62 protein-coding genes (2 of these 62 only partly in view) are annotated in these 57,671 nt (G+C 40.9%); 49 read left to right on the plus strand and 13 right to left on the minus strand.

Translation table 11 applies throughout. The annotated features are described in order from the left end of the window. The 4 genes from gltB to hisF all read left to right on the plus strand — a co-directional run. Window positions 1-916 carry the 3' end of a glutamate synthase large subunit gene (gltB, locus tag JOD03_RS02360; protein ID WP_204589201.1) on the plus strand. It extends 3,581 nt beyond the left edge of the window, so only the last 916 of its 4,497 coding nucleotides appear in the window; its start codon lies beyond the left edge, outside the window; its stop codon occupies window positions 914-916. A gap of 15 nt (window positions 917-931) precedes the next feature. Beyond that, a complete protein-coding gene (locus tag JOD03_RS02365; protein WP_204589202.1) occupies window positions 932-2,401 on the plus strand; it encodes a glutamate synthase subunit beta in 1,470 nt (489 codons plus the stop codon). Between the two features lie 106 nt (window positions 2,402-2,507). Beyond that, the gene (hisH, locus tag JOD03_RS02370) at window positions 2,508-3,131 is read left to right on the plus strand and encodes an imidazole glycerol phosphate synthase subunit HisH (protein WP_204589203.1); all 624 of its coding nucleotides are present in this window, start codon (window positions 2,508-2,510) and stop codon (window positions 3,129-3,131) included. After that, entirely contained in the window at window positions 3,125-3,895 is a 771-nt protein-coding gene (hisF, locus tag JOD03_RS02375) for an imidazole glycerol phosphate synthase subunit HisF (RefSeq protein WP_204589204.1), read from the plus strand. Before hisH ends, hisF begins: the two co-directional genes overlap by 7 nt. Before the next feature lie 111 nt (window positions 3,896-4,006). Here hisF and JOD03_RS02380 read toward each other — a convergent pair whose 3' ends face one another. The 3 genes from JOD03_RS02380 to JOD03_RS02390 all read right to left on the minus strand — a co-directional run bounded on the left by JOD03_RS02380 (window position 4,007) and on the right by JOD03_RS02390 (window position 6,504). After that, window positions 4,007-4,441, minus strand: coding sequence for a hypothetical protein (locus JOD03_RS02380; RefSeq protein ID WP_204589205.1), 435 nt, complete (start codon window positions 4,439-4,441; stop codon window positions 4,007-4,009). Then, complete coding sequence (locus tag JOD03_RS02385; protein ID WP_204589206.1) at window positions 4,431-5,000, minus strand: SLOG family protein; 570 nt, start codon at window positions 4,998-5,000, stop codon at window positions 4,431-4,433. Before JOD03_RS02385 ends, JOD03_RS02380 begins: the two co-directional genes overlap by 11 nt. Before the next feature lie 229 nt (window positions 5,001-5,229). Then, on the minus strand, window positions 5,230-6,504 hold the full coding sequence (locus JOD03_RS02390; RefSeq protein WP_204589207.1) for an MFS transporter: 1,275 nt from the start codon (window positions 6,502-6,504) through the stop codon (window positions 5,230-5,232). 118 nt (window positions 6,505-6,622) lie between these two features. On the opposite strand from JOD03_RS02390, the gene JOD03_RS02395 reads away from it, so the two are divergent. From JOD03_RS02395 to JOD03_RS02430, 8 genes are all read left to right on the plus strand, one after another. Beyond that, complete coding sequence (locus tag JOD03_RS02395) at window positions 6,623-8,167, plus strand: Ppx/GppA family phosphatase (protein ID WP_204589208.1); 1,545 nt, start codon at window positions 6,623-6,625, stop codon at window positions 8,165-8,167. After that, window positions 8,164-10,227 (plus strand): RNA degradosome polyphosphate kinase, encoded by a 2,064-nt coding sequence (locus JOD03_RS02400; protein WP_204589209.1) that lies wholly within the window; start codon window positions 8,164-8,166, stop codon window positions 10,225-10,227. Before JOD03_RS02395 ends, JOD03_RS02400 begins: the two co-directional genes overlap by 4 nt. 130 nt (window positions 10,228-10,357) lie before the next feature. Further along, window positions 10,358-11,818, plus strand: a complete 1,461-nt coding sequence (locus tag JOD03_RS02405) for a DHA2 family efflux MFS transporter permease subunit (RefSeq protein WP_204589210.1) — start codon at window positions 10,358-10,360, stop codon at window positions 11,816-11,818. A 182-nt stretch (window positions 11,819-12,000) separates the two neighbouring features. Continuing rightward, window positions 12,001-13,176 (plus strand): ABC transporter substrate-binding protein, encoded by a 1,176-nt coding sequence (locus tag JOD03_RS02410; RefSeq protein ID WP_204589211.1) that lies wholly within the window; start codon window positions 12,001-12,003, stop codon window positions 13,174-13,176. Between the two features lie 72 nt (window positions 13,177-13,248). Then, window positions 13,249-14,124: a branched-chain amino acid ABC transporter permease gene (locus tag JOD03_RS02415; RefSeq protein ID WP_204589212.1), complete on the plus strand. Its 876-nt coding sequence runs from the start codon at window positions 13,249-13,251 to the stop codon at window positions 14,122-14,124. Window positions 14,125-14,133: 9 nt separating this feature from the next. Then, a complete protein-coding gene (locus JOD03_RS02420; RefSeq protein ID WP_204589213.1) occupies window positions 14,134-15,096 on the plus strand; it encodes a branched-chain amino acid ABC transporter permease in 963 nt (320 codons plus the stop codon). Further along, the gene (locus JOD03_RS02425; RefSeq protein WP_204589214.1) at window positions 15,074-15,853 is read left to right on the plus strand and encodes an ABC transporter ATP-binding protein; all 780 of its coding nucleotides are present in this window, start codon (window positions 15,074-15,076) and stop codon (window positions 15,851-15,853) included. The genes JOD03_RS02420 and JOD03_RS02425 overlap by 23 nt, the downstream gene beginning before the upstream one ends. Window positions 15,854-15,855: 2 nt before the next feature. After that, the gene (locus tag JOD03_RS02430; RefSeq protein ID WP_204589378.1) at window positions 15,856-16,563 is read left to right on the plus strand and encodes an ABC transporter ATP-binding protein; all 708 of its coding nucleotides are present in this window, start codon (window positions 15,856-15,858) and stop codon (window positions 16,561-16,563) included. 16 nt (window positions 16,564-16,579) lie between these two features. Here the strand turns inward: JOD03_RS02430 and JOD03_RS02435 are convergent, their stop codons facing one another. Further along, window positions 16,580-16,957, minus strand: coding sequence for a hypothetical protein (locus JOD03_RS02435; protein WP_204589215.1), 378 nt, complete (start codon window positions 16,955-16,957; stop codon window positions 16,580-16,582). A gap of 58 nt (window positions 16,958-17,015) precedes the next feature. On the opposite strand from JOD03_RS02435, the gene JOD03_RS02440 reads away from it, so the two are divergent. The 4 genes from JOD03_RS02440 (at window position 17,016) to JOD03_RS02455 (ending at window position 20,136) form a co-directional block, all read left to right on the plus strand. Further along, window positions 17,016-17,471, plus strand: a complete 456-nt coding sequence (locus tag JOD03_RS02440) for an OsmC family protein (RefSeq protein ID WP_204589216.1) — start codon at window positions 17,016-17,018, stop codon at window positions 17,469-17,471. Further along, complete coding sequence (locus JOD03_RS02445) at window positions 17,452-18,975, plus strand: amidohydrolase family protein (RefSeq protein ID WP_204589217.1); 1,524 nt, start codon at window positions 17,452-17,454, stop codon at window positions 18,973-18,975. Before JOD03_RS02440 ends, JOD03_RS02445 begins: the two co-directional genes overlap by 20 nt. A 1-nt stretch (window position 18,976) precedes the next feature. Next, the gene (coaW, locus tag JOD03_RS02450; protein WP_204589218.1) at window positions 18,977-19,786 is read left to right on the plus strand and encodes a type II pantothenate kinase; all 810 of its coding nucleotides are present in this window, start codon (window positions 18,977-18,979) and stop codon (window positions 19,784-19,786) included. Window positions 19,787-19,935: 149 nt separating this feature from the next. Then, window positions 19,936-20,136: a cold-shock protein gene (locus JOD03_RS02455; RefSeq protein WP_100352564.1), complete on the plus strand. Its 201-nt coding sequence runs from the start codon at window positions 19,936-19,938 to the stop codon at window positions 20,134-20,136. Between the two features lie 349 nt (window positions 20,137-20,485). Here the strand turns inward: JOD03_RS02455 and JOD03_RS02460 are convergent, their stop codons facing one another. Then, window positions 20,486-20,869 (minus strand): ribonuclease HI family protein, encoded by a 384-nt coding sequence (locus JOD03_RS02460; RefSeq protein WP_204589219.1) that lies wholly within the window; start codon window positions 20,867-20,869, stop codon window positions 20,486-20,488. Window positions 20,870-20,941: 72 nt separating this feature from the next. On the opposite strand from JOD03_RS02460, the gene JOD03_RS02465 reads away from it, so the two are divergent. Further along, complete coding sequence (locus JOD03_RS02465) at window positions 20,942-21,127, plus strand: zinc-finger domain-containing protein (protein WP_392456528.1); 186 nt, start codon at window positions 20,942-20,944, stop codon at window positions 21,125-21,127. Between the two features lie 35 nt (window positions 21,128-21,162). Here JOD03_RS02465 and JOD03_RS02470 read toward each other — a convergent pair whose 3' ends face one another. Continuing rightward, window positions 21,163-21,372, minus strand: coding sequence for a cold-shock protein (locus JOD03_RS02470; protein ID WP_204589220.1), 210 nt, complete (start codon window positions 21,370-21,372; stop codon window positions 21,163-21,165). 95 nt (window positions 21,373-21,467) lie between these two features. Between JOD03_RS02470 and JOD03_RS02475 the strand changes: the two genes are divergently transcribed. The 18 genes from JOD03_RS02475 to JOD03_RS02560 all read left to right on the plus strand — a co-directional run bounded on the left by JOD03_RS02475 (window position 21,468) and on the right by JOD03_RS02560 (window position 36,231). Further along, a complete protein-coding gene (locus tag JOD03_RS02475; RefSeq protein ID WP_204589221.1) occupies window positions 21,468-22,091 on the plus strand; it encodes an HD domain-containing protein in 624 nt (207 codons plus the stop codon). Beyond that, entirely contained in the window at window positions 22,079-23,956 is a 1,878-nt protein-coding gene (locus tag JOD03_RS02480; RefSeq protein ID WP_204589222.1) for an ABC-F family ATP-binding cassette domain-containing protein, read from the plus strand. Before JOD03_RS02475 ends, JOD03_RS02480 begins: the two co-directional genes overlap by 13 nt. Window positions 23,957-23,983: 27 nt before the next feature. After that, on the plus strand, window positions 23,984-25,108 hold the full coding sequence (locus tag JOD03_RS02485) for a conserved virulence factor C family protein (RefSeq protein ID WP_204589223.1): 1,125 nt from the start codon (window positions 23,984-23,986) through the stop codon (window positions 25,106-25,108). A 2-nt stretch (window positions 25,109-25,110) separates the two neighbouring features. Next, window positions 25,111-25,548: a BrxA/BrxB family bacilliredoxin gene (locus JOD03_RS02490; protein ID WP_204589224.1), complete on the plus strand. Its 438-nt coding sequence runs from the start codon at window positions 25,111-25,113 to the stop codon at window positions 25,546-25,548. Window positions 25,549-25,595: 47 nt separating this feature from the next. Continuing rightward, window positions 25,596-26,333 carry a class I SAM-dependent methyltransferase gene (locus tag JOD03_RS02495; protein ID WP_204589225.1) on the plus strand — a complete coding sequence of 246 codons (738 nt, stop codon included), beginning with the start codon at window positions 25,596-25,598 and terminating at the stop codon, window positions 26,331-26,333. A gap of 220 nt (window positions 26,334-26,553) precedes the next feature. After that, window positions 26,554-27,099: a YpjP family protein gene (locus JOD03_RS02500; RefSeq protein WP_239584754.1), complete on the plus strand. Its 546-nt coding sequence runs from the start codon at window positions 26,554-26,556 to the stop codon at window positions 27,097-27,099. A 12-nt stretch (window positions 27,100-27,111) separates the two neighbouring features. Next, the gene (locus tag JOD03_RS02505; protein WP_204589226.1) at window positions 27,112-28,050 is read left to right on the plus strand and encodes a thymidylate synthase; all 939 of its coding nucleotides are present in this window, start codon (window positions 27,112-27,114) and stop codon (window positions 28,048-28,050) included. A gap of 10 nt (window positions 28,051-28,060) precedes the next feature. Continuing rightward, complete coding sequence (locus JOD03_RS02510; RefSeq protein ID WP_204589227.1) at window positions 28,061-28,546, plus strand: dihydrofolate reductase; 486 nt, start codon at window positions 28,061-28,063, stop codon at window positions 28,544-28,546. After that, window positions 28,539-29,276, plus strand: coding sequence for a 1-acylglycerol-3-phosphate O-acyltransferase (locus JOD03_RS02515; protein WP_204589228.1), 738 nt, complete (start codon window positions 28,539-28,541; stop codon window positions 29,274-29,276). Before JOD03_RS02510 ends, JOD03_RS02515 begins: the two co-directional genes overlap by 8 nt. After that, window positions 29,273-30,115: a DegV family protein gene (locus tag JOD03_RS02520; RefSeq protein WP_204589229.1), complete on the plus strand. Its 843-nt coding sequence runs from the start codon at window positions 29,273-29,275 to the stop codon at window positions 30,113-30,115. The genes JOD03_RS02515 and JOD03_RS02520 overlap by 4 nt, the downstream gene beginning before the upstream one ends. A 4-nt stretch (window positions 30,116-30,119) precedes the next feature. Then, window positions 30,120-30,941 (plus strand): GDSL-type esterase/lipase family protein, encoded by an 822-nt coding sequence (locus tag JOD03_RS02525; RefSeq protein ID WP_204589230.1) that lies wholly within the window; start codon window positions 30,120-30,122, stop codon window positions 30,939-30,941. Between the two features lie 5 nt (window positions 30,942-30,946). After that, window positions 30,947-31,522 (plus strand): YpmS family protein, encoded by a 576-nt coding sequence (locus JOD03_RS02530; RefSeq protein WP_204589231.1) that lies wholly within the window; start codon window positions 30,947-30,949, stop codon window positions 31,520-31,522. Window positions 31,523-31,538: 16 nt separating this feature from the next. After that, window positions 31,539-32,066: a peptide-methionine (S)-S-oxide reductase MsrA gene (msrA, locus tag JOD03_RS02535; RefSeq protein ID WP_204589232.1), complete on the plus strand. Its 528-nt coding sequence runs from the start codon at window positions 31,539-31,541 to the stop codon at window positions 32,064-32,066. A 22-nt stretch (window positions 32,067-32,088) separates the two neighbouring features. Then, window positions 32,089-32,481 (plus strand): peptide-methionine (R)-S-oxide reductase MsrB, encoded by a 393-nt coding sequence (gene msrB, locus JOD03_RS02540; RefSeq protein ID WP_239584804.1) that lies wholly within the window; start codon window positions 32,089-32,091, stop codon window positions 32,479-32,481. A gap of 12 nt (window positions 32,482-32,493) precedes the next feature. Continuing rightward, window positions 32,494-32,709, plus strand: coding sequence for a YozE family protein (locus JOD03_RS02545; RefSeq protein ID WP_204589234.1), 216 nt, complete (start codon window positions 32,494-32,496; stop codon window positions 32,707-32,709). Window positions 32,710-32,779: 70 nt separating this feature from the next. Next, window positions 32,780-33,484 carry a purine-nucleoside phosphorylase gene (gene deoD / locus JOD03_RS02550; RefSeq protein ID WP_204589235.1) on the plus strand — a complete coding sequence of 235 codons (705 nt, stop codon included), beginning with the start codon at window positions 32,780-32,782 and terminating at the stop codon, window positions 33,482-33,484. Between the two features lie 79 nt (window positions 33,485-33,563). Beyond that, window positions 33,564-35,024 (plus strand): S41 family peptidase, encoded by a 1,461-nt coding sequence (locus JOD03_RS02555; protein ID WP_204589236.1) that lies wholly within the window; start codon window positions 33,564-33,566, stop codon window positions 35,022-35,024. A gap of 55 nt (window positions 35,025-35,079) precedes the next feature. Then, entirely contained in the window at window positions 35,080-36,231 is a 1,152-nt protein-coding gene (locus JOD03_RS02560) for a GTP-binding protein (RefSeq protein WP_204589237.1), read from the plus strand. Between the two features lie 97 nt (window positions 36,232-36,328). Here the strand turns inward: JOD03_RS02560 and JOD03_RS02565 are convergent, their stop codons facing one another. Continuing rightward, complete coding sequence (locus JOD03_RS02565) at window positions 36,329-37,636, minus strand: MATE family efflux transporter (RefSeq protein WP_204589381.1); 1,308 nt, start codon at window positions 37,634-37,636, stop codon at window positions 36,329-36,331. 90 nt (window positions 37,637-37,726) lie between these two features. Here JOD03_RS02565 and JOD03_RS02570 point away from each other — a divergent pair, with 90 nt between their 5' ends. Next, entirely contained in the window at window positions 37,727-38,794 is a 1,068-nt protein-coding gene (locus tag JOD03_RS02570) for an undecaprenyldiphospho-muramoylpentapeptide beta-N-acetylglucosaminyltransferase (protein ID WP_204589238.1), read from the plus strand. A gap of 49 nt (window positions 38,795-38,843) precedes the next feature. Here JOD03_RS02570 and JOD03_RS02575 read toward each other — a convergent pair whose 3' ends face one another. Then, window positions 38,844-39,389, minus strand: coding sequence for a GNAT family N-acetyltransferase (locus tag JOD03_RS02575; protein ID WP_204589239.1), 546 nt, complete (start codon window positions 39,387-39,389; stop codon window positions 38,844-38,846). Window positions 39,390-39,679: 290 nt separating this feature from the next. Here JOD03_RS02575 and JOD03_RS02580 point away from each other — a divergent pair, with 290 nt between their 5' ends. The 7 genes from JOD03_RS02580 to JOD03_RS02610 all read left to right on the plus strand — a co-directional run bounded on the left by JOD03_RS02580 (window position 39,680) and on the right by JOD03_RS02610 (window position 48,943). Then, window positions 39,680-40,345: a response regulator transcription factor gene (locus tag JOD03_RS02580; RefSeq protein WP_204589240.1), complete on the plus strand. Its 666-nt coding sequence runs from the start codon at window positions 39,680-39,682 to the stop codon at window positions 40,343-40,345. After that, window positions 40,326-41,693 carry a HAMP domain-containing sensor histidine kinase gene (locus JOD03_RS02585; protein ID WP_204589241.1) on the plus strand — a complete coding sequence of 456 codons (1,368 nt, stop codon included), beginning with the start codon at window positions 40,326-40,328 and terminating at the stop codon, window positions 41,691-41,693. Before JOD03_RS02580 ends, JOD03_RS02585 begins: the two co-directional genes overlap by 20 nt. A gap of 197 nt (window positions 41,694-41,890) precedes the next feature. After that, window positions 41,891-44,680 (plus strand): 2-oxoglutarate dehydrogenase E1 component, encoded by a 2,790-nt coding sequence (locus JOD03_RS02590; protein ID WP_204589242.1) that lies wholly within the window; start codon window positions 41,891-41,893, stop codon window positions 44,678-44,680. Window positions 44,681-44,702: 22 nt separating this feature from the next. Continuing rightward, window positions 44,703-45,950, plus strand: coding sequence for a 2-oxoglutarate dehydrogenase complex dihydrolipoyllysine-residue succinyltransferase (gene odhB, locus JOD03_RS02595; RefSeq protein WP_204589243.1), 1,248 nt, complete (start codon window positions 44,703-44,705; stop codon window positions 45,948-45,950). 51 nt (window positions 45,951-46,001) lie between these two features. Further along, complete coding sequence (locus JOD03_RS02600; RefSeq protein WP_204589244.1) at window positions 46,002-46,199, plus strand: DUF6501 family protein; 198 nt, start codon at window positions 46,002-46,004, stop codon at window positions 46,197-46,199. Between the two features lie 42 nt (window positions 46,200-46,241). Continuing rightward, complete coding sequence (locus JOD03_RS02605) at window positions 46,242-47,099, plus strand: ATP-binding protein (RefSeq protein WP_204589245.1); 858 nt, start codon at window positions 46,242-46,244, stop codon at window positions 47,097-47,099. After that, window positions 47,099-48,943 carry a vWA domain-containing protein gene (locus JOD03_RS02610; protein ID WP_204589246.1) on the plus strand — a complete coding sequence of 615 codons (1,845 nt, stop codon included), beginning with the start codon at window positions 47,099-47,101 and terminating at the stop codon, window positions 48,941-48,943. Before JOD03_RS02605 ends, JOD03_RS02610 begins: the two co-directional genes overlap by 1 nt. A gap of 238 nt (window positions 48,944-49,181) precedes the next feature. Here the strand turns inward: JOD03_RS02610 and JOD03_RS02615 are convergent, their stop codons facing one another. Both JOD03_RS02615 and JOD03_RS02620 read right to left on the minus strand, forming a co-directional pair. Next, window positions 49,182-50,342 carry a toxic anion resistance protein gene (locus JOD03_RS02615; RefSeq protein WP_204589247.1) on the minus strand — a complete coding sequence of 387 codons (1,161 nt, stop codon included), beginning with the start codon at window positions 50,340-50,342 and terminating at the stop codon, window positions 49,182-49,184. Next, complete coding sequence (locus tag JOD03_RS02620; RefSeq protein ID WP_204589248.1) at window positions 50,339-50,980, minus strand: 5-bromo-4-chloroindolyl phosphate hydrolysis family protein; 642 nt, start codon at window positions 50,978-50,980, stop codon at window positions 50,339-50,341. Before JOD03_RS02620 ends, JOD03_RS02615 begins: the two co-directional genes overlap by 4 nt. 155 nt (window positions 50,981-51,135) lie before the next feature. Between JOD03_RS02620 and JOD03_RS02625 the strand changes: the two genes are divergently transcribed. Then, the gene (locus JOD03_RS02625; protein WP_204589249.1) at window positions 51,136-51,417 is read left to right on the plus strand and encodes a DUF1033 family protein; all 282 of its coding nucleotides are present in this window, start codon (window positions 51,136-51,138) and stop codon (window positions 51,415-51,417) included. Between the two features lie 179 nt (window positions 51,418-51,596). After that, window positions 51,597-51,797 carry a cold-shock protein gene (locus tag JOD03_RS02630; RefSeq protein ID WP_094941967.1) on the plus strand — a complete coding sequence of 67 codons (201 nt, stop codon included), beginning with the start codon at window positions 51,597-51,599 and terminating at the stop codon, window positions 51,795-51,797. A gap of 37 nt (window positions 51,798-51,834) precedes the next feature. Here JOD03_RS02630 and JOD03_RS02635 read toward each other — a convergent pair whose 3' ends face one another. Then, window positions 51,835-52,491: a hypothetical protein gene (locus JOD03_RS02635; RefSeq protein ID WP_204589250.1), complete on the minus strand. Its 657-nt coding sequence runs from the start codon at window positions 52,489-52,491 to the stop codon at window positions 51,835-51,837. A 99-nt stretch (window positions 52,492-52,590) separates the two neighbouring features. On the opposite strand from JOD03_RS02635, the gene JOD03_RS02640 reads away from it, so the two are divergent. Further along, window positions 52,591-53,046 (plus strand): YkvA family protein, encoded by a 456-nt coding sequence (locus JOD03_RS02640; protein WP_239584755.1) that lies wholly within the window; start codon window positions 52,591-52,593, stop codon window positions 53,044-53,046. Between the two features lie 35 nt (window positions 53,047-53,081). Here the strand turns inward: JOD03_RS02640 and JOD03_RS02645 are convergent, their stop codons facing one another. Continuing rightward, the gene (locus JOD03_RS02645; protein WP_204589252.1) at window positions 53,082-54,689 is read right to left on the minus strand and encodes an ABC-F family ATP-binding cassette domain-containing protein; all 1,608 of its coding nucleotides are present in this window, start codon (window positions 54,687-54,689) and stop codon (window positions 53,082-53,084) included. Between the two features lie 56 nt (window positions 54,690-54,745). Continuing rightward, window positions 54,746-55,261, minus strand: coding sequence for a peptide-methionine (S)-S-oxide reductase MsrA (msrA, locus tag JOD03_RS02650; protein WP_204589253.1), 516 nt, complete (start codon window positions 55,259-55,261; stop codon window positions 54,746-54,748). A gap of 111 nt (window positions 55,262-55,372) precedes the next feature. Between msrA (JOD03_RS02650) and JOD03_RS02655 the strand changes: the two genes are divergently transcribed. The 3 genes in view from JOD03_RS02655 to JOD03_RS02665 are tightly spaced (at most 10 nt apart) and all read left to right on the plus strand, a layout consistent with a single transcriptional unit that may run on beyond the window. Beyond that, window positions 55,373-56,299 (plus strand): LCP family protein, encoded by a 927-nt coding sequence (locus JOD03_RS02655; RefSeq protein ID WP_204589254.1) that lies wholly within the window; start codon window positions 55,373-55,375, stop codon window positions 56,297-56,299. Between the two features lie 10 nt (window positions 56,300-56,309). After that, window positions 56,310-57,512 carry an AI-2E family transporter gene (locus JOD03_RS02660; protein WP_204589255.1) on the plus strand — a complete coding sequence of 401 codons (1,203 nt, stop codon included), beginning with the start codon at window positions 56,310-56,312 and terminating at the stop codon, window positions 57,510-57,512. Window positions 57,513-57,514: 2 nt separating this feature from the next. Continuing rightward, window positions 57,515-57,671, plus strand: partial view of a sporulation protein gene (locus JOD03_RS02665; RefSeq protein WP_204589256.1) — the beginning only. The gene runs 227 nt beyond the window's last position; 157 of the gene's 384 nt are visible here — the first part of the coding sequence; its start codon is at window positions 57,515-57,517; its stop codon lies off the right edge, out of view.

The following is a 57,671-nucleotide window of genomic DNA, read 5'->3' on the forward strand; positions in this document are numbered from 1 at the left end:
GCTTCACCGAACAGATGGGCCACGAACAAAACAACGTGAGCAAAATCATCGACTTGAAGAATCACTTGACTTACGAGAACTGTTGCCGCAAGTGGAAGCAGCTATCGAACAAGGTCAGTCCGTCCGTATATCGGCACGAATTAAAAATACAGACCGCGTCGTCGGCACAATCATCGGTCATGAGATCACAAAACAATATGGAGAGCTAGGTTTACCAGATGATACAGTGGAAATCAGTTTGACAGGACATGCTGGACAGAGTTTAGGCGCCTACACTCCAAAGGGTATGACTATCAAACTTCTCGGGGATGCAAATGATTATCTTGGAAAAGGGCTATCTGGCGGGAAACTGATCCTTGAATCAAGAGCCAAAAATGAGAAAGAGCGTGACATGATTGCCGGGAATGTTACATTTTATGGAGCAACTTCTGGAGAGGCATACTTGAACGGTCGTGCAGGTGAGCGTTTTGCCGTTCGAAACTCTGGAGCTACAATTGTAGTAGAAGGAATCGGAGATCACGGGTGTGAGTATATGACAGGTGGAAAAGTAGTCGTACTTGGAAATGTCGGCAAGAACTTCGGTGCTGGAATGTCGGGAGGAACTGCCTACTTACTATTGGATCAAGACAAGGATATTCAAACGCTCAGCAATCATGAGATGATTCAACTCGTACGAATTGAAGAAGACGAAGAATATCATGAGGTTCGAAAACTGATTATGGATCACTTCTACTATACAAAAAGTACAAAAGCTGGCGAAATACTTGCCAACTGGGATGCCCTGAAATATCAATTTATAAAAGTAGAGCCAGTAGAGTATGCGAAGATGAAGCAACGCATTGTCGACTTAGAACAACAAGGCATAGACAAAGAAAATGCGGCTTTGCAGGCCTTTTATGGCGCAACAGTCGTTTGATAAGGAGGAAAACAGATGGGAAAACCTACAGGATTTTTAGAAATCAAACGTGATAAGCCATTTGAAGAGCCTCCAAAAAAACGGGTGCGGCACTTTGGAGAATACGGTGAGCGGTTTACGGACGAACAAATGAAAGCGCAAGGTGCACGATGTATGGACTGTGGCACGCCCTTCTGTCACATGGGTATTGAGATACGTGGTGTGGCAGCAGGATGTCCGATTCAAAACGTGATTCCGGAATGGAACGACTTGGTGTATAAGGGACAGTGGAAAGATGCACTAGATCGTCTCTTAATGACCAATAACTTCCCAGAATTTACGGGTCGTGTATGTCCGGCACCTTGCGAAAGTTCTTGTACACTGGCAATTTCTGAGCCAGCTGTTGCAATTAAAAGCATTGAACGTAGCATTATTGATAAAGGGTTCGAAGAAGGGTGGATCACTCCACGAGTTCCTTCAAATCGAACGGGTAAAAAAATTGCCATTGTCGGTTCAGGACCAGCCGGACTTACAGCAGCCGATGACTTAAATCAAGATGGACATACCGTGACAGTGTTTGAACGAGATAATCGTCCGGGCGGTTTGTTGATGTACGGAATTCCTTCGATGAAACTTGATAAAGATGTGGTGACACGCCGCGTGCAACTGTTGTCAGAAGAAGGTGTGCAATTCATCGTCAACACGGAAATCGGAGTAGATCGTACACTTCATGATTTACGTGAAGAATTTGATGCTGTGATCTTATGTGTGGGTGCGCAGCGTCAACGCGTGTTGCATCTTCCAGGAGATGATGCAACAGGAATTGTTCCGGCTATGACGTATTTAACAAGCACCACAAAGAATCTACTAGATGGTCATAAAGCTGAGATAAATGTCAAAGGAAAACACGTACTCGTAATTGGTGGGGGAGACACTGGAGCAGATTGTGTAGCAACTGCTGTTCGTCAAAATTGCAAATCTGTCGTTCAATTTGGAAAACATCCACGTTTGCCAGATGCACGCGATGAAATGCACATGTGGCCGTCTGATCCAACTATTTTTAAAATGGACTACGCTTATGAAGAAGCACAGGCAGTGAAAGGGCAAGATCCTCGCGAATACTTGATTCAGACGAAAGAAATCGTCAAAGGTGCAAATGGACAAGTAACAGCTCTACGCACTGTGCAAATGGAGAAGGTTGTTGGAGAAGACGGCTTCCATTATTTCCGAGAGCTTCCTGGTACCGAAAAAGAATGGCCGGCAGATATCGTATTTGTAGCGATTGGATTTGAAGGAATCGATCCAGAAGTGGCAGAAGGCACAGATCTTTCAATGTCACGAAACCGTATTAGCGCTTCGAAAGTGGATTATGCAACAAATATTCCGGGTGTATTTACTGCTGGAGACGCACGTCGCGGTCAAAGTTTAGTCGTCTGGGCAATCCGTGAAGGAAAAGAAGCAGCACAAAAAGTAAATCAATATATTTATTCCGTTCAACCCGTCTAAAAGGCGGGTTTTTTTCGATTAATAACTTTCTCCTGCTAGTGAGTTAAAGTTTTTTCTTTCTATTTTGACAAGGAGGTGGCATAATAAAAAGCAGGAGGCGAGTACGATGATTGGCATACTAGATTATGGTGCTGGCAATATGCACAGCGTAGAAAAAGCAATTAAAAAGCTAGGATATCCGTCCATACGAATCGAGGACGGTACATGCACAGAAGAAATTGATCAGTTGATTCTTCCGGGTGTGGGTCACGCGGAACAAGCGATGATTCAACTAGAAGAACGTGGATTAATTCCTTATATTCAACGAAAAGTAGAAGAAGGGACTCCGCTACTTGGAATATGTCTTGGGATGCAGCTACTGCTCGAGAAAAGCGATGAGGGCAATACACGAGGGCTCGGTCTCTTAAAAGGTACGGTACCTTACTTTGATGACACTAAATTGAAAGTCCCTCACATGGGATGGAATGCAGTAAAAGATGCAAAACAGCATTTTCTGCTGAAAGATCTTCCAGAAGCATCCGACTTTTATTTTGTTCACTCCTATTTTGCAGCTCCGACTTCATCAGTCGATATTATCGGATTAACTGACTACGGTGATGAATTTGCGTCTGCTATCGGGAATGACTATGTCATGGGTGTTCAATTCCACCCAGAAAAAAGTGGCGAAGCAGGTTTGAAGCTGCTCGATAATTTCTGTCGCTATGCAAAAAAGAAGGTGACATCATGTTAAAAAAACGAATCGTACCAGCAATCGATGTATTAGATGACAAAGCAGTAAAATACGTTCAGTTCCGGAATCCAACTATTATTGGCGATCCAGCTGAACTTGGTCGTAAATATGCGGAAGATGGTGCAGACGAACTTATCTATTTAGATACGACAGCATCTTTGAAAAACCAAGAACTCAAATATGAGTGGATTCGTCGCGTGGCAGAAGAAGTGTATATTCCATTCTCGGTTATTGGAGGTGTGCGCACAATTGATGACTTCCGTTTATTGCTTAGAGCAGGAGCAGATAAAGTAGGTGTGAATTCAGCTGCCGTCCAACGACCAGAGCTTTTGAATGAGGCTGCCGCAATTTTTGGAAAGCAGTGTGTTGTGCTCGGTCTGGATGCAATGCCGATCATGCGAGAAGATGGCTCCATTGAACGTTGGGAAGTGTACACGCATTCAGGACATGAAAATTCTGGGCGTGATGTAGTGGAGTGGGCGCAAGAAGCGGCAGACCGTGGAGCCGGTGAGATTATCTGCACAAGTATCCATAAAGATGGAATGAAAACAGGGTATGATGTAGAGTTGATTCGACTTCTTTCGGAGAAGGTATCGATTCCAATTATTGCGTCAGGTGGGGCTGGCAAGCTTGAACATATTTCAGAGGTGTTTATAGAAGCGAATGCAGATGCAGCACTTGTTGCTTCCATGATACATTACGGGCATTACACGATTCCGGAAATTAAAGCGCATCTTCGTGAGTATTCCATTCCTGTAAGATAGTTCGTTAATTTAAAACGTATGAAATAAAAAGAAACCAGTCCAACTCTAGCGAGACTGCTAAAGTTGGGCTGGTTTTTACACAAATGCAAGTAGTATGCTTCGGAGGCTTTTTTATGCGCTATTTTTTTGAATAGTTGTAAGCAGCTCTTCTACAAAATCAATTGTTTCCGCCACAGTAAAGTCGTCTCGAAAACCTTCGACGTACTCTAAAGGTAGATTGAGTTCGGCTACTCCTTCGTTTGCATCAAATGTGAATGCAAATTTAAACTCTGGATTTGTCCATTTCGAAAGAAGTACTTCTTCTATAGCCTTCATCTTTGCTTTTGGCACATAAATACCAACGAGCAAATTATAAAATCGGAAAATATCATCAAGTTCTACTACAAAACCTTCTATCTTTAATTCATCATATGTTGGTTTTGCTACATAGATGTAATTTTCGATTTGATCTTTTACTAGAGATAGTGGTCCTGCCAAATCTGACTCAGATAGTGAGCGAATATACTCGTCATTTTCTTTTGTAAATAAATCTTGTTCAATAGCCATAGCTTTCGCCTTCTTTCCATTTTAGTTGTTCGGCTGTTTCATTTAAATCATAGGATGTGAGTTGTTCAATAAAATAAGCAGGTTGTCGTTCTTTATACTCTTGAACCAATTTCAAGAAAAATTTAGGGCTAGCGGGCTGTTCATCATCGTATACAAGTAAAGTACCTTCACTGTTTCGGACGAGAAATTTATCGCGTTCTTGAAATTGCCAAGGTCCCTGATAACCACCACTTGTGAGCGGTTGATAAAAATCAGCTTCAATTCGGAGTTGCTGGAATTCTGCTTGTTTTTCAGGTTTTAGTCGTGCAGTAAAATCGGCAAAAGGTGGTGTGATGGACAATTTAACCGGGAGACCTTCTCGCTTTAAAGATAAAACGACTTCCGCAGCCCAGATTTCAACCCCTTGCTGACCTGAAATCAGTACCCATTCTAAACCTTCTTCTACATACAAGCGTAAGCGATCCTCGAGGGCCGTTTTGATAATTGTGATACCAGGATGTTTCGAGTCGAAAATACCGAGCTCATTCCCTCTATATCCTGTAATGACCAATTTTTTCACCGTATCACCTCATCAATTAGTGTACATCAAATTGGTCATTTCGTGTCACATTTCGAAAGGTTAAGAATAGGATAAAGTGAAAGAGAGGGATTATGTGAGTCAATCTTCACAGTATGTAGCGAACATTGAGAGGTATGTTATGCTCTATGCATAGATGCAGAACGCTTCCTACACAACAAGAAAAAAGGAGTTTCTCGTAACATGAGAAACTCCTTTTTTGTATGGCTAATTATTCTTTCACAACAACCGGCGGTGCATGGTGCCCTGGTTCCGGTACGAAACGCAAAATAATGAATCCGATAATAAATAATACAATCAAACTGAACACACCCATTGAGGAATTCCCCGTAACTTGCGCAGTTACCCCAACTAATAATGGGCCGAGGATTGCAGCAAATCGTCCAAAAATATTGTAGAAACCGAAAAATTCATTTGAATTTTGTTTTGGTACCAATTTCCCGAAGTACGAGCGGGAAAGTGCTTGAATGCCACCTTGAGATGTACCGACAAGCATAGCGAGAATAAAGAAGTCTGTAACAGAATTCATAAAATACGCATACGTACAAACAATTATATATACAAAAATCCCTACATATAGCATATTCTTCTCACCAAATTTACCAGCTAAAAAACCGTACAAGAAAGCAAACGGTGCAGCGATCACTTGCGTAAGAAATAAAATCCCTAATAAAGACGTTGAATCGAGTCCAAGGTCTGTTCCGTATGCTGTCGACATCGCGATAATTGTTCCAACGCCATCAATATAAAAGAAATAGGCCAGTAAAAACAAAAACACAGCGCGGTATTTGCGAATTTCTTTAAATGTTGTAAATAACCGCTTGAAGCTTTGACTCACCGGATTCGGTTCACGCGGTACAAAATGAACCTGTTTCACATTTCTAAAAATCGGAATGGAAAACACGATCCACCAAGCAGCTGTAATAACAAATGCAATTTTACTCGCAGTATCCGCAGCTAAGGGTAATAGTCCGTTTTGACTGGCAACGATTATACCCATTGCGATAATAAATGGGAACAAACTCCCGATGTAACCCATCCCGTAACCTCGAGCAGATACCTTGGCCATCCGTTCATCACTGGTCACATCGACGATAAAACTATCGTAAAAGACGTTTGATCCGGTAGCACCTAAAGCTGCAAATGTATAGACAACGAGAAGCATTAACCAATTTTCAAACGGAACAAGTGCTAATGCAAGTGTGAAAATGACACCGATAGAGAAGAACACACCGAAAAATTTCTTTTTGAGTCCTTCATAGTCTGCGACTGTTCCCATAATGGGTCCAAGTAAAGCTAGGATAGTTGTAAAAATAGCGATTGTATAACCTAAATAAGCTGTAGAATCGGCTCCAGCGATGCCGGCAGCTGTTGCGGATTCTTTGAAATAAATCGGGAATATGGCTGTTGTAATGATGAGTGTGTAGGCAGAAGACGCCCAATCATACATGACCCAGCTTTTCTCTTTCTTCGAATACTTTTTCACAAGACCCCTCCCTTTTTTTCATTGTATCGCATCCACATGAATTTCAGGTAAATTTTCTGAAAAATAAAACCTTATGTTCAATCGTCCGGTATAATAAAAAGAAACGGCAGGTGACGACATGGAATCATTGCGCGCAATTATTGATATCGGATCAAACTCCATTCGATTAGTAGTCTACAGTTATTCATACGAAAAAGGCTTAGAAGAACACCACAATATAAAAACAGTCGCTCGACTAAGTGGCTATTTAGATGACAATGATGTTTTACACGATGAAGGAATTCAACGACTAATCGAGACGCTTCAAAATTTCATATCGTTCTTAAATGACCTCTCTATCACAAAGCCTGTTGTTGCAGCTACGGCAGCCATTCGGCAAGCGTCTAATCAACAGGAGATTTTAGAAAGAGTATTCCAAGAAACAGGGCTACGCATTGACGTATTATCCACTAAACAAGAAGCGTATTATGGGTATCTAGCGGTTGTATTGACGACAAATTGTAAGGATGCATTGACAGTAGATATGGGGGGCGGTAGTACGGAAGTTACTCTTTACCGTAATAAACAACTCATCCATTCTTATAGTTTTCCGTTCGGTGTCGTCACTTTAAAACGAAAATTCATTTCTGGAGACCTCCCTACATTACAAGAGCGAAAAGCAATTAAGTCGTTTGTAGAAAATCAGTTGAAAGAACAACCTTGGATTGCAGAAGAAGGAAAAGGACTTCCGGTCATTTCAATTGGAGGAAGTGCGCGAAACATTGTCCAAATCGATCAAAATCGAAAAAATTATCCCTTATCCGGAACGCATCAATATGAAATGACGGTAGAAGATTTACGTTCTATAGATTATCTGTTGAAAAAAATCTCATTTTCAGAACGTAAAAAGCTTGATGGTCTCTCTTCAGACCGAGCGGATGTTATTGATGGCGCAATTATCACTTTCGAGACATTACTTTCCCATGCAGCAACCTCAACTTTCATGCACAGTCGTAAAGGTTTACGTGAAGGAATCATTATTGAGCAGCTTGAATCAAATAATGAACATACTTTTTTTGTGGATGAAGTCGCATCTAGTGCAATTCGCCATGTTCACGGAAAATTTGCGATCCAACCATCGGAAGATACAGCGCTGATTGACACCTTTCACAAACTACACAATCAATTTGCAGAAGGGGGCTGGATTCAAGAGTGGTCGGATGATCCTGAAATGCTAACCTATGCCTACCAACTGTTCCACTTCGGAAAGCAGGTTGATTTAGAGTCGGCTAGTCAGCATACGTTCTATTTGTTAACGAATAGTACACTAGACGGGTTTACAAATAAACAAAAAGTAAAGTTGGCACTTCTTGCTTCCTATAAAAACAAGCAAACTTTTCAACAGTATATTCAACCGTATCAAGGCATTTTAACTATGCAAGAAATAGAAGAATGTAGAGAAGCTGGTGCACTCCTGCGCTTTGTACATGCCCTTCAAACGACTAAACATTCAAGTGTCCATGATGCAGAACTTGAAGCGGCGGGGGAAGATATTCAGTTAACATTTCAAACACATGGTTCAACGATACTGGAGTCCTATCAAGCAGAGAAAATGAAAAAACATATTGAAAAGCTGATCAATCGAAATGTCAAACTGCGTTTTGAAACGGAGGAACATGCATGACCCAATTCTTGTATGAACATTTTAATAATCGAGAACTCAGTTGGCTTGCCTTCAACGAGCGTGTGTTAGAAGAAGCGGAGGATCCAAAAAACCCTCTATTCGAGCGGTTAAAATTTCTTGCTATCTTCAGTTCAAATTTAGATGAATTTTTTATGGTACGCGTAGCAGGATTACAGGATCAAGTGCGTGTTGGCTTCACAAATAAAGAAGCAAAGTCTGGTCTTACACCTCAAGAACAACTGGACGCAATTGCGAAAAAGACGCAACTTCTCGTAGCAAGACAGATGAAAGTGTACCGTGAACTGATGGAGACTGAACTTCCAAAAGAAGGGCTTCATTTAGTCAGCTATAGTAAGCTAAGCTCAGAGCAAAAAAGAGTAGTGGACTTACAGTTTGATGAAGAAATTTACCCGGTTATCACACCAGTAGCTGTAGATGCCTACCGACCTTTTCCTATACTACTAAGTAAAACGATGAATATTTTAGCGATGATTGAAGATGGGGATGAAGAAGACGCATTGAAAATTGCGATTGTTCAAGTGCCCTCTGTTTTAAAGCGTTTTATTGTAGTGGAAACACAAAAAGATAATCACACAATCGTCTTATTAGAAGATGTCATCATCGGAAACTTATCAAAACTGTTCACTGGCTACACAGTGAAACATGCAAATCCGTTCCGTATTACTAGGAATGCCGATTTAACGATACACGAAGAAGGAGCTCGAGACCTTCTGATTGAAATTGAAAAAGAATTAAAGAAACGGAAATGGGGAGCAGTTAGCCGTCTTGAAGTAAAAGTAAGTGAAATCAAGCAAAAAGTACTGCATTATTTATTGGATGAGCTGGAAATAACTGAAGGTGATGTGTATAAAATAGATGGACCTCTTGATGTCACATTCTTATTTTCATTTACAAACTATTTTGAACAGAGCTACCCTGCGCTTAGTTATCCCGTCTTTATGCCACAACAACCACAAGATCTTCGCCGGGAAGAAGATGTATTTGTCAAAGCGCAAAGTCAAGATCTATTCTTTTTTCACCCGTATGAATCATTCCAATCCATTGTCGATTTCATTGAAAAAGCAGCAGATGATCCATATGTGCTCGCGATAAAACAAACGCTGTATCGTGTCAGTGGGAACTCACCAATTATTAAAGCTTTAAAACGCGCTGCAGAAAATGGGAAACAAGTGACAGTGCTTGTTGAGTTAAAAGCTCGGTTTGATGAAGAAAATAATGTGATTTGGGCAAAAGAGCTTGAAAAAGCAGGTTGCCTTGTTATTTATGGTATGCATAATTTAAAAACACACTCAAAAATCACTTTGATCATTCGTCAAAAACAAGGAAAGATTGAGCAATTCGTTCATCTAGGAACTGGAAACTATAATGATCAGACGGCAAAAATATACACTGATATGAGTATTATTACGACAAATAAAAAGATAGGGGCCGATGCTACAAAGTTTTTTAATTATTTGAGTGGCTATATGGATAGACCGGATTACCAGAAACTAGTCGTCTCGCCATTTGAAATCAAAGATCGTTTTGTGGAATTGATCGATGAAGAAATTGAGTTTCAAAAAACATTTGGAAATGGACATATTAAGCTCAAAATGAATTCTCTAACGGACAAAGATCTTATTGAAAAGTTGTATGTTGCGTCACAAGCTGGAGTAAAAATTGACCTTGTAGTGAGAGGGATTTGCTGTTTACGCCCTGGAATTAAGGGAATTAGTGACACGATTACAGTTACAAGTATTGTAGGAAGATTTTTGGAGCATTCCCGCATTTATTACTTCCATCGAAACGGTGCATCGAAGTTGTTTTTATCTTCTGCTGATATGATGACGCGTAACATGATCAAACGAGTAGAAATCCTTTTCCCCATTTTGTCACCGTCCATAAAGAAGAGAATTCTCTCGATAGTAGACATCGAGTTAAAAGACACAGTAAAAGCTAGAATTCAAAACGCAGAAGGTGTTTACACTTATAAAAAGTCTGATGAAGTCATTCATGCTCAAAATTACTTTATGAATGAAGCAAAGAGAAAACATGAATAATTGATACAGGGGTCTGCTGATAACTCAGCAGACTAGTTTATTGATAAATATTTCGATATACAAATAGTTTGAAAAGCTAACTACTTTAGTGTACGATGGACAGATGGAATTTTAGAAAGAAGGAACCCCTATGAAAAAACCTCCGTACGGAATGATTGCCATCTTATTCATTGGAGCATTTGTTGCTTTTTTGAATAATACACTTCTTAATGTCGCGCTTCCGACAATCATGATTGAATTTGATGTTACTCCGTCCCAAGTCCAGTGGTTGACGACAGGATATATGCTCGTGAATGGGATTTTGATTCCTGCGTCTGCATATTTCATACAAAAATTTAAAAATAAAACGCTATTCATTACAGCGATGAGCTTGTTTTCATTGGGTACATTAATTGCGTGGATTGCACCTGGATTTTGGATCCTAGTTGCAAGTCGAATGATTCAAGCCTGTGGGTCAGCAATCATGATGCCTCTTTTAATGAATGTCATGTTGATTGCATTTCCGATTGAACGCAGAGGGACAGCGATGGGTATATTTGGTCTTGTAATGATTATGGCACCTGCAATTGGCCCGACACTATCTGGATTTATAGTTGAAAACTACAGTTGGCGTGTATTGTTTGCAGTAATATTACCATTTGCTTTGATTCCATTAGTACTTGCCATCTTTAAATTGAAGAACATAACCCCTCAGCGTGAAGTGACACTTGATAAATTTTCTCTTGTATTATCGAGTGTTGGGTTTGGAGGGTTATTATATGGATTTAGTGTAGCTGGAGATGAAGGGTGGACGTCGTGGATCGTAGTAGCAACATTAGGTTTAGGAACAATCGGACTCGTTTGGTTTATTCTTCGACAACTTCGATTGCCTGAGCCTTTATTGGAATTTAGAATTTATAAATATCCAATGTTTGCTCTAGCATCCGCAATATCCATCGTCTTATCAGCAGCGATGTTCTCTGGAATGATTTTAACCCCCCTTTACGTGCAGACGATACGAGGATTCAGTCCTTTAGATTCTGGTTTGTTGATGTTGCCCGGTGCACTAGTTATGGCAGTGATGTCCCCTATTACGGGTCGCCTTTTTGATGCATTCGGCGCTAAGTGGTTAGCAATCAGTGGTCTTTCGATCTCAGCTATCACCACCTTTGCTTTAAGTGGACTGACACTAGATACTAGTTATGCATCTATTATGTTTCTTTATACAATGCGGATGTTTGGGTTTTCCATGATTATGATGCCGGTTATGACAAACGGACTGAATCAACTCGACGCTGTTTTATATCCACATGGTACAGCGATGAACAATACACTGCAGCAAGTATCAGGAGCAATAGGGTCGGCCATCTTCTTAACCATCATGAACGCTCGTATGTCTAAGTGGATTTCAAATGAAATTGCGATACAACGACAGAGTGGGGAATTTCCAGTTGATGAGGGTGCTCAACAAGCTGTTATGGAAGAACTGACCCGGGTGGGGATGCTTGAAGGAATTACATTTTCATTTTTTATTGCAGCGATTGTAACTATTGTCGCATTAGTCTTATCATTCTTTATAAAAAGAGTAGTACCAAAGCGCGAGGCTATATAAAACCTCGTGCTTTTATTTATGTATACTGATATATTCATTAAATTTTCTAATAAAAAAGAAAAATTTATGTAGACGAATGAAAAAGCATCTATTACAATGAAGTTGTTCAAACAAGTAAGACAGTTTTGAATCGTATGAATAGATAAACAATTTAACTGTCAAAATTAGATGGGGGTCATGAAATGAAAAAATCGAAATTTGCTTCCTTGTTCTTAGCTTCAACGATGGTACTTGCAACACTGGCAGCCTGTGGTGACTCAGAAGGCGGCTCGTCAGGTGATGGCGATACGATTAAAATTGGAGCAAACCTTGAGTTGTCAGGTCCTGTAGCTTCTTATGGATCTTCAGAACTTGAAGGGATTGAAATGGCAATTGAAGAAATCAATGCCGATGGCGGAATCGACGGAAAAGAAATTGAACTTACGAAGGTAGATAATAAATCAGATGCAGCTGAGGCAACAAACGCTGCAATTAAGTTGACTGATCAAGATAATGTACTAGCAATCATTGGTGCTGCAACTTCAGGTAATACTGTTGCTCAAGTACAAGTGGCTGCTGACTCTGAAACACCACTTATTACACCATCTGGTACTAGCCCAACAGTTACTGTAGCTGAAGATGGCTCCGTGAATGAATATGCTTTCCGTACATCATTCATTGATCCTTTCCAAGGAACAGTAGCAGCAAACTTTGCAGCGAATGAACTTGGCGTTAAAACGGCAGCTGTATATGCAGATAACTCTTCTGACTATGCTAAAGGTCTAGCGGCATCATTCATTGAAGATTTTGAAGCAGCTGGTGGTACGATCGTTGCACAAGAATCGTATGTAGCAAAAGATACAGACTTCCGCTCAACATTAACTCGCCTAGCTTCAGCAGATGCTGAATTCGTATTTATCCCAGGGTATTACGAAGAAGTAGGTCTAATTGTTAAACAAGCACGTGAACTTGGCATCGATGTACCATTGATGGGTGCTGATGGTTGGGATTCTCCAACAATCGTTGAACTTGCTGGTGCAGAAGCACTGAACAATACGTTCATCATCAATCACTACTCTGCTGAAGATCCAGATGGAAAAGCAAAAGAATTCGCAGATAAATTCGAAGAGAAATATGGAAAGCTTCCAAACTCATTTAACGCTCTTGGGTATGACACTGTGTATCTATTAAAGGATGCAATTGAGCGTGCAGGTGAACTTGATGGAGAGAAAATTAAAGATGCACTTGCTTCTACTGAAGCTTTAGAGCTTGTAACAGGCGCTTACTCAGTTGACGAAAACCACCATCCAGTTAAATCAGCTACGATCTTAGAGTTCGTTGACGGAGTTCAAGTCTTTAATACGAAAGTTAACCCTTAAGGGGTGCGTTATTAGGGGGGAGAACGATTTCCCTCCTTTTTCTTTTGGCTCAACATCAGAGGGGGTTATGCTATGGAAATTATCCAGCAGATTTTAAATGGTATTTCCGTTGGTAGTATCTATGCACTAATTGCACTTGGATACACAATGGTATATGGAATTATCAAATTAATTAACTTTGCACATGGTGACGTATTCATGTTAGGTGCGTTTATCGGTTTTTATGCAATTACTGTCTTTCAATTAAACTTCTTTGTCGCATTGATTTTTTCAATGGCTGTTACGGCATTGATCGGAGTATTGATCGAGCGTATTGCTTACAAACGTTTGCGTAATGCAACTCGTATCGCTGCACTTATTACAGCAATTGGGGTATCACTATTAATCGAGTATGGATTTATTTATATTCGAGGAGCGCAACCTGAAGCCTATCCAGATGTTTTTGGTCGCCAGTCGATTTCAGTTTTTGGGGCAACAATCGATGTAAAAGCACTGCTGATTCTGTCGGTTTCTGTAGTGCTTATGATGCTTCTTCAGTTTATTGTTCATAAAACAAAGACAGGAAAAGCAATGCGTGCAGTCTCTCACGACACGGAAGCCGCGAAATTAATGGGAATCAATGTTGACAATACCATTTCAGCAACTTTCGCAATCGGCTCTGCGCTTGCAGGAGCTGCAGGTGTTATCTTCGGTTTGTATTATACAAAAATCGATCCTTTAATGGGTGTGATTCCAGGACTTAAAGCTTTCGTAGCGGCTGTTCTAGGTGGTATTGGAATTATTCCTGGGGCGATGGTCGGTGGATTAATATTAGGTTTAGTCGAAACATTTGTAAGTGCCATCGGGCTTTCATTGTGGCGAGATGCAGCTGCTTTTATTATTCTAATTTTAATTTTAATTTTCCGCCCATCAGGGATCTTCGGAAAAAATTCAAGAGAGAAAGTGTAGGTGGACAAAATGAAAAAACATTCACGTGCGTTTTGGCCACTACTAATTGGAGCTCTTGTCTTTTACGGTATTGTTCAAGGTCTCATCATGGCTGGCATGTTAAATACGTATTATACAAACACATTGATTTTCATTTCGATTAATATCATTCTTGCTGTAAGTTTGCATCTTGTTATTGGAATTACTGGCCAGTTCTCGATTGGCCACGCAGGTTTCATGGCAGTCGGTGCCTATTTATCAGCAATTGTGACGATGAAGTTTGATTTGCCTTTTATAGTGGCGATTGTTGTCGGAGGTCTAGTAGCAGCTCTTGCGGGTTTAATTGTAGGGATTCCAAGTCTTCGTTTACGCGGGGATTATCTTGCAATTGCAACGCTTGGATTCGCTGAAATTATTCGGATCATTTTCCTGAATATCGATTATGTCGGCGGAGCAGCTGGAATGCAAGTGAGTAAAATGACAGACTGGACATACACATTCTTCTTTATGTTGATTACTATTTTAGTAATAGTAAACTTTACACGTTCACGTCATGGAATCGCTGCACTGTCTATTCGGGAAGATGAGATTGCTTCCGATGCGATGGGAATCAATACGACGTACTATAAAGTAGCTGCATTTGTTATCGGGTCGTTCTTTGCAGGAGTTGCTGGAGCATTGTTCGCACATAACTTCTACATCGTATTGCCTTCACAATTCGGGTTCTTAAAGTCTGTAGATATTTTGATTTTAGTAGTACTAGGTGGGCTTGGTAGTTTATCAGGCGCAATCATCTCGGCCATCTTCTTAACACTTGTTTCAACATTCCTTCAAGGGTACCCAGAAACACGTATGATCATTTATAGTTTGGTACTGATAATTGTCATGCTATACCGCCCACAAGGATTGATGGGCACTAAAGAAATCACGGATTATTTCCGGGGCTGGACATCAAAAGGAGGGAAAGGCAATGGAAAAGACACCACTACTTGAAGTCAAACAAGCGGGCATCCAATTTGGTGGACTAAAAGCCGTTCAAAATCTTAACATTTCCCTCTATCCAGGAGAACTAGTCGGTCTGATTGGACCCAATGGTGCGGGGAAGACGACAAGTTTTAACTTATTAACGGGTGTTTATGTTCCGACTGAGGGTGATGTGTTCTTCCAGGGCAAGCGCATCAACGGACTTGCCCCTTATAAAGTGACGCAGTCAGGAATCAGTCGCACATTCCAAAATATTCGCTTATTCCGAGATATGACGGTTTTAGACAATGTGAAAGTGGCATATCATGCACTCGCAAAGCATACGATGCTTGCATCCATTCTCCGTTTACCATCCCATTTTGCTGGGGAACGTAAGATGGAGGAAGATGCGATTGAATTTCTAAAAATATTCCGTTTGGAAAAATACAAAGATGAGCTTGCGAAAAATCTACCATATGGCCAGCAGCGCCGTTTGGAAATTGCACGTGCACTAGCTGCTAATCCAAAACTTTTACTTCTCGATGAGCCAGCAGCGGGAATGAACCCTCAAGAAACACACGACTTAATGGAACTCATCGCATTTATTCGTCAAAAGTTCGATTTAACAATTTTATTAATCGAGCATGATATGAATCTCGTAATGGGTGTCTGTGAACGCATTTATGTATTAGATCACGGTCAACTTCTAGCAGAAGGTCCGCCAGAAGTGATTCGTAACGATCCGAAAGTTATTGAAGCGTATTTGGGTGAGGAGGTAACAGAATGACAATGCTCGAAGTGAAAAACATCGATGTGTACTATGGGAATATTCAAGCTTTGAAAGATGTCTCTGTTACAGTAAATGAAGGTGAAATTGTATCCCTTATCGGTGCAAACGGGGCAGGAAAGAGTACACTTTTAAAAACTTTATCTGGTCTACTGAAGCCTAAGAGTGGAGGAATCACTTTCCTTGGAAATTCGATTGCTGGTAAAGCGGCACAAGGAATTGTAAAATCCGGCATCTCACATGTTCCAGAAGGACGACGCGTATTTGCAAATTTGACTGTAGAAGAAAATCTTGAACTGGGCGCATTTCTTCGCAAAGATAAAAAAGCGATTGCGGAAGATATGAAAAAGGTATATGATACGTTTCCACGCCTTCTTGAACGGCGCAAACAGATGTCCGGGACCTTGTCTGGGGGAGAGCAACAGATGCTTGCTATGGGTCGCGCCATCATGGCGAAGCCAAAGTTACTACTATTGGATGAGCCTTCGATGGGACTTGCCCCTTTAATGGTAAAGACAATCTTTGAAGTCATTAAAGACATTAACGTTCAAGGAACGACTGTACTTTTAGTGGAACAAAATGCACATATGGCTCTATCGATTGCACACCGAGGGTATGTAATAGAAACAGGTAAAGTTGTATTGTCTGGCTCTGCCCAGGAATTGCAGTCTTCCGAAGAAATTCGAAAAGCGTATCTTGGTGGCCATTAAAAAAATCGCTCACACATCATTGTGTGGGCGATTTTTTTTTAAGTAAATATCGGATTCCTTCGATGATTACACCAAGAACTAATCCTAGAGCAGTAAAAATAAACAGGGAAAGCAAACCTGCGAGTTCTCCAAATTCACCTTGTGTAAATAAGAAGCTACGGAACATTTCAATAAATCCGATAGCGAGACCTACTACGAAGACAATAAATCCGACTTTTAGACCTAAAAATGCAAGTGCACCCGAGAACAGACCTGCAGCTAGTCCATACGCAATAATCGTTACGATATTGGAAGTTGCAAGTTCTTGATCTAAAATCACACCTACACCGAACAACAATAAAAAAAGAGTGATCGACATGACAATCACACCGAGTATTTTATAATTGGCTGTCATTTCATTTCCCCACTTTCATATTTCAAGTATACTAGTAAAAAAGAAAGGATGTAAACGGATGCGACATACTTTTCACCAAGCACTTCATTGGAATTCAAAACGCAATACAATAGGACAAGTGACGATTGCGAACTACACGCATGACTTTTCGATTCCAGCATCATTGGATGGTCCAGGACAAGGGACTAACCCAGACGAGCTTTTACTCAGCTCTGCAGCTGGATGCTATATCATGACACTCGGTGCGATGTTTGAGAGAAGTAACATCGAGGACGCTCACATTGAGTTAAAGTCCGAACTACTAGTTGAAGTCGATGCAGGTACATATAAAGTAAGTGAGCTTCACCATTACCCAACCATTTCTTACGTAAATCTTGAGAAGAGAAAACTCATCGAGCGCCTGGTTCACAAAGCTGATGAAAGATGCATGATCAGTAATGCTCTAAAAGGTAACGTTAAAATCACCATACACCCAACATTCAAGGAGGTAGCTCGTGAAGACAGTATTTTATAATGCTCAATTTTTTACGATGGAAAGTGAAACTGAGTCAGTAGAGGCCGTTTTAGTAGAAGGCGGAACGATTATTCAGACAGGTTCGTTCGAACAATTGAAAGCGCTCGCAGACAAGCAAATCTCTCTAGATGGAAACGTCGTATACCCTGGCTTTATTGATAGTCATATGCATTTGATTGGTCATGGTCAAAAAATTTTATCAGCAGACCTTTCAGAATGCCGTTCAATTCGTGAGATTTTAGATGTAGTTGGTGAGGCACATCCGGTTTCCGGTTGGATAGTTTTAGAAGGTTGGAATGACAATACATTAATGGATAACCGTGCACCGATTTCAGCAGATTTAGATGCACTTTTCCCGGATATCCCGGTAGTTTTAAAACGAATTTGTCGCCATGGGTTGGTTGCGAATTCTAAAGCTATGGAACTTGCAGGTATCACGCATTCTGTTGAAGAGGTTGCAGGGGGAGTGATTGGCCGCGATGAACAAACGAATGAATTAAATGGTCTGTTCTATGATGAAGCACAATCTCTCGTCACGAATGCAATTCCGGAGTTAACCGTTGAAGATTTAACGACAATTATTCAAAAGAGTATTCAAGACTTACATAAACTTGGTCTCACAGGTGGTCATTCGGAAGATATGGCGTATTATGGACCGTATACCAATCCATTGCATGCATACCGAAAAGGGCTGAATGAATCATTTCGAGTACACTTACTAAGGCATCACCATGTATTTGCAGATATGACCCATGAAACAGGAGATGACTTCCTGTCATTCGGATGTATGAAGATTTTTATGGACGGGTCTCTAGGCGGCCGCACAGCTTGGTTGAGCAACCCATATAGCGATAGTGAGGATACTCACGGTGTCGCTATTCATACAAAAGAAGAATTAATCGAGATGGTTAAGCTAGCTCGTCAACATGAAGCTGGCATTGCAGTCCATGTGATTGGTGACCGAGCAACTGAAGAAATTGTTGAACTGCTTGAGCAATTTCCTGCCCCTCAACAGGCGCTTGACCGTTTGATTCATGTAAATGTGCTCTCAGAACATTTAATCAAACGAATTGCAAAGCTACGTGTTATGTGTGATATTCAACCGATGTTTGTCCCTTCTGATTTTCCGTGGGTAAAAGATCGACTAGGAGAAGAACGTCTTACCTATTCGTATGCGTGGCGTACGCTGTTAGACAACTCCATTGGTTTAGCTGGAGGTTCAGACGCACCTATTGAAACTGCAGACCCTCTTCTTGGGATCCAAGCGGCTATTAACAACCCATATTTACCTGATCAAGAATTAACACCTTTTGAAGCGGTGCGTTTATACACGACAAACGCAGCAGAAATCGCGATGCAGGAAGCACGATTCGGAAAGATTGCCCCAGGATTTGAAGCAGATTTCACAGTCGTTTCCGACGAAATAACAAAAGAGTCGATCGTTCATTGCACAATTGAAGCGACAATTGTAAATGGAGAATTGGTTTACAGAAAGGAATTGTAATATGTGTTCTCTAGGAATAGATGCAGGGGGAACCTTGGTCAAGATTGCCTATTGGCAAAAAGACGAGATTGAGACCATTAATTTCCCTGCAACTCGTTTTGATTTAGTTAAAGAATGGATTGGCAAATCTAACGAGAAGCTTCAAATATGTATGACTGGCGGAAGAGCGAAACAACTTGAGACATATTTAGGATCTGAAAACTACCACTATGTTGTGGAGTTTGATGCAACCGTACAAGGTGTTCTTTACCAGTTAAAAAAACAAAACTTACAAATAGAAAAAACCATCATTACAAACATTGGAACTGGAACGTCTATCCATTATTTATCTGGCACCACACACGAAAGGTTAGCTGGAACTGGGATCGGAGGAGGGACTTTGCTTGGCCTAAGTAAAATCCTGATTGGAACTGATCAGTTCGAAGAAATCGTGAAAAAGAGTGAGCAAGGTTCTCGAAAATGGATCGATGTCCGCGTAGAGGACATTTATCAAAACAACCAGCTTCCTATCAAAGGTTCACTGACAGCAAGTAATTTCGGAGCTCTATTAACAGCTGAACAAGGCGTAAATGATGAAAATGACTACGTGGCCGGGATACAAGGAATGATAGGTGAAGTGATTTCTTCACTTGCCATTCAAGCTGCCGATACAAAAGGGTGTACCGATATTATTTACATCGGTACGACTTTAGAAGAGAATGAAATGCTCCAAAATGTTATAGCGTCCTATACAATTTTAAAGGAAAAGAACCCCCTGTTTTTGCCTCAACATGGCTATAGTGGGGCAATTGGAGCTCTTTTGACAATTTGATCATTCTATTTGCATTCTCTCCCAGCTCATGGTATATTGTAATAGAATTATTTTTGTTCGGAGCGTTAGTAGGTGGCAACACTTTTACTATAGTGTTGAGCAAGGATAGTAACAAAAGTGCACACACAGTGCATGAGGAGGATACACACATGGAACAAGGTAAAGTAAAATGGTTTAACTCAGAAAAAGGATTCGGATTCATCGAGCGCGAAGGCGGAGACGACGTATTCGTTCACTTCTCAGCTATCCAAGGCGAAGGTTTCAAAACTCTTGACGAAGGTCAAGACGTAACTTTCGAAATCGAGCAAGGTCAACGTGGCCTGCAAGCTACTAACGTAGTTAAAGCTTAATTCTAAACTTTCAAAGGACCTCTTCGGGGGTCTTTTTTTATGTCTAGATGTGGAGCCGACTGGTCAGAAATTGTGCAAGAAGCCAGCGTGAGCTGTGAAGCGCATTTTGTTTCATAGATTGCGATGGCTTCTTGCGGGATTTCTAGGAGGAGGAACTCGATTCCGCTCTATATATGGAAACCGCCACTCTGGATTTGTACCCTGAGCGGCCATTTTTATGCCCTACGAAGATGTTTTTGTGCCTCGATTGGTCCGTTTTGTGCCCTCAAAACCGCCATTTGTGCCCTGAGTCATGTTATGGAAACTAATTCCTAGCGAGCCCACAGATATTTAACGCACTTCTCAGCTTTCACTTCCTCAAAGCCTCCGTCGCCATTCGATGCGCCGCCCGGTTCTCTTTGTCTGGAATCCATTTTACAAAGTACATCGGAATGCCATCAAGTAACGAATAAATTTCATCCAAAATCGGTTTAAATGTAGGGTTTTTCGTGTAATTACGTTCAACTGCATCAGCCACGATTTTAGAATCGACTCGAATCGATAAAATATCAGGCTGGAGAGGGAGGACGTGTCGAATTCCTTCTCGCAGTGCAATGAATTCAGCTTCGTGATTTGAGCATACGCCAATCTTCTCTGCGTGGTATCCTTCGCTTCCGTTCCCTTTCCAAAATACCCCTATGGCACTTTCTCCTGGGTTTCCACGCGTAGCTGCATCTGTGTACAATTCAATCATTCTCTAGTTCCTTCCCTTGCAACTGACTTCAAAAAACGATTATACTACTACAATAGATAAGGTGGGATAAACGTGTTAACACAACAAATTACAAATGAAATAGATCGTTTGCTTTCTGTCTACTGTGAAGAATGTCCAATTAAACACGATCTTCGTTCACGACAAGGAAAAACAGCGGCACATCAATTTTGTATTTCCGGCTGTTCTGTAGGAAAACAATTGAAAGAAATCGGACAAAAACTATATCAAAACACATAAAAAAACCCGCGCAAGTATGCGAGGGAGAAGATTGTCTATTCATCTAGGATCACATGAACATCTGCTGCCTGTGGTCCACGATTTCCTTCTACAGTACGATAATGCACTTTTTGACCTTCTTCTAACGTACGAAATCCTTCACCATGGATACCTGTAAAATGAACAAATACATCTTCACCATCGTTTGACTCAATAAATCCGTAGCCTTTTTCTGCATTAAACCATTTTACTTGTCCTTGTTGCATTGTACGGGGACCCCCTTCGTTAGAAAAATCAGATAATTACTAGCTAAACTATACAGGATTCGACCTCATCCGTCAATTTGAAAGGGGAACACACCATGTGGAGTGAATTACGTCCTTACTTAGTGGACTATTATAATCAGTTTGATGCAAGCCACGACATGGCCCATATAGACCGGGTCTATGAAAATGCTAGGCGTATACTTGAAAATTACAAAGAAGCGAACCACCGAATTGTTACGCTTGCAGTAGGGTTACATGATGTTGAAGATAAAAAATATAAAAATGATAGAAGTGCAGATTTCATGCAATCTATCTTTACAACGTTTTCTGTGACAGAAGAAGAACAGAAAATCATCCGCACACTCATTGACCAAGTTTCCTTTAGTGGCGGGTTAACAGCAACTTCATTAGAAGCGAAGATTGTGCAAGACGCTGACCGTATAGATGCTATTGGGGCAATCGGCATAGCACGTACATTTGCATTTGGTGGTGCGAAAGATCGCAGTCTATACAATCACAAAGAAGTTGAGGAAGTAGTATCTGGTGCTAAAATTGACAACGGTTCATCCGTTACTCACTTCTATGAAAAGTTATTGAAGCTAAAAGATAAAATGAATACAGAAAAAGCAAAAGAGATTGCCGAGGAACGTCACCGATTTATGGAAGCGTTTCTTGAGCAACTTTACAACGAATTAGGAGAATCTCCATGTCGCAATTAATTATTCAAAACTTAACAAAAACGGTTGGAGAAAAGACCCTCTTCAAAAACATTGAATTTACAATCACAAAAGGTGAAAAGATTGGTCTCGTTGGAAAAAATGGTAGTGGGAAGTCTACACTACTGCAAATCATTGAAGGTTCTATTGATGCTGATTCATTACATAAAGACCATCCGAATCACTATTCAATTAGCTATCTAGCTCAAGCACCGGATCTAGATCCTACAAAATCAGTCCTAGAAACGATGTTTATCAGTGACTTAGCCATCGTAGCACTTAATAGAAACTACGAACGTATTCGTAAGCAAGCTGAACAAGAACCAAACAACATGAAATTCGTAGAAGAGCTTGTTTCCATTCAAGAGAAAATGGAAGACGGCGGTTGGGATCTCAATACGGCAGCAAAACAAGCGCTTACGAAGCTCGGGATTACAGACTTCGAAAAACCTGTTGGTCAATTATCTGGTGGCCAACAAAAACGGGTTGCCTTAGCTCGGGCATTAATTGAACCACATGATTTACTTTTACTTGATGAGCCTACGAACCATTTAGATGTTGAATCGACGATTGCGTTAGAGGATCTAGTGAAAGCGTATGACGGTGCTGTTTTGTTTGTAACGCACGACCGTCTGTTTCTTGATGCAGTGTCCACTACAATTTACGAAATCGATCAGCTGACGGTTTATAGCTATAAAGGCAATTACGAGCAATTCCTTGAAAGCAAAGCGATTCGCTATGAGCAACAACAAGCAGAACAATCCAAACTTCAAAATCTATATCGGAATGAACTCAAATGGGTTCGGCGCGGGGCCAAGGCTCGGACGACGAAACAAAAGGCACGACTAGATCGTTTTGAAGACATTAAAGATCGTGCTTTACTAAAAAACAACGAACAAGATTTCGATGTCAATCTTGCAACGAGCCGACTTGGCAAAAAAGTAATGGAAGGTCATGCACTTGGAATGGCGTTTGAAGACAAACGACTTTTTGATGATTTTTCATTCATTCTTCAAAATAAAGACCGTATTGGGATTGTCGGAGAAAATGGCGCAGGTAAGACTACGTTATTGTCCATAATAGCGGGAATTATACAACCTACTAGTGGAACTCTAGAAGTCGGGCAAACCGTTCGAATTGGATACTTTAGTCAAGAGCTTCCGAAGTTTGATGAGAATCAACGGGTGCTCCATTATATTACAGAAGATTCAAACTCTATTGAAACTTCTAGTGGCGAACGTCTAAGTGCCGTTCAAATGTTAGAGCGCTTTTTATTTCCGACATCTATGCACGGGACACCGATTTATAAATTATCCGGTGGCGAGAAAAAACGCTTATATTTACTCAAACTTTTGATACAGCAACAAAACGTATTAATTTTAGATGAACCGACAAATGATTTAGACTTAGATACTTTAGCGGTACTTGAGGATTATTTGGACAGCTTTGCTGGTGTTGTATTGGTAGTCTCACATGACCGTTACTTCATTGACCGCGTAACGACAAAATTATGGGCGCTTGAAAATCAAGCAGTAGTAGTGACACTAGACAGCTTTGCAGAATACTTGGAACAAAAACGTGAACTGGCGAAAATAGAGAAACAAGTCGTTACACCAAAACAAGTGGCTGAAGAGCCAAAACCAAAAAAGAAACGCATGAGTTATCAAGAAAAGAAAGAGTGGGAAACGATTGAAGATCAGATTGCATTTCTTGAAGAAAAAATCGCTGCCAGTCAATCTATCATCGATTCCGCGGGCTCTGATTACGAAAAAATCCGCGTAGCATCCATTGATTTAGAAGCGAATGAGGCTTTGCTTGAAGAAAAGATGGAACGGTGGGCATATTTAGAAGAAATGGCTTCATCATGATACACTACTTACAGAAGGAGTGATTCTATGAAAATCATCACAATCGAGCCAACACCAAGTCCGAACTCCATGAAAATTGTTGTGGACCAGGAATTGGCATTCGGAACTAGCCATAACTATAGAGAAGGTCAACTCGACGATGCTCCAGAAATCATTGCATCACTGTTTTCTTTAGAAGGAATTAAAGGGATTTATCATGTGGCTGACTTTATGGCAGTAGAAAAACATCCAAAAGCGAGTTGGGATACACTTGTCCCTCAAATCGAACAAGTATTTGGGAAGGAACAAGTCTCAGAGACGCAAACGGAATCTGCTACAGATTCATTCGGTGAAGTGCGTGTGCACGTGCAAGATTATCATGGCATTCCACTTCAAGTGAAAGTGTTTGATTCACAAAATGAACAGCGCTTTGCACTTCCAGACCGCTTTATGGAAACATTTAATCAACGGATTCAAGACGACGAGAATTATATCTTGCAGAGAAAATGGATAGACTATGGCGTACGATACGGGGAGTTCGAAGAAATTGCAAACCAAGTGATTGCTGAACTCGATGCTGCTTTTACGACAGAAAGACTCACACAACTCAGCTCTCCAGAATCCAGTGCGGAAACAGAGTGGAAGAATACGCGCCATCCTGTTAGCCTTGAAGACTTTCAACATCCAGACTGGGAAGTCCGCTATCAATTACTTGACCGCTTGACTCATCCGACTCTTGATGATTTGCCGCTTCTCGCACTTGCTTTAAAAGATGAAAAGGTATCCATTCGCCGCTTGGCAGTTATTTATCTTGGTATTTTGGAAGATAAGATGGTCATTCCACATTTGACAATTGCGTTACATGATAAAAATGCTTCCATTCGTCGTACAGCAGGAGATACGATGAGCGACCTTGGGTACGAAGAGTTTGCACAAGCAATGGCCGAGGCTTTAGCAGATAAAAATAAATTAGTTCGCTGGCGTGCTGCGATGTTCTTCTACGAAGTAGGTACTAAAGAACATATCGACGTACTGAAAAAAGCACAAGATGATTCTGAATATGAAGTACGTCTTCAAGTGAAGATGGCTTTAGCTCGAATCGAGCAGGGAGAAGAAGCAAAAGGCTCTGTTTGGAAGCAAATGAATATGGCACGTGCAATTAAGGAGGACTAAACATGAATGCTTATGAAGAATATATGAAACAAATTGTTGCACCAATGCGCCAAGAACTCGTTGGACATGGTTTTAAAGAATTGACAACAGAAGATGCTGTGAGGGAACATATGCAAACTGCTGAAGGGTTATCACTTGTTGTCATCAACTCTGTTTGTGGGTGCGCAGCAGGTCTTGCACGTCCTGCAGCCATTGAGGCTGTAGAGACAACAACAGCGAAACCCGATCACTTAGTAACGGTGTTTGCTGGACAAGATCAAGAAGCAACGGAAACTATGCGCGGTTACTTTGAAGATGTACCTCCGAGTTCGCCGTCGATGGCATTTTGGAAAGATGGCAAACTTGCGTATTTCATTCCGCGTGAACAGATTGAGAACTTTCCAAAAGAAGCGATTGTCGATCACATTCAAGGTGTGCTTGAGCAATTACAAGGTCAATGAATGTAGCAGTCACTACTTCATTAAAACTGAAGCAGGATGAACAACAAATGGCCATGCAATTTGCCCATTTTCATGCGATGGATTTTCTACCTAGAAACGGAAAGTCTCTGAAAAACTATTTTGAGCCCTACGATATTGTCTATATTTACACGTCTACAGGTATTGAGGCGGTCAAACCTACTGGAGAGAGGTATAAATACCATCCAGGAACGGCAATGTTTCGGTATAAGCGATGGATCGCTGGAGAACAAGAACCTTTGCTTCGTGCGCTAAATCTAGTGAAAGGTGATTCATTTTTGGATTGCACGATAGGTTTCGGAGCGGATGCACTGATGGCGAGTGTGGATCTTGGGGATTCAGGAATCATCGTCGGACTTGAAAAATCAGAAGTCCTTGCGTTTCTCATGAAAGTAAGTCAACAATTCACTAACTTTGAAAGTGAAGAGCTGCAACAAGCGTTCAGGCGTATAGAAATTGTACAGCAAGATGCTGTAGACTATCTGCGGAATCAACCGGATAACTCATTTGATGTCGTGTACATGGATCCACTGTTTGAGACTGCTATTGAAGAGTCGACTAACTTTACAACGCATAAGCAATTTGCAGTACGTGATCAGCTGACGGATGAATGGGTCAGGGAGGCAATTCGAGTGTGCCGAAAACGAGCGGTCATTAAAGCACATTATACGAGTGAACTGTTTGAAAAATATGGTTTTCACCAATTGAAAAGAAAAAGCGCAAAATTTCATTTTGGCGTTCGTAACAAAAAAGACCTATGCGAGTAATAATCGCGTAGGTCTTTTTCAATCAATGCGTGAAATTTAATGAAGTTAAGTATCCAAGTAATAATAAATATCCGATACCAATCGCAAGTCCTAAGCTCATGAGATAATCTCTCCTTTAGAATAAAAGTGTTTTTGTTACATGTCATTGTTTCTTATTGTACAATGAAATCAGAAAAGAATGAAGCCTTAGTCATTTATTCAATGAAAAGTTGTTTCAAAAATGTTACGGATGGAAGTGAATGTGTTGTCAGGATTTATTAAAAAGTTTTTAGCCGCTTTAGTCGCTGTAGTCACATTTGGTGTCATTACACCATCGCATGAGATCTGGAATTCCGTATTTGAAATCGAAGAAAACCAATTTACTGAAACCCATGCAGAGGAACGTGTACTGGATATTGGGCGACTCATTGATGAGGCGCGTGAACAGAGTGATGTGAAATTTGGTTCAAAAATTCAACCACGCATTCAGCAACGCTACGAAGGGGAAATCTTCCCATTTTATAAGCAAAAGATAGAAGAATATGCCACGGCATCTTCTGCAATTTCGCATAAGCCTTCCGGTGATTACGGCGAAAAAATTTTCCACTTGTATGATCAGGACACAAATGCTGATATTTTACGTGCGCATGTACGTGTTGAAAAACGACCATTGGAAGGCTATTACTTTACATTCCATTACCATACACATGATGATCAATTTGCAAAACATCAAGATATCGGAGAAATTTATTGGTCGAAGAATACGCCACCAAAATGGTTATCTTAGAGGAGTGTCATAATGAAACAATATCATGAATTATGTGAATACATATTGAAAAACGGTGAACGACGAGAAGACCGAACAGGAGTCGGCACTATCGGAATTTTTGGATATCAGATGCGCTTTAATTTAGCGGAGGGGTTTCCGTTACTGACTACAAAGCATACTTCATTTAAATTAATTGTCTCAGAGCTTTTATGGTTCTTACATGGAGATACGAATATTCAAACACTCGTGCGTCAAAACAATAATATTTGGAATGAGTGGGCATTTGAACAATGGATTTCAAGTGAAGAGTATAATGGACCAAATATGACGGACTTTGGTTTACGTGCCTCAAAAGATCCTGATTTCAAAATTCTGTACGACCGAGAAATGAAAGCTTTCATCGAACGCATCAAAACGGATGACGACTTTGCGAAGAAGTATGGTGAATTGGGGCCGGTATATGGGAGACAATGGCGCTCGTGGGAAACTAAAGATGGTGGTAGTGTAGACCAGATTCAAACTGTCATTGAATCCATTAAAAACTCACCGCATTCACGCCGACACATCGTCACTGCATGGAATCCTGCAGAAGTAGATGAGATGGCATTACCACCTTGTCATTCATTCATGCAATTTTATGTGCAAGGTAATAAACTGAGTTGTCAATTGTACCAGCGCAGTGCGGATGTTTTCTTAGGCGTTCCATTCAACATAGCATCGTATGCATTACTTGTTCATTTGATTGCAAAGGAGACTGGTCTTGAAGCTGGCGATTTCGTGCACACGTTTGGTGATGCACATCTTTATAGCAATCATCTAGACCAAGTCAATGAGTTGTTGGCACGAGAGCCAAAACCACTTCCAACGATCACACTACGCGATATCTCAATTTTTGATATGAAAACAGACGATATTCAACTGATTGGATACGAATCACACCCTCGTATTCACGCGGAAATTGCTGTATAGGGGGAATTTGATGATTACATTTATAGTGGCACATGACGAGAAACATGTAATTGGCCATAACAATGAGATGCCTTGGCATATTCCAGAAGACTTGAAGTACTTCAAAGAAAATACACTCGGTCGTCCTGTCATAATGGGACGCAATACATTCGAATCAATTGGACGTCCACTTCCAGGGCGGGATAACATCGTCATGACACGAAATAAAGAGTTTTCTGCGGAGGGTGTTAAGATTGTCCATACATTTGAAGAAGCCTTGTTGTATGGACAATCGCTTCATGAGGAAGTAGTAGTTATAGGTGGAGCGAAGGTGTTTACAGAGTACCTCGACTACGCAGATCGCTTACTTATCACTGAAATTCATAAGCAGTACGAAGGAGATGCTTTTTTTCCGGAATACAATGACTTCATCCTCGAATGGGAGTCCCCAAAACACACTTCTAAATCTGGCGTAGATTTCACATACAAACGCTACAGTAGAAAGGCCCGTGAATAAGTTGTTAAGAAGCATCGTAACGTATAGTTATATTATCGGGTATATCCCAACCCAATTGAACACGCTAAAAAAATTGAGGAAACGTAAAGCGGAATTAACGACTGCAGAGTACGATCAAGCAGTCTTTGAAACGCCTCAGCGATGGTCTCAAAACATTCTTAAAAAGGCGGGTGCAACAGCTCACCTTACTGGGACAGAAAATTTACAAGAGGGACCTGTCCTTTTTGTTGCAAACCATGAGGGGAATTTCGATATTCCGGTATTGATTGCCACTGTACCAAAACCATTTGGGTTTCTTTCTAAAGTAGAAGTGAAAAAAATACCTTTTATTGCAGATTGGATGGATGAACTCAATTGTGTTTTTATCGATCGCTCGAATCGACGCAGTGCACTCAACTCCATTTCAGACAGTGTTGAAAGTCTAAAAGCGGGTCACTCTTTATTGTTGTTCCCAGAAGGCGCACGTTCGAAAGGGAATGAGATGAAAGAGTTTAAAACAGGATTTGTTCGAATCGCAGCTAAGGCTCAACTGCCGATCATTCCAATTGCAATCGTTGGTACGTCTCGATTGATGGAGCAAAATGAAAATAAAATAACTCCAGCAGAGGTGTTTGTGAAAATTTTACCTGCTGTTTATCAACAACAAGACGAGTCGACGGACACATTTAAAGAGCGGGTCGAACGTCTAATACAGGATGCACGCTCAGACTTACAGGGGGAATCAAGATGACGACAATTAAAATTGTAACGGATTCAACAGCTGAACTGACGCAAGATGTTTTCGAACAATTAGGAATAACTGTCGTGCCATTGACCATTCATGTGGATGGCCAGGATTATTTAGACGGTGTAACACTGTCTGCTGAAGAATTCATTAGTAAAATGAAACAATCGAAAGAGTTACCAAAATCTTCTCAACCTTCTGCAGGTACCTTCACTGAAATTTATGATGAACTTGGAAAAGACGGGTCTGAAATTCTGTCAATCCATATGACAGGTGGGATGAGCGGGACAGTTAAATCTGCTGAATCTGCTGCTAGCATTACATCTTCGAATGTCACTGTAGTTGACTCACGATTCATCTCACACGCACTTGCATTTCAAGTGAAAGAAGCAGCTCGTCTGGCTCAACAAGGCAAATCAATGGGTGAGATTTTACGTCATCTCGACCGTGTTCGTGAAAATACACGCCTGTTCGTAGTAGTCGATACACTTGATAACCTTGTGAAAGGTGGGCGGATTGGAAAAGGACGAGCAATGCTTGGCTCTTTACTCTCAATTAAACCAATCGCTTCACTAGCAGGAGGAGAGTACACACCAGTAGCTAAAGCGAGAAGTTACAAACAAGTCATTACGTACTTAATGAATGAATTTACTAAAGATTCAGCTGCCAAACGTGTAAAAGCTGTTGGGATTGCACAAGCTGATGGGTATCAAATGGCTACTCCACTAAAAGAAGCAATTGAAGCGACAGGATTTAAAGACGTGAAACTGTCCTTTACGACGCCTGTAATTTCTACCCATACAGGTCCTGGTGCAATTGGATTTATGTATTTGTTGGAAGGGTAAGCAGTTGAAAAAATTAGCATTTGTTACATTGGTAGTTGTTGTTATCGTAATAAGTGGATGTAGCAGTTTTGTAATCAAGCCTGTTTTTCAGGTAAAAGACCGTGAGGAACCTGTTCGCTATCAGGTTCCTTATAATGTCTTTCCTGATAATTTGTTATTTCTTGGACTTGGCGATTCGTTAACAGTTGGAATCGGTGATGAGTTAAAAAAAGATGGGTACGTTGGACGTATTCGAGATGAATTCTTGACAAGTGAGCAAATCGACCGAGTTGAATTAATCAATACAGCGAAACGTGGACGACGAAGTGATCAGTTGTTAACCCTTCTATCAAGCGGGAGTCTTGATAAAGAAATACAAGAAGCAAGTCATATTTTCTTATCTGTTGGTGGAAATGATGTCATGAAAGTAATTAAACGTGACTTGTTTTCACTTCAGTTAGAGGCATTCGAAGAAGAACGAGAACTATATGAGACACGGTATTATCATATCCTGGATTATATACGAGCGATCAACCCACAGGCCCCTATTGTTGCACTTGGCTTGTATAATCCGTTCTCATTAATTACAGTAGAGTCACAGGAAGTAGAATCTATAGTCGTGGATTGGAATACGGCGATGGAAGCTACTTTGGGCGACTTCCAATCAACCTGTTTTGTACCCGTTCAAGACCTTTTTTATACCAACGCAAACTTGGTGTATCACACAGATTTCTTCCATCCGAATGGACAAGGCTATGATTTAATTGCCAATCGGATGCTCCGTACGATGGAAAGCTGTGGTTTCATAGAGCAATCAGATGGGGAACTGTATGTAAATGGGGGCTGATAACTATGAATAAATGGAAAATCGCATTTCTTGGACTTGTACTTTTATTAGTACTTGCAATCGTGTATGTAGGGAGCTTACTAACTGGAACGTCTGAAAGCTATACACTTACTGACAGACCGGATCCTGCAGAGGGCGGTCAATTGTTTGTCGAGACATCCAAACAAGACTTTGAGAAGCTTGCGAACAAATATATTCTAGAAGCAGTTCGTGACCAGCCAATCCCATTACAATTGGTTGTGGAGGATAAAATTGCTTTGACTTCTGAACTCACCGTTTTTAGTTTAACGATTCCAGTTCAGATGTATTTTGATCCGGTTGTACTTGAGGATGGCAATATTCAACTTGTGCAAAATCAAGTAGATATAGGTCAACTATCGATTCCTCCTGAAGAGATCTTAAAATTATTGCGCAGTTCAATTGATTTACCAAACTGGATGATCGTAAGTCCAGCAGATGAGTCAGTCTTTATAGATTTAGGTGGATTACCGATTGATGGGGACTTAGATATTCGGGCTCAAGAAATTGACTTGGAGAATGATGAAATTATACTCTCCGTGACTGTTCCAACAGATCAATGACAGGGAGGTTTTAAAGATGGAAAAAGCAACTTTCGCAGGTGGCTGTTTTTGGTGTATGGTCAAACCTTTTGATTCGTATGATGGAATTGAAAAAGTAGTGTCTGGATACACGGGTGGCCATGTTGAGAATCCTACGTATGAACAAGTTTGTTCCGAGACAACAGGTCATTATGAGGCGGTACAGATCACCTTTGATCCAACGAAATTCAGTTATGAACAACTTGTCGAAATCTATTTTCAAAATGTTGACCCATTTGATGCTGGAGGCCAATTTTTTGATAGAGGAAAATCCTATCAAACGGCGATTTTTTATCATGATGCGGACCAAAAAGAAGTAGCTGAAAAAGTTATGAAACGACTTGAATCCGATGTCTTCACAAAAAAAGTAGCTGTTGAGCTACTCCCAGCTAAACCTTTTTACGAAGCAGAAGAGTACCACCAAGATTACTACAAAAAAAATAGTGGCCATTACGAGCGCTACTTTATTGGCTCCGGACGTAAAAACTTTGTTGAACAGTTAAGGAGGAATTATTTTGAAGGATAATCTACGTGAAAAATTAACGCCTATGCAGTACCATGTCACGCAAGAAAATGGAACAGAGCCACCGTATCAAGGTGAATACGATCAACACTTCCATGAAGGAATTTATGTGGACATCGTTTCTGGAAAACCATTATTTCACTCGAATGATAAATACGATGCAGGGTGTGGGTGGCCAAGTTTTACAAAACCAATCGATGCGCCTGAAATTGTAGAAGAATTTGATGACAGTTTTGGTATGCGTCGTGTAGAAGTGCGCAGTAAGACGGCGGACTCGCATTTAGGACACGTATTCCCAGACGGACCAAAAGAGTCTACTGGCTTACGTTATTGCATCAATTCAGCAGCTCTTCGTTTCGTTCCAAAGGAAGATTTAGAAAAAGAAGGATATGGCGAATATTTGTCTACCTTCAAGTAAAGAGGTGGACTTATGAGAGATACATTCTATCAATTTGTGTTGAGACATAGAGGCGGTTCAGCATCAAATCCAAAACATCGATTTGCTGAGCGTGTGTTTGAACTTCATGACTTCCCTAAAAATACAAACGACTTTTATGAACTGTCTACTTATATTGAGATGCAAGCAGATGATGCGATTCCTGCTTCTATTTTTGATGAGTTATGGGAAGAATATAAAACGAAGTAATAACATGAATTGCATTCAGTCGCTAAACTATGTATCATAAATTTATACGTTAAAGAAATGAGGTTACATGATGAGTGTTCATATCAGTGCTAAAAAAGGTGAAATTGCAGATACAATTTTACTTCCAGGAGATCCATTACGTGCAAAATACATTGCAGAGACATTTTTAGAAGATGTCGTTCAATATAATGAAGTTCGTAACATGTTTGGATACACAGGAACTTATAAAGGGAAACGCATTTCTGTACAAGGAACTGGGATGGGTGTTCCATCGATTGCAATTTACGTTACAGAATTAATGCAAGAGTATGATGTGCAAAAATTAATTCGTGTAGGTACATGTGGAGCCATCCAAAAAGATGTAAAAGTACGTGACGTAATCATTGGTCAAAGTGCTTCAACTGATTCTTCATTAAACAAAGTTCTTTTAAACGACCTTGCTTATTCACCAACTGCAGATTTTGATCTTCTGTACAAAGCATATGAAGCGGGTAAGGCAGCTGGACTTAACCTACGTGTAGGAAACATTTTCACGGCTGACCTATTCTACAATGATGAAGCAGACTATAAAAAATGGGCTGACTATGGCATCTTAGCAGTTGAAATGGAATCTGCAGCTCTTTATACACTTGCAGCTAAATTCAACCGTCAAGCGTTGTCAATCTTAACTGTAAGTGACCACATCTTAACAGGTGAGGCAACATCTTCAGAAGAACGCCAAACTACATTTAACGACATGATTGTTGTCGCATTAGAAGCAGCTATTCAAGAATAAAATGTTCTAGGGCGCTATGCCCTGGCACCATTTTTAGACTGTCGACATGGACGACAGTCTTTATTAATGAGGTGAGAAAATGGACCAACAGCCTGAAACGAAGCCTGAACAACCACCAGTTCGCCGAGCTTTTCGGATCAACCCATTTATATTCGTCATCGTATTGTTCCTAACAGCTATTGCTTCTGCAGGAGTGACTATGCTCGCCCTAACAACGGGTGATGAAAAGGTGGCAGAAGTCATTCAGCCAACAGAACGACAAGAGTTTTCACGACTCTATGATGTGTATGATCAACTACGCGAACAGTATTATACAGATTTTGATCAAGAGGAACTTGTAAATGGTGCCATCAATGGTATGGTTGATGCACTTGGGGATCCATACTCCGATTATTTGAATCAAGAAGAGGCTGCACAATTTGATGAAAGTATCTCTTCAAGCTTCCAAGGAATTGGTGCTGAGATTCAAGAGCAAAACGGTGTTATCACAGTTGTTTCACCAATTAAAAACTCTCCAGCTGAGCGTGCAGGAATTATGCCGAATGATAAAATTCTTTCAGTCGATGGAGAAGACATTCGCGGATTTAGTGCTTCAGAAGCTGTTCTTCTCATTCGAGGAGAAAAAGGATCAGAGGTCACACTTACGATTCAACGTGGGGAAGCTGAACCAATTGAAGTAACAATCACTCGTGATGATATTCCGATAGAAACGGTTTATACGGAGATGTTGGACGGCAACGTCGCTCATATTTCAATTTCTAGTTTCTCTCATGACACATATCAGGAATTACTAGATGCACTCGATGAGATGGAAGCACAAGGAATGGAAAAATTACTTCTTGATGTCCGTCAAAATCCAGGTGGCTTATTGAACGTTGCTGTTGATATTGCTTCTTTATTTGTAGAAGAAGGTCAACCGGTATTGCAAATTGAGCAACAAGGTGAAGCTACGATTCTACCTGCAGTAGAAGCAGAACGTGTAACAGTGCCAACTGCTGTCATTATCGACGGAGGTAGTGCTTCAGCATCTGAGATTATTGCAGCTGCACTTAGCGAATCTGCTGATATTCCAGTTGTAGGTCTTCCTTCTTTCGGTAAAGGTACTGTGCAGAGTGTTGAAGATTTAGCGGATGGTTCGAATATTAAGTTAACAACTGCAAAATGGTTAACTCCAGAAGGTAATTGGATTCACGAGGAAGGTGTTCAACCCGATGAAGTGGTGGAATATCCTGACTATGCATCTCTTGCGCCATTAGATCCTGCAGTTGAATTGTCTCTTGACCTTCAGTCAGAACAAGTCGGTGTTTTGAAACAATTTATGACAGCACTTGGCTATTCGGTAGATGAAGAAGAAATGCGTTTTGATGAGCAACTCGAAACGGCTGTCGAAGAATTCCAACAAGAGAACGAATTGGAAGTGACGGGTGTAGTATCTGGTGATACCACACTTGCAATTATGGATGCTGTTCGTGAAAAACTTCGTACAGAAGATCCACAACTTTTACGAGCTATTGAAGTGCTTGATCAAGCAGCAGAATAAAACAGAAAGGACTGACTACGTGTAGTCAGTCCCTTTTTTTACAGGAGGGTTTTTAATGAAAGATGTCTATCTATTAAGTGGCTTTTTAGGGAGTGGTAAAACTACACTCCTCGTGAAGTGGCTGACACATCTTAAGCAACTTGGCTTGAAGCCTGCAGTCATTATGAATGAACTAGGAGCACTTGGATTTGATAGTGACGCAGTTGAGGAGGACGTGCCGCTTCGTGAATTATTAGAAGGATGTATTTGTTGTTCACCAGCAGAAAAAACAGAGGCACAAATACAACAAATTTTACATCAAGAAGAATTTGATGTTCTGCTAATTGAAACGACAGGTGCAGCACATCCAGTTGCCTCCTTAGATGTGATTTTATCTCCTTTATTTGCTGACCACTTTGACTTTAAAGGAATTGTGACAGTGGTGGATGCGGTTCGATTTTTAGAACGTGATAAATTGCCAATACAAACAAAGGCCTTATTCTTTGAGCAAATCAAACATGGTCACTTGCTTGTATTAAATAAAGTAGATGTAGTAGATTCAGAAGAACTGGAGGAGGTTCAATTTTCACTCAGTCAATTAAACGCAAAAGCAAAGATTGTTCCGACTACATACAGTACAGTTGATTTTTCACAACTCCAGCATTTAGCACCTTCCTTATCCGCACATGAGCCGATGCGTGTCGGAATGGAGTTAACCTTAGGGACGCGACTAGAAGTACTTTCTTCTTCGTTTCCGCAGTATGCAGTGGAAGAGTGGATTCAATCTCTACCAGAAACGGTTTACCGAGTGAAGGGGTATATTCAATTGCCTTCAACTTCTAAGCCTCATTTATTTCAATATGCATATGGAATGACACAGTGGATGCAAGAAGATGTGAATGTGAAAACACAACTTGTCGTTATCGGCGAAAATTTAACCGCCTGTCCAACGTTAGAAACCTATCAAGTACTTTCTACATTGAAGAAAATTTATCCCGAACGTGAACGCTTAACCAGCCTTTCAACAGCAAGTGACATCGATCAAGTGATTGATGATGAGTTGTTGGATGTCCAAACACACCCACGCACACGCCAAACATTGGAACAAAAAAATGAACAACTGCGTCAAAAAGTAACATTGCTGGATTGCTCAAAATGGGAAGAAGAGTACTTTTTACGTAAAGTCACTGAAAGGTTTAACGAACTGTCAACACGTTTTGCGCAGTAACAATTGTTTTCTTTTCCAGTATGAATTTAGTAATTGAACCAACCTTTGAGGTGAAAATAAATGACTCGGGCATTATGGATTAAAAAAGCACAGCCAATTAGGCTTGTGCTTTTTTACGTGCATACGTTTTTTGAACAATAAGCAATCGTATAGACAGAGCAATCGCTCCAGCTGTCAATCCTGCAATTAATCCGACCCAATATCCATACTGTACGAGTGAAGTGGTAGTTGCTAAGTAGTACCCAAGTGGTAAGCCGATGACCCAGTACGAGATAATCGCCATAATGAATGTGATTTTAACGTCTTTGTATCCACGGAGTGCTCCTTGCACAGGTGCTTGGATAGCATCTGATAATTGAAATAAAGCTGCAAATAGTAAAAATTGAACAGCATACCCTACTACGACAGCATCATCTGTATAGAACGTCGAAATTTGCTCGCGGAAAAAGAACAAAATAGATGCTGAAACAAAACTTACAGCTATGGCTAAAAGGACGGATAGCCATGCATAATGAGAGGCTTCAGTAAACTTCTTCGCGCCAACAGATTGACCTACAACAATGGTAGCTCCCATGGCAATAGATAGTGGAATCATATAAAGCAGTGAAGTAAAGTTTAATGCAATCTGGTGGGCAGACAATATTTCAGTTGTATAATTTGTCATCATTAATGTAATTGCTGAGAAAATTGTTGTTTCAGCAAAGATGGATAGACCAATCGGTACGCCCATTGCGATAATAGTCCAGATCCGCTTCATTTGAATTCCCGAGAACCCACTGAAAATCTGATACTCTTTGATTGAGGGAAGTGTAGCGATCAATCCGATTGTTATAAACAAGACAACCCAATAAGTGAGTGCTGAGGCCAGTGCAGCCCCTTGACCACCTAACTCCGGGGCACCGAACTTCCCGAAGATAAAGAGATAATTCAGAAATACATTAATTGGGGCAGATAACAAAGTGATGAACATCGTAATTCGTGTAAGACCAAGAGCATCGATGAACCCACGCAATACACTATAGATAAATAAAGGGATCAATCCAATTGAAATTGCTTTTACGTAAGCAATGGCAATTTCTCGTTCGATTGCAGAAACGTCCATCATGGATACAATAGGCTCTACTGCTAGAAAAATAAGTGCATAGACGAGTAATGACATTGCAATCGCCACAAGTATGCCCTGTTGTACAGAAGGTTTTACTTGTTGTTTGTTATTTCCACCTATGTAATGCGCTACAATAGGCGTTATACTGATAAGGATACCTGTTAAGCCTGTATAAACAGGTACCCATAGAGAAGAGCCGATTGACACACCAGCTAGATGTCCGATATCATATTTACTCGTCATTAAAATATCGAAAAAAGTCATCAAGTAAAGAAAAACTTGAGTGATGAGAATTGGCATGACGATGATGGATAAGGTTTTTAAATAAGTCGGTAAGTTTTTTACCACAATGTGCACGTCCTTTTAGATGAACTTGGAGGTCTATACAAGATGAAAACAGTATTTTTAACAGGCGGAGGAACCGCTGGCCATGTTTCTTTAAACTTAGCCATTATACCAGAACTAGAGAAAAGGGGCTATGCTATTCATTACATCGGCCAAGCGGGTGGAATTGAAGAAGAATTGCTCCAGGAGTATTATCCGCATATCCCGTTCCATGCAATATCGACGGGCAAGCTGCGACGGTACCTCTCCATCGAAAATATGAAGGATCCATTTAAAGTAGTGGCAGGTATCGCACAATCTGTCCGGTTAATTCAACGTCATAAACCACATGCAATTTTTTCAAAAGGTGGATTTGTGTCAGTGCCACTTGCGCTCGCAGCCAAATTGACAAATAAGCCACTATTCATCCATGAGTCCGATATGTCCCCAGGCCTCGCCAATAAGATTGCCTCTCGGTTTGCAAAAAAGGTGTTCACCGTATTTGAAACGACGGCAAAACACTTTCCTGGCAAAGGAGAACCTGTTGGTGCGTTGATTCGACCAGAGCTGTTTCAAGGATCTAAAGAAAACGCGTTAAAAGCTTTGAACTTTACAGCTAATCTGCCAGTGATTCTGATTATGGGAGGCAGTCAAGGATCAGCAAAAATCAACCAACTTATTCGAGAAACACGCTCAGAACTAGTGAAGTCTTTTCAAATCATTCATCTTGCGGGTAAAGGCCATGTTCTCCATGATGAATGGACAGACCCAAATTATCGCATCTTTGAATTTGTTACCGATGAATTGGCTGATTTCATAGCAGCAAGTGATTTTATCATCTCACGTGCTGGTTCAAATGCGATTTTTGAATTTTTAGCACTTCAAAAACCGATGTACTTGATTCCACTTTCTAAGAAAGCGAGTCGTGGAGACCAAGTCGAGAACGCGCATGACTTTGAACGAAAAGGGTACGCAGTCGTTACAGAAGAAGATCTGCTGACAACAAAAGAGTTTACACAGGCTCTCACTAAGCTCGTGAACGAACAAGATTTTATCAAATCAAAACAAGCGGTAGCGAAACAACCTCCAAATCCACGTGATTTTGTCGATTTGCTAGAGAGAGAGTGGAACTAAACAAAAAAGCATTTTCTCGAGTCTGAGAAAATGCTTTTCTTTATAAGAATTACATAGCTTGTTCTTCTTGGTTCTGTTGCTGTAACATGGCAAACAAGAACATGTCTTTTGAGATACAAAATAAATCATATACTTCTTGATCACGATTGATTTCATTGTATAAAGCAGGATATAAATCATTCGCAAGAACCGAATAAGGTAGTTTACTAGCCGCACGTAAACTTTTTTCGTTTACTTTGCGAATGCGCATGAAGACTTTTTCAATTGAAAGTTCAAAAAACAATTCGCTTAAAAATTGTTCCTTCGCTTTTGAGTTGTACCCAAGACCTTGGAATGGTGTGCCAATCCACGTACCGAGAAACCCTGCATTTTGCTGAACGTCAAATAGATTGATCGTTCCTATCGGTTGCCCGAAATCACTTAAAATTGTACGGGAAATCACAGTTCCATTTTGTTCTTCTTCCATAAGTGCTTTTGTGCTAAACAGATACTCTTCAGCAGAAGCTGCTTTCTGGCGTACAAATTTCATCACTGACGGGTCAGACATTAACTCATAAAGAGCATGGCAATCTTGCAAATCACGTCGTTTTAGCAATTCGATCTTCCTCCTAAACCGGTCTACCGGTCCCTGAAATTTTTCATTTAGTGCTGCATAAAAAATTTCGGGGTAGGAATCGAACCTACTAGAACCAATTGCTGGTGGCGCACCATTTGCCTTCCCTCATCAAACTATAGAATTTTTATGTTGCTAGAAAAATATACTCTATTTTTTTCCGTTTGAAAAGTGAAAAATACGTGAACGAAAAAACTTGAATCTTAGTACCTAAATCCGTACGATTAAGGAAGCTAAAAAAAGTCCTGTGAAGGTTGAGGTGACAACGTTTGATGAAGATATTAGTTGTAGAGGATGAAGACAACATTGCACGTTTTTTAGTGCTTGAATTGCAGCATGAAGGCTTTGAAGTCGTCGTGACTGCTGATGGAAGAGAAGCCGCACAATTGGTTTCACAAAATAATTTTGATTTGTTGCTTGTAGACATCATGATTCCAGGAATAAATGGTCTAGAATTGACGAGGCGCGTTCGTAAAACGTCCCGAGTGCCAATCTTGTTAGTGACAGCACGTGATGCCGTGATGGACAAGGTGTCAGGTCTTGAAGCAGGAGCAGATGATTATATTGTCAAACCGTTTGCGATAGAGGAATTGCTTGCAAGAATTCGGGCTATTTTACGTCGAACGGAGCGGATAGTTGATGAACGTAGCCAATCTCTTGTGATTCAGGAAGCATCTCGCAAAGTGTTTGCTGAAGGCTTAGAATTCGAGCTCACTAAAACAGAGTTCGATCTATTAAACTATTTGACGAAACATCCGGGTATCGTTTTAACTCGATCACAATTGATTGAAAACGTCTGGGGTTTCGATTCAGAAGCAGAAACCAACGTCGTCGATGTGTATATTCGACACCTTCGAAAAAAACTACCAAGGCAAGTAGCTGACTCAATAGAGACTGTCCGTGGGGTGGGATACCGATATGAACCGGCTACAAAGTAAAAGCCTTCGCTATCGCTGGTCACTATGGACATCTTCAGTAATGGTTCTCACGTATATTTTGCTTTCCGTTGTATTATTCACCGCGCTAAGCCAGTGGGTGCTTGCAAATGAAAGAACTTCAGCAGAAAATACATTTTCTGAACTAGAGAATTATATGCTTTCCCGTGGTCCTGAGCTGTCTGTTCAGGACTTTGAACGAAATACGGGATTACTCAATCAATTTTTATCCCGCAATCAAAGTGCGAAACTTTTAAATGCAGACGGTGTGGAACTTGTCGTAATCAATCCGACAATCCCGTATCCTCGTTTTACAGGAACGCTAAATGAATTTGAACGCTCTACTGTAGCAGATGAAGATGTTCTATACAAAGTTACACCGTTTGAAATCGGAAGCGGTTCATTATATGTTGCCATGTCTCATTCTTTAGAGAATTACAGCAGTATGATGTCTTATTTACTTTTGGCACTTCTTCTTTTTGGCGTGTTGTTTGTCATATTATCTGGTCTCACTGGTTACTTTCTTTCATCTGTTCTCACCAAACCACTTGAGGAACTAAAACTAGCCATGCAACAAAACATGCTCGGAAATAAACAAAAAGTTAAGTTCTCTTATGTGGGAGACGACGAGATCGGTCAACTCACATCTGAATATTTAGAGATGGTAAAACGAATGGATGAGGTTTATGCGATGCAAGAACGTTTTATAGGGAATGTGTCTCATGAATTGAGGAGTCCTATTCAAGCGATTGAAGGAAATGCATCGATGCTAGCACGGTGGGGGAAAGAAGATCCAAAGCTAGTTGAAGAGACAGTAGACGTGATCCAATCTGAAACCTTGAAAATGAAGCGGATGATGGAGACATTGCTTGCACTCGCAAAAGAGCAAGAATTAGAACAACAAGAGCTTTCTATAGATCAAGTGGTTAGAGAAGTAGTGAAAGAACTTCAACAATCGAATCCTGATGTTCAATTTGAAGTCAGCGTTGAACCAATTATCATTACAAGTTCTGAGATTCTTATACGACAAGCCTTGTTAAATGTTATTGTAAATGGTATTCGATATAATGAAAAATCACCATTCATACAGATCACTGGTACATCCCAAAATGAAACATACGAAATCAAAATCAAAGACAATGGTATTGGAATAAGTAAAGAACAAGTAGAACGAATAACAGAACCTTTCTATACAGTTGATCCGGCAAGATCGAAAAAACTAGGGGGTACCGGCTTGGGCCTCACCCTTGTAAAGCAGATTGTCGAAAGGTCAGGGGGAGGTTTAGTTATAAAAAGTGAGCATGGAGTCGGAAGTGAATTCACACTTCAGTTACCAATAAATAGGGAATGAATAATCATTCACTTTGACACTCGTTTCGTACGAGTGTTTTTTCGTGATTAATTTCACAAAAAGGATTGTTTTTTTTCATGAGAGTAGTAAGATTGAAATGGAAAAATCGTTCATACCCCTTCGCTTTCATAAAGGGGGCATCAATGATACTATGAATATATATACTATTGATAGGAACTACAGTTGGAGGTTTTCTCATGTCGAAAACAACTACACCCTGGTCGGCTTTTTCTGGGCCAAACTTAGGGTATGTGATGGAGCAATATGATTTATTTTTAGAATCACCTGAAAATGTAGACAAAGAACTCGTTGCACTATTTGAACAGTATGGTGCGCCTGTGGATGCTACTGCAAGTGTTAAACCATCCGTTCAAGTGGATGATTCATTAATGGATGTTGTTTTGAAAGCGATTCAACTTGCGGATGCGATTCGTACGCATGGTCACGAGGCAGCAGACATTTATCCATTAAATGACCGCGAAAAGAAAACAGAACGTATTTCATTAGAGTTTTACGGACTTACGAAACAGGACCTCGAAAAGGTACCTGTGTCTTTGCTTGTCCAAAATGCGCCTGCTTCTGTTCAGAATGGTGCACAAGCAATTGATCACTTAAAATCTGTTTACACAAACAAAGTTGCGTTCGAATTTGCGCACGTCATTACACGTGAAGAGCGTGAATGGCTTCAAGCACAGATCGAGTCAACTCCAGCGAAGAAACTATCTGCAGATGAGAAAAAAGAAGTGTTGTCTCGTTTGACGCATATTGAAGGATTCGAGAAGTTTGTTCACCGTACGTTTGTTGGAGCAAAGCGCTTCTCAATCGAAGGGTTAGATACACTTGTCGTTTTATTCGATGAGCTTGTCAAACAATCGAACAATCAAAATGTTGAACAAATCAACATTGGGATGGCACACCGTGGCCGTCTAAATGTATTGACACATATTTTAAACAAGCCGTATGAAATGATGTTTGCAGATTTTGCCCATGTGCCAAACAAAGCTTTCATTCCAAAAGACGGTTCACTAGAGTATTCAACTGGTTGGTATGGAGATGTGAAGTACCACAACGGTGCAACATACAATTCTCCTTCAGGTTTAAAAGTTAAGCTAGCATACAATCCATCTCACCTTGAAGTTGTGAGCCCTGTTGTAACAGGTCAAGTACGTGCTGCGCAAGAAACAACTGATGAGGCGGGTCTTCCAAAACAAGATCCCGCAAAAGCTTTTGCAGTGCTTGTACACGGAGATGCAGCTTTCCCAGGACAAGGGGTTGTAACGGAAGTACTAAACTACAGCCGTGTACCAGGCTACCAAACAGGTGGTTCTATCCATATTATTGCCAACAATATGATTGGTTTTACAACAGAACACTTTGATTCACGTTCAACGCTTTACTCGAGTGATCCTGCAAAAGGCTATGAAGTACCCGTTATCCATGTGAATGCGGATCAGCCGGAGGAAGTGCTCCGTATTGCAAATCTAGCCTTTAGTTACCGTCAAAAATTCCATAAAGATATCGTAATTGATTTAATCGGTTACCGTCGCTATGGACACAATGAGATGGATGAGCCAATGGTGACAAACCCTGAGATGTACAAACTCGTTCATAAACACCCAACTGTACGTGAACTTTATGGAAAAGCATTGGAAAGCGAGTCTGTAGTGTCTGAGCAAGACGTAAAGAGTCTTGACGAAGAAACGTTTGCAAAGATGCAAGCAGCCTACGATCGCGTAAAAGAATTACCTGAATCCAAAGCGCATGATATCGTAATTCCAGATGCTGTTTTAAATGGCATGCCAGAACATGAGTCAGGTGTAGAAGAAAGCCGTCTTCGCCAAATCAATGACGATTTACTCTCTTGGCCAGAAGAGTTTACACCGTTTAAGAAACTTGCACGTATCTTGAAACGCCGTGAAGAACCATTTGCAGGTAAAGGGAAAATCGACTGGGGCCATGCAGAGACATTGGCATTTGCTTCAATTATTCAAGATGGTCAATCCATCCGATTAACAGGTCAAGATGCGCAACGAGGAACGTTCTCACACCGCCACCTTGTTCTACACGATGAGACAAATGGCAATGAATTGATGCCAATCCATCATATCCAAGATGCAAAAGCTTCATTTGTCGTGCATAACAGCCCACTGACAGAAGCAGCAATCTTAGGATATGAGTTCGGCTATAATTTAGAAGATCCAAATGCGTTGACCATTTGGGAAGCCCAATATGGTGACTTCGCCAACATGGCGCAAGTAATGTTTGACAACTTTATCAGTGCTGCTCGCTCGAAGTGGGGATTAAAGTCTGGTCTCGTCATGCTTCTTCCGCATGCTGCTGAAGGACAAGGTCCGGAACATTCAAGTGCTCGAGTTGAGCGTTATCTGCAATTAGCAGCAGAGAACAACTGGACAGTTGCGAACCTTTCTAGTGCGGCAAACTACTTCCATATTTTACGTCGTCAAGCGGCGATGCTTCACGATGAGGCAATTCGCCCTCTTATTATCGTGTCACCAAAATCTTTACTTCGTCATCCAAAAGTTGGAGCGAATGTTGAAGAACTGACGACTGGTAAATTTGAGACAATCATTGAAGAACCGAATTTAGGGAAAAACCAAGACAGCGTTACAAAAATCGTTTTTGCAAGTGGTAAACTTGCCATCGATTTAGCAGATAAAATTGATTCGGGTGAAGGGTATGACCACTTACACATCGTTCGTGTAGAACAATTGTATCCATTCCCGGAACAAAAAATTGCTGACATCCTTGCACGCTTCCCGAATGTGAAGAAGCTTGTCTGGGCACAAGAAGAGCCACAAAACATGGGCTCATGGCATTTTGCCCTTCCTTACTTACTCGAACTTGGCAAAGGCTTAGATATTGCATATACAGGCCGTACTCACCGCTCAAGTCCAGCTGAAGGAGACGGAGAAGCCTACAAGATTGAACAAGCACGAATCGTAGAAGAAGCAGTTTCGAACAACTAAAACGTCCAAGGAGGAAACAATCGTGGCAGATATTATCGTTCCAGAATTAGCAGAATCCATTACAGAAGGTACAATCGCACAGTGGCTGAAACAACCAGGCGATACAGTAGAAAAAGGGGAATTTATCGTTGAACTTGAGACAGATAAAGTAAACGTTGAAGTCATCTCTGAAGAAGCTGGCGTTGTTCAAGAATTATTAGCAGCAGAAGGTGATACTGTACAAGTTGGCCAAGTCATCGCGCGTGTAGGAGCTGGCGAAAGCTCTGGTTCTGCTCCAAAAGAAGAGACAAAAGAAACACCAAAACAAGAAGAAGCACCAGCAAAAGCTGAAGAGCCTGCGAAAGAAGCTGTGAAAGAAGAAGTGAAGCACGAAGAATCTTCTGACCGCACAATCGCATCACCAGCAGCGCGCAAGCTTGCACGTGAAAAAGGAATCAATTTAAGCGACATTTCACCAGTAGATCCAATGGGGCGCGTACGTGTACAAGACGTTGCAGCACACGGCTCTAAGCCAGCAGCTGCTCCATCTACACCGGCAGCAAAACCACAAGCTACTGAAAAAGAAGACGATGGTCGTACAACGCGTGAAAAAATGACGCGTCGTCGTCAAACTATCGCTAGCCGTTTACTTGAAGTGAAACAAAATACAGCGATGCTTACAACATTCAATGAGATCGACATGACGAATGTAATGGCGCTTCGTTCACGCAAGAAAGATCAATTCTTCGAGCAAAACGATGTTCGCCTTGGTTTCATGTCATTCTTCACAAAAGCGGTTGTCGCTGCACTGAAGAAATATCCATATGTAAACTCTCAAATTGATGGCGATTATATTGTGAAAAACAACTTCTTTGATATCGGTATTGCCGTTTCAACTGAAGGGGGACTAGTTGTACCAATCGTACGTGACGCAGACCGTAAAAACTTTGCTGAAATTGAAGCAAACATCGGGGAACTTGCTGCAAAAGCACGCGACAACAAACTGACGCTTGCAGATATGTCAGGCGGTTCGTTCACAATCACTAACGGTGGTGTATTTGGTTCATTGATGTCTACACCAATTCTAAATGGTACACAAGTAGGTATCTTAGGCATGCACACAATTCAAAAACGTCCAATCGCTGTTGGCGATAACGTTGAAATCCGTCCGATGATGTACATTGCATTATCTTACGATCACCGCGTAATTGACGGAAAAGATTCAGTTGGATTCTTAAAAACGGTTAAAGAGCTTCTTGAAAACCCAGAAGATTTACTTCTTAACTCATAATACAAATAGGTCCTGCTTTTGCAGGATCTTTTTTTCACTAGGAGGATACGCATGATTCATACAAATTGGACTGAAAAACCAACCCTTCGTACAGTTACATGCAAGCACACAGATGCTGCGAAATTTTTAGTAAGCAATGTGCTGACGGCTGGAAAAACTTATGAAGTAAAAAATGAAACAGAAGAATTCGTTTTTGTCGTAGACAATACAGGCAAAATTGGTGGCTATTATAAAGACTATTTCGAGTGACCGGTGGGCTTCCATCGGTTTTTTCTATAGGAGGACACTACAATGATTCGTTTAGAGAAGCAACAACTGCGTAACAAGCGTACTCACGGAGACGACACCTCATTGATTCGTACAGGAGGCTATAAGAGCCCAGAACCCCATCTACTAGAAGACATTCAAACAGCAGTTGCTTTAGGGAAACCTGTATTACTCAAGGGACCCGCTGGTGCGGGTAAGACGAAGCTTGCAGAAAGTATCAGTGCTTACTTCAATCAACCTATGCAAAGTATCAATACTTCTGTCGACTTAGATGCAGAAGCCTTGCTCGGCTTTAAAACTCTTGTTCAGCGGGATGGACAAACGGCAATTGAATTTGTAGAGGGGCCAGTTGTTCAAGCAATGAAAAAAGGGCACTTACTTTATATTGATGAAATCAACATGGCAAAAGCCGAAACTCTACCGATTTTGCACGGAATACTCGATTACCGAAAAATGTTGACGAACCCGTTTACAGGTGAAGTAATTCAAGCACATCCAGATTTTGGCGTGATTGCCGCAATCAACGAAGGGTATATGGGAACAGCACCTTTAAACGAAGCGCTTAAAGACCGATTCGTATCGTTCCAAATTCCATACATCCAAGGAGAAGCTTTAAAAGAATTGGTTTCTGAGACGTTCTCAGACTACCCAAAAAGTCAGCTTGAAACAGTTCTATCCATCACCTCCGAATTGCGAACACTTGCAGAGCAAGGACGTGTCGCAGATGAATCTGCATCCATTCGTTCCTTGTTCGATGTGATGGAACTGTCTTTACACATTCCACTTCGACGCGCGTATCGCTACGGGCTCCTTGAAAAGCTTGGTGATGTACAGGAAAAGCAATTAGTATCAGAAATCATCGAATCGTGGATGACCGAGTAATGGAACGCTTTATCAAATTTAACAATGAAGTAGTTGAGGCCGGTGAACTTCTTCACTTTGAAAGGCTCGCACGTGCTTGGATGAATGCGGACAATTTCACGTTGAGTGAACGTCAATTGATCGAGATGAATCCTCTAGAACAAACCGTAGCAGTTAGCGTATTTTGGCGACATCGTCCTCAAGACATTCAGCATGCTGGTCGTATAACGGACGTTTTATTGTTAGCGCAAGGATTTTTTAGACGCTTTCATCTTCGAGAGTATGCGCGATTTAAAGAGGAGATAGTAGAATATCCATATCCAGATTTACTTGAACAATTGGTATTTCTGCTGGAAGAATATCGGTTTGGTGAACAAATTCAAAAATCACGTCCAGGCACCCGAAAATGGTTTCGAGCACGTGAAAAAGCGACAATCCCCTATTATTGGCAACAATACAACTCACTAAAAAAACGTGGTCTTCTTTCAGATGCATTACTTTTTTATATTGCGATCGCACTCTATGAAGGAACTTTACAACTTGAAGCTGATGAGGAATTCGAAGATGTGTTGCCTTTACTTCGTATGCAGAACCTTTCACAATCGACGTCCGACTCAATAGATGTAGCCTATGGTATCTTTTACAGAATACAAAACAAGCTAAAAGATGATCCCCAACTCACACACTTCCAACATCTAGTACTGCCGGGCTCTGTATTTGAAAACTTTACGTATCACCGGGGAATGAAAAAGGATGGAAAAGGTTCAGACCAAACCAAAGATTCGGTTGAAGAGATGATGCAAATGTGGCACCAAGAATCGGAGCAAGAAGAAGGGATGCATCTGCGCTTTGAAATTGAGCATGGACGTGACAGTGAACTAGTAGATCCAGAGGGTGCTGTGGAAGAGGGCAGAGAAGATCATGACCCGACAACGATTGCTCTTGGTGAGTCCGGAAGCACGAACCGTGAGGAGTATGACAAAGCACTCTTCATTAAGGTACCAAAGATTCATCAAGCGGTGACTGAAATCGAAAAGCCGGTCGAAATCAATTCTTCTGTCAATTTATCAACAATTGTAAGGGATCGAGCTGAACAAGCACCGTATGTAAAGCAACTCGTCACTTTGTTCCAAAAAGAAATGGCACGAAAAGAGACCGAGCATTTGACGGGTCTTTCGAAAGGGCGGTTGCAGAAGAACTTATTACCTCTTTGGTTAGAGGAACGGCCAAAACTTTTTTACCGTAAAGGACAGGAAAGCAAAGATTTGGATGCAGTGTTTTACTTATTGTTAGATGGTTCTGCATCGATGCAGGAAAAGATGGATCAGACGAAGGCCGCGGTACTCTATGTACATGATGTGTTGACGAAATTGGCTATTCCGCACAGAATCGTACAACATTACGAGGATGCGTATGATGCAACGGAAAATTATCAACCGAATTACTTTGAAGTCGTACATGAATATGATCGCCAAGAAGATGCTGCCCCCGCGATTTATTCACTTGAAGCGCATGAGGATAATCGGGATGGATACGCACTGCGTGTAGCGGAAAACTCATTACTTGAGCGCCATGAACGGCAGAAGTTTTTGTTGTATTTCTCAGATGGCGAACCTTCTGCGTTTGAGTATAGAGAGCAGGGGATTATTGATACTGCCGATGCGGTTCAAGCGATTACGAAAAAAGGAATCGCCTTCTTGCATCTCTTTTTATCAGATGCACCCGTGTCAGAAGAGCAACGTCAGTTATTTGAGACGATTTACGGCAATCGAACCGCTGCAACGGACTCGTTAGATCAGTTTACAGCAGAGGCTCATCGACTTTTAAAGCGAATGCTGCAACAGTTGTTGCAGGTTCAGAAGTAACACTGCTAGGAAATTTATAGCCAATTAAGTTCGATCTCGGTCTGAGCCCGGGTGTTTAGTTTCCATAAAACGACTTTGGGTCAATGGATCATGTTTTATGGCTAATAAATGTTCAATCTTGGCCATTGAATCGTCAATTATGGCCAATAAATGTTCAATCTTGGCTAATGAACGCTCGCTCAGTTTTAATGTAGCATCAAAAAGGGCTGATCATGGATCAGCCCTTTAGTATGTGTATCTAATAGTTCTGTCGATTCTCTGACTTCTCCTGAATCTGAAGAAGACGATTCTTCAACTCATCTTCCATACGCGCAATTTCGAGCTCCGCAGCTTTTCGTTTCATGCGGCCATCTGCTTGAATTTGTAGCGTTTCTTCGATTGTACTTAGAAGATTCTCTTGCGTTTTCTTCAGTGTATCGATTTCGACAATCCCACGCTCATTTTCTTTCGCAGTTTCAATCGAATTTACTTTCAACATCTCAGAATTCTTCAAAAGTAAATCATTCGTCGTCGCAGTTACTTGGCGTTGAGCCGACACCGCTTTTTGCTGACGATTCAACGTTAAGGCAATCGCAATTTGATTTTTCCAAAGTGGAATGGAGGTCATGATTGACGATTGAATTTTTTCAGCTAGTGTTTGATTCGTCTGTTGGATCATGCGAATTTGTGGTGCACTTTGAATCGTGATTTGGCGAGAAAGTTGCAAATCATAAATACGTTTTTCTAAACGGTCCACAAACTGCGTCATATCATGAACTTCTTGAAAAGCCATCTGGTCATTGGATTGTTCTGCTTTTTGACGAAGGGCAGGAATGACTTGCTGCACGATTTCATCACGCTTCAACTCTCCAGCGGCAATGTATATATTTAGTGCCTTGAAATAATTTTTGTTTTGGTCATACAGTTTATCTAGCATTCGGACATCTTCGACTAACCCACGCTTTGAGTGCTCGAGTTGAATTCCGATTCGGTCTACTTGCGTGCTCAATTTTTGATAGCGAGTCATCACTTCCTGCAAGGAGCGATTCATTTTCGAAAAGAACTTGCGAATGCCTTTCTTTTCTTTTTGATTCAATTCTTCCGGGTTGATTTCATTTAACTTCTTCATCAAATCCCCTAAAATATCACCAACCGGTCCAATGTCTTTCTTCTGGACGTGATCAAGCATCTGATGCGAGAACTTTGTTAATTCGTTTTGGGCAGTCGCCCCGTACGTCAGGATAGACTCATAATCACCGACTGGAATCTGTGTGGCGAGTTGTTTTGCCTTAGACTGTTCTTCTTCTGTTAACCGTTCCATTAGCTTTACTTGTTGCGTTTGCTGTTCTTGTGGCTTTGCTACGGGTTCCATCAGAAGTTCATCAAGTAGATAGTCTGTCTGATTTGTTTCGTTCGTCATGATTTATCGTCTCCTTTGGGCTCAGGTAGTCGGTTTGATAACTGCTTTGCATAGTCAAGTTCAAGTTGAAGTCTATTGATGTCTTGTTTGATGACATCGTTCACGTCTTGCTGCAATAAGCCATTGATCTCGTCCATCATGTCTCGTGCATCCATAAGTGCCACTTTTGTGGAAGCATCTTTACTTGGCTGTCGGACGAGAAGTGCATATTTTTTCGTGATTTCTAGTGCGCTGTCTATATGCGAGTAAAAGAAGTTTTCAACTAAATAAAAACGTCGTGGTTCTTCTTGAACAAGTTGGACTACACGCTTGGCAGCTCGATTCATCTCAATCAATTGCTTGATCGAACGAAACGAACGGACACGTGTATAGAATTGATTGAGCTCTCGAATTTTTGCTTGTGCATCTTCGACTTGTTTCGAAATATGTTGAAGCTCAGACCACGTCAAACCATGTTTCTTTACAACATGATAGCGTTGGATGCCTTTGATTGAATAATTCGAGGCAGCATAAGTCCCTGCGGCTATAGCAGCGCTCAACGTCAATCCTGCATCAAAAGGAATGAGTAACACGAGAAGGGAAGCACTACTGATCGGTACATTGAGCAAGTGCCGGTACGCTGTATATTTAGAATTCATACTACACCTCTTTTCACTACTAGTTCATACGTTTTTCTATAAGAAAAGTTTCATTCTTAAGCCTAGTATCTGTGTCATTTGGAAGAATTGCAAGCACTTTAGTCGACAGCACGAGTGCTTTTTAGCATAATGAGTAGAGGAAGGAGGGGACAAGCATGTATTCCGTCGTATATATGAAGGCAGATTATGAGCCTTGGTACCAATTTGAAGAGTGGCAATCCCATATCTTAGACAGCTGGTCCTTCCAAACTGAAACAGAAGCACAGGCATTTCTTGAACATAAAGTAGAGGAATTTAAAGAGTCGTATACATTTTCAAAAGAGAAAAATGGGTTTTATGCTTTCTGGGATGGAAAAGAAGTCTGTTATTGCGAAAACTGTGAGGAAGATCTGCAACTGTATCATGGGTTATTTATCACTTCTGAACTAGCAGAATAATGTGATAATAGCTGTTGACGAACAGGGGTATATTGGTATAATTTAATTAACAATGTATAGCGAGCACCGTTTAACCATTCACATATCCTATGTAGTGATCGATGTGAACCCATCGGTACTTCATCGGATATGTGAATTTTTTTACTCGCATATTGATTATCTATTTGGAGGTTTTACACATGAAACAAGGTACAGTAAAATGGTTCAATGCAGAAAAAGGCTTCGGATTTATCGAAGTAGAAGGCGAGAACGATGTATTCGTACATTTCTCTGCAATCAATGGAGATGGTTTTAAATCACTTGACGAAGGACAAGCTGTAGAATTCGAAGTGGTTGAAGGAAATCGCGGACCTCAAGCTGCAAACGTTACAAAACTATAAGTAACAAAAAGCATGACCCGACTTGGGCCATGCTTTTTTAGTCTACCGATTGCAACGTAGAGATCACTTCAAATTCTTCTCCTTCGCCACCCGGCATACGAAATACTCGCTTCACTTCACCAAATCCTTCAACGAAATACTTCTCGATAACCGATTGATCTTCGCCTTCTTGACTGAGCATGATCACATCAGTGAATGTCTGAAAAGGAGTTTCGAGCGTCCCATCGACTTGTTCGATTGTCCATCCTCCGAACGCGGTTCCTTCTTCTAAGGGTAAAGAAAGATACGTTTCAAGTTCTGGCATCGATTCTAGTTCATTGAAAGGAGGAAAATCTGCTTCATAGGCTTCAACCTCTTCAAAAATTTTGACAATACGATTCTCTTCCACTCGGTAGATCCGCTGAACTACTGTTCCGCCGTTATCCTCAAGTGTACCGATATAGTCATCATATAAATACTGTGTTTCTAAAGTGTACGTGGCGTACTCATTTCCCATTCCTTCAAAACGAGCAATCGATTGATTTGGCATAAAGTACGTATGAAGGTCAGGCCCCATTTCTTGCGGTTCTTCAATCTCAGGCTCAGTTTCAGTTTCAGTTGACGGTGGGTCGTTCGGCTGAGGAGTTGTCGACGATTGATCAGTACACCCAACAAGCAGTGCTACAGCGAATAAAGAGATGATGCGAACTTTCACAGGACACGACCTCCTTTTACAGACTTTGACGTAGTGCTTTGGCCAGAAGTTTCATTTACCTGAAAAATTGGTATACTACCTACTAAGGGAGGAATGAAGATGCAGACACCAGACACTACTACACAATTAGATTTTTATGAGCGTTTACGTAAGTCTATCACGAGTTACTTTGAAAAAAAAGGAATTACCAAAGTGAGTTCCTTTTTACTTTTCGCTCCAGATATTTTTCATCTAATGGTCAAAACAATGGCAGATCCACGCGTAGACTTTAAAAGCAAAGCGTTACTCGGAAGCGGTATTGCCTATTTTGTAGCACCCGTAGATTTTTTACCAGAGCTTCTGGCAGGTCCAGGTGGGTTTGTTGACGATTTGATTATTGCAACGTTTGTGTTAAATCTTCTTGTGAACCGATTGTCGCCTGATTTATTAGAAGACCACTGGGCGGGGGACGACAAGCTCTTAACCACATTAAAACAATTGACAGCAAGTGGAGAGTCGATCTTGGGGAAACTTCCTACGAAATCGTTAATCGGAAACTTTATGAAACGAACGTAAAAAAACACATCCCAGCTCGGGATGTGTTTTTGTTATTAGTTCGTTACTGCTTGTTGCTCTTTCCACTCCAAATACTCATCATACGTTAGTTGTTTATCAAGGATTGTGCCGTCCGCTTGAATCTCAATCACTCGGTTCGCAATCGTTTGAATGAACTGATGGTCATGAGATGTGAACATCATAGCGCCTTTAAATGCAATCAATCCATTGTTCAATGCTTGAATCGATTCAAGGTCTAAGTGGTTAGTTGGCTCATCGAATAATAATACGTTTGATTCAGATAGCATCATTTTCGAAAGCATACAACGCACTTTTTCTCCACCTGATAAGACAGAAGGTTTTTTCTTCACTTCTTCACCTGAGAACAGCATACGTCCTAAGAAGCCACGCAAGAATGTCTCTGATTCATCGTCCGGTGAGTATTGACGCAACCAGTCGACAAGTGAAGTCTCTGACCCTTCAAAATAGCGCGCATTGTCGATAGGGAAGTACGCACGTGTTGTCGTCACACCCCAACGAACTGAACCAGATGTCGGTTCTTCTTCTTCCGCTAAAATACGAAGAAGAGCAGATTTTGCAAGCTCATCACCTAAAAGAACAATTTTATCGTCTTTATTTAGCATGAAGTGTGCATCTTTAATTAATGTTTGACCTTCTTGCTCGTACGTCAAGCCTTGCACTTGAAGGACATCGTTTCCAATTTCACGTTTCATCGAGAAGTTGACATACGGATACTTACGAGAAGATGGACGGATGTCATCTAGCTCAATTTTCTCAAGAGTTTTTTTACGAGATGTTGCTTGCTTTGATTTCGAAGCGTTGGCACTGAAGCGCGCAACGAATGCTTGCAACTCTTTGATTTTTTCTTCTTTTTTCTTATTCTGATCTTGCGCCATCTTCAGTGCAAGTTGACTTGATTCGTACCAGAAATCATAGTTCCCGACATAGACTTGGATTTTTCCGAAATCTAAATCGGCAATATGTGTACATACTTTATTTAGGAAGTGACGGTCGTGGGACACGACGATAACTGTATTTTCAAAGTTGATCAAGAACTCTTCTAACCACTGAATCGCTTTTAAATCTAAGTGGTTGGTAGGCTCATCGAGTAGTAAGACGTCTGGTTTGCCAAATAAAGCTTGTGCAAGAAGTACCTTTACTTTATCAGAACCATTCAAGTCACTCATTTTCTTCGTGTGCAACTCTTCAGAGATGCCAAGACCTTGTAAAAGAATTGCTGCTTCAGACTCAGCTTCCCAACCGTTCATATCTGCGAATTCGCCTTCTAATTCAGCAGCACGCATACCGTCTTCGTCCGAAAAGTCTTCTTTCATGTATATTGCATTTTTCTCATTCATGACTTCATACAAACGTTTGTGACCCATCATGACAGTTTCAAGAACTTGATGTTCTTCGTATTCAAAGTGGTTCTGCTTAAGGACTGCAAGACGCTCGTCTGTACCCATTGATACATGGCCCTCTTGTGGCTCTAGGTCACCAGATAGAATCTTGATGAACGTAGATTTCCCAGCACCGTTTGCACCGATTAACCCGTAACAGTTCCCAGCGGTAAATTTAATATTAACATCTTCAAAAAGTTTACGATCACCAAAACGTAAACTTACTTCACTTACTTGAATCATTTATATACCCTCCTGTTAAACACAATCATTTCATTATACCATGAAATGAGAAAAAGTCACTTCCAGTTCTTTTCGATGAACGCATCGCGACCTGATTGTGCACGGTCTTGCTTATAGTGATCGGGTTCTTTTTTATAAAAGTCTTGATGATAGTCTTCTGCTTCGTGGAACGCACTCGCCGGAAGGATGCGTGTGACAATGGGTTGTGAGAACTTCTCGCTATCGATTAAATCTTGCTTTGCTTTTTCAGCGAGAACGCGCTGCTCTTCTGTGTAATAGAAGATTGCGGTGCGGTATTGATCGCCTCGGTCCTGGAACTGTCCTTCGTCATCCGTCGGGTCGATTTGCTGCCAGAAGATCTCTAGTAGTTGCTCATAAGGGAAGAGGGACGGATCAAATTGAATCTCGACAACTTCTAAATGACCAGAAGTGCCCGTTTTCACATCTTCATAAGTTGGATTTTCTACGTGACCTCCCATGTAACCAGACGTTACTTTGTGAATCCCTTCATACGTATCAAATGGCTTGACCATACACCAAAAACAGCCACCTGCAAATGTTGCTTTTTCCATTAAAATCCCTCCAGTATGTGATGTGCTCGTAAAATTTTATCACTTCTTAGCAAACTATGAAACTAGTTGCTCTTGAATACGTTATGATAAAGATAGAAAGGGGTTATTACCATGGAACAAAGTCGAAGCGAGCTAAGAGGTCGTAAAAAACGTCGCTCGCCATTTAAACGGATTTTTGCATTTATTTTTATTCTATTCATTGGTCTTGTTGGATACGGAATTTTTACGTACTGGCAAGGCACCCAAATCGCGGACGGGGAAGCAAGTTCAGAACCGTTTGACGGAAGCGCTTATGACGGCGGAAGGATGAATGTCCTACTATTAGGTGTGGACAGCCGTGGTGAAGAGAAGTCTAGGACTGACACTATGATGGTAGCTTCGTGGGATCCTGAATCCAATGATGTTCGACTCATCTCTTTGATGCGTGATATTTATGCAGAGATTCCAGGGTATCAATCTTATAAATTAAATACGGCCTATTATCTCGGTGGAGCGGATTTGACGAGACAGACTATTGAAGGGATGTTTGGCATTCCCCTTCATCATTACGCACTCATTGACTTTACAAGTTTCGAGACGATGGTCGATATCCTTGCACCAAACGGAATCGAAATTGATGTTGAAAAAGATATGTCTGAAGAGATTGGTGTCGAACTCAAACAAGGGGTGCATCAATTGAACGGCCAAGAGTTACTAGGATATGCGCGCTTCCGAAAAGACGAAGAAGGTGATTTCGGTCGAGTGAGACGGCAACAAGTTGTCATTGAAGCACTTTCTAACGAAGTAACATCTGTCGGCAATCTTCATCGTCTTCCGAAGTTTGCGGGTGCTTTAAATGGGTACATTCAAACGGATATTACAAATACAGATAAGTTGAATTACTTGTTAGATGTGGCGCTAGGCGGAAGCCCTGAAGTAGAGCGTTTAACGATTCCTCGAGAAGGAGAATACCGCTACAATTCATACAGTCATGCAGGAAGCGTCATCGAAATTGATCAACAAGCAGCACAAGCAGCAATTGCTGAGTTCTTAGAGTAGGAGGATCTCTATGTTTGATGACAAGAAACCAGGTTTTTTTGATACACGCTTTATTCAATTTTTAGGCGGAAAAAATACAATCTTTGCTTTGTTATTGCTTCTACTGATTGGGTTGACGATTTTTATCTTTGATTTGGTATCGTTTGTCTTCAATCCATTCACCGTATTTTTAGGGAATGTCGTGTTACCGATTATTTTGGCGACTATTTTGTATTACTTGTTACGTCCGATTCTACGTTTACTTGAGAAAATAAAGGTTCCTCGTATTTGGGGAATACTGATTCTGTTCTTAGCAGTGATTGGATTGATTACACTTCTTGTATTCTTGGTGTTCCCATTTTTAAAAGATCAGACCATTCGATTTGTTGAGAACTTCCCAGAAGTTTTTTCTCAACTCATTAATAACATTACAATATGGCTACAAACATCGATGTTTTCAGGGATTTATAATTCACTAGAAGCAGATATCAATCAGTGGATACAAGAGATACCAAGTCAATTGGCGGTGTTCTTCCAAGATACGTTCGCACGTGTTGCAACGGGTATCAGTTCATTCATTGGAGCGATTACAAGTTTTGTACTTGCGATTGTTACCGTTCCATTTATCTTGTTCTATTTATTAAAAGATGGAGAAAAGTTACCACAATACTTTTTACGTCTATTGCCTCCGCGTATGCGTGAGGAGACGGCTCAAGTGTTTGCAGACATTGACCGTCAAATAAGTTCGTATATCCAGGGTCAGCTGTTAGTATCGGCAGCTATTGGAATTATGGTGTTCATCGGATTTAGCATCATCCAGATGCCATATGCAGTGTTATTAGGTGCTATTGCAATGGTGACGAGTGTGGTTCCCTATTTAGGGCCGATTATTGCAATAACACCAGCAGTAATTATTGCGCTCGTGCAGTCGCCATTCATGCTTCTCAAACTCGCTGCTGTATGGACGGTCGTGCAACTTGTTGAAGGAAAATTCATTTCTCCGCAGATTATGGGGAAAACGTTGCATATTCATCCGATTACCATCATATTCGTACTTGTAACAGCAGGTTCCTTATTTGGAGTGCCTGGCATTATCCTTGGGATTCCAGGGTATACTATAGTTAAAGTAATCGTAACTCACTTCTTCCGGTTATTTAAAATGCGGTATAATCGTTATGAACCGGTTGTGGAGAATCACTACGAATATTTATCGAAAACGAATAAGGTGGAGTAAGTATGAACTCGTTTGAATCCCATATTGAAAAAGGTCTTATCAAAATCGATACGGTGGTCGATCACCCGTATATCGAACATGGCATCAATTTATCCGGCACCATTTACATCGAGGGACTGGAGCAGCAAGAAGAGGTAGAAGACATCCGTTTAGAAGTAT

Source organism: Chryseomicrobium aureum, assembly GCF_016909155.1.
GTDB classification, from domain to species: domain Bacteria; phylum Bacillota; class Bacilli; order Bacillales_A; family Planococcaceae; genus Chryseomicrobium; species Chryseomicrobium aureum.

Bases quoted from the DNA above. Each gene is read 5' to 3' on its own strand.
- JOD03_RS02365 (WP_204589202.1), top strand. From the start codon at position 932: ATGGGAAAACCTACAGGATTTTTAGAAATCAAACGTGATAAGCCATTT.
- hisH (WP_204589203.1), top strand. From the start codon at position 2,508: ATGATTGGCATACTAGATTATGGTGCTGGCAATATGCACAGCGTAGAA.
- hisF (WP_204589204.1), top strand. From the start codon at position 3,125: ATGTTAAAAAAACGAATCGTACCAGCAATCGATGTATTAGATGACAAA.
- JOD03_RS02380 (WP_204589205.1), bottom strand. From the start codon at position 4,441: ATGGCTATTGAACAAGATTTATTTACAAAAGAAAATGACGAGTATATT.
- JOD03_RS02395 (WP_204589208.1), top strand. From the start codon at position 6,623: ATGGAATCATTGCGCGCAATTATTGATATCGGATCAAACTCCATTCGA.
- JOD03_RS02400 (WP_204589209.1), top strand. From the start codon at position 8,164: ATGACCCAATTCTTGTATGAACATTTTAATAATCGAGAACTCAGTTGG.
- JOD03_RS02405 (WP_204589210.1), top strand. From the start codon at position 10,358: ATGAAAAAACCTCCGTACGGAATGATTGCCATCTTATTCATTGGAGCA.
- JOD03_RS02410 (WP_204589211.1), top strand. From the start codon at position 12,001: ATGAAAAAATCGAAATTTGCTTCCTTGTTCTTAGCTTCAACGATGGTA.
- JOD03_RS02415 (WP_204589212.1), top strand. From the start codon at position 13,249: ATGGAAATTATCCAGCAGATTTTAAATGGTATTTCCGTTGGTAGTATC.
- JOD03_RS02420 (WP_204589213.1), top strand. From the start codon at position 14,134: ATGAAAAAACATTCACGTGCGTTTTGGCCACTACTAATTGGAGCTCTT.
- JOD03_RS02425 (WP_204589214.1), top strand. From the start codon at position 15,074: ATGGAAAAGACACCACTACTTGAAGTCAAACAAGCGGGCATCCAATTT.
- JOD03_RS02430 (WP_204589378.1), top strand. From the start codon at position 15,856: ATGCTCGAAGTGAAAAACATCGATGTGTACTATGGGAATATTCAAGCT.
- JOD03_RS02435 (WP_204589215.1), bottom strand. From the start codon at position 16,957: ATGACAGCCAATTATAAAATACTCGGTGTGATTGTCATGTCGATCACT.
- JOD03_RS02440 (WP_204589216.1), top strand. From the start codon at position 17,016: ATGCGACATACTTTTCACCAAGCACTTCATTGGAATTCAAAACGCAAT.
- coaW (WP_204589218.1), top strand. From the start codon at position 18,977: ATGTGTTCTCTAGGAATAGATGCAGGGGGAACCTTGGTCAAGATTGCC.
- JOD03_RS02455 (WP_100352564.1), top strand. From the start codon at position 19,936: ATGGAACAAGGTAAAGTAAAATGGTTTAACTCAGAAAAAGGATTCGGA.
- JOD03_RS02460 (WP_204589219.1), bottom strand. From the start codon at position 20,869: ATGATTGAATTGTACACAGATGCAGCTACGCGTGGAAACCCAGGAGAA.
- JOD03_RS02470 (WP_204589220.1), bottom strand. From the start codon at position 21,372: ATGCAACAAGGACAAGTAAAATGGTTTAATGCAGAAAAAGGCTACGGA.
- JOD03_RS02475 (WP_204589221.1), top strand. From the start codon at position 21,468: ATGTGGAGTGAATTACGTCCTTACTTAGTGGACTATTATAATCAGTTT.
- JOD03_RS02480 (WP_204589222.1), top strand. From the start codon at position 22,079: ATGTCGCAATTAATTATTCAAAACTTAACAAAAACGGTTGGAGAAAAG.
- JOD03_RS02485 (WP_204589223.1), top strand. From the start codon at position 23,984: ATGAAAATCATCACAATCGAGCCAACACCAAGTCCGAACTCCATGAAA.
- JOD03_RS02490 (WP_204589224.1), top strand. From the start codon at position 25,111: ATGAATGCTTATGAAGAATATATGAAACAAATTGTTGCACCAATGCGC.
- JOD03_RS02495 (WP_204589225.1), top strand. From the start codon at position 25,596: ATGGCCATGCAATTTGCCCATTTTCATGCGATGGATTTTCTACCTAGA.
- JOD03_RS02500 (WP_239584754.1), top strand. From the start codon at position 26,554: ATGTTACGGATGGAAGTGAATGTGTTGTCAGGATTTATTAAAAAGTTT.
- JOD03_RS02505 (WP_204589226.1), top strand. From the start codon at position 27,112: ATGAAACAATATCATGAATTATGTGAATACATATTGAAAAACGGTGAA.
- JOD03_RS02510 (WP_204589227.1), top strand. From the start codon at position 28,061: ATGATTACATTTATAGTGGCACATGACGAGAAACATGTAATTGGCCAT.
- JOD03_RS02520 (WP_204589229.1), top strand. From the start codon at position 29,273: ATGACGACAATTAAAATTGTAACGGATTCAACAGCTGAACTGACGCAA.
- JOD03_RS02530 (WP_204589231.1), top strand. From the start codon at position 30,947: ATGAATAAATGGAAAATCGCATTTCTTGGACTTGTACTTTTATTAGTA.
- msrA (WP_204589232.1), top strand. From the start codon at position 31,539: ATGGAAAAAGCAACTTTCGCAGGTGGCTGTTTTTGGTGTATGGTCAAA.
- msrB (WP_239584804.1), top strand. From the start codon at position 32,089: ATGCAGTACCATGTCACGCAAGAAAATGGAACAGAGCCACCGTATCAA.
- JOD03_RS02545 (WP_204589234.1), top strand. From the start codon at position 32,494: ATGAGAGATACATTCTATCAATTTGTGTTGAGACATAGAGGCGGTTCA.
- deoD (WP_204589235.1), top strand. From the start codon at position 32,780: ATGAGTGTTCATATCAGTGCTAAAAAAGGTGAAATTGCAGATACAATT.
- JOD03_RS02555 (WP_204589236.1), top strand. From the start codon at position 33,564: ATGGACCAACAGCCTGAAACGAAGCCTGAACAACCACCAGTTCGCCGA.
- JOD03_RS02560 (WP_204589237.1), top strand. From the start codon at position 35,080: ATGAAAGATGTCTATCTATTAAGTGGCTTTTTAGGGAGTGGTAAAACT.
- JOD03_RS02565 (WP_204589381.1), bottom strand. From the start codon at position 37,636: ATGCCAATTCTCATCACTCAAGTTTTTCTTTACTTGATGACTTTTTTC.
- JOD03_RS02570 (WP_204589238.1), top strand. From the start codon at position 37,727: ATGAAAACAGTATTTTTAACAGGCGGAGGAACCGCTGGCCATGTTTCT.
- JOD03_RS02580 (WP_204589240.1), top strand. From the start codon at position 39,680: ATGAAGATATTAGTTGTAGAGGATGAAGACAACATTGCACGTTTTTTA.
- JOD03_RS02585 (WP_204589241.1), top strand. From the start codon at position 40,326: ATGAACCGGCTACAAAGTAAAAGCCTTCGCTATCGCTGGTCACTATGG.
- JOD03_RS02590 (WP_204589242.1), top strand. From the start codon at position 41,891: ATGTCGAAAACAACTACACCCTGGTCGGCTTTTTCTGGGCCAAACTTA.
- JOD03_RS02600 (WP_204589244.1), top strand. From the start codon at position 46,002: ATGATTCATACAAATTGGACTGAAAAACCAACCCTTCGTACAGTTACA.
- JOD03_RS02605 (WP_204589245.1), top strand. From the start codon at position 46,242: ATGATTCGTTTAGAGAAGCAACAACTGCGTAACAAGCGTACTCACGGA.
- JOD03_RS02610 (WP_204589246.1), top strand. From the start codon at position 47,099: ATGGAACGCTTTATCAAATTTAACAATGAAGTAGTTGAGGCCGGTGAA.
- JOD03_RS02615 (WP_204589247.1), bottom strand. From the start codon at position 50,342: ATGACGAACGAAACAAATCAGACAGACTATCTACTTGATGAACTTCTG.
- JOD03_RS02620 (WP_204589248.1), bottom strand. From the start codon at position 50,980: ATGAATTCTAAATATACAGCGTACCGGCACTTGCTCAATGTACCGATC.
- JOD03_RS02625 (WP_204589249.1), top strand. From the start codon at position 51,136: ATGTATTCCGTCGTATATATGAAGGCAGATTATGAGCCTTGGTACCAA.
- JOD03_RS02630 (WP_094941967.1), top strand. From the start codon at position 51,597: ATGAAACAAGGTACAGTAAAATGGTTCAATGCAGAAAAAGGCTTCGGA.
- JOD03_RS02640 (WP_239584755.1), top strand. From the start codon at position 52,591: ATGCAGACACCAGACACTACTACACAATTAGATTTTTATGAGCGTTTA.
- JOD03_RS02645 (WP_204589252.1), bottom strand. From the start codon at position 54,689: ATGATTCAAGTAAGTGAAGTAAGTTTACGTTTTGGTGATCGTAAACTT.
- msrA (WP_204589253.1), bottom strand. From the start codon at position 55,261: ATGGAAAAAGCAACATTTGCAGGTGGCTGTTTTTGGTGTATGGTCAAG.
- JOD03_RS02655 (WP_204589254.1), top strand. From the start codon at position 55,373: ATGGAACAAAGTCGAAGCGAGCTAAGAGGTCGTAAAAAACGTCGCTCG.
- JOD03_RS02660 (WP_204589255.1), top strand. From the start codon at position 56,310: ATGTTTGATGACAAGAAACCAGGTTTTTTTGATACACGCTTTATTCAA.